The organism is Bradyrhizobium sp. UFLA05-109, from assembly GCF_054185165.1.
Genome location: NZ_JBBIAR010000030.1, coordinates 55,453 through 112,545, shown reverse-complemented (window position 1 = coordinate 112,545; position 57,093 = coordinate 55,453). Strand labels below are relative to the sequence as shown.

At 63.7% G+C, this 57,093-nt stretch carries 51 protein-coding genes (1 of these 51 only partly in view); 17 read left to right on the top strand and 34 right to left on the bottom strand.

Annotated elements, in window-relative coordinates; all coding sequences use genetic code 11:
- The 4 genes from Q3C01_RS22710 to Q3C01_RS22695 form a co-directional block, all read right to left on the bottom strand.
- Positions 1–731, bottom strand: a 731-nt coding sequence (locus tag Q3C01_RS22710) for an enoyl-CoA hydratase-related protein (RefSeq protein WP_458147521.1), incomplete at its 3' end; no start/stop codon positions are given.
- A gap of 58 nt (positions 732–789) precedes the next feature.
- Positions 790–2,010: an acyl-CoA dehydrogenase family protein gene (locus Q3C01_RS22705; protein ID WP_458147520.1), complete on the bottom strand. Its 1,221-nt coding sequence runs from the start codon at positions 2,008–2,010 to the stop codon at positions 790–792.
- Between the two features lie 564 nt (positions 2,011–2,574).
- Positions 2,575–2,919, bottom strand: a complete 345-nt coding sequence (locus Q3C01_RS22700; RefSeq protein WP_458147519.1) for a hypothetical protein — start codon at positions 2,917–2,919, stop codon at positions 2,575–2,577.
- Positions 2,920–3,050: 131 nt separating this feature from the next.
- Positions 3,051–4,097, bottom strand: coding sequence for an AraC family transcriptional regulator (locus Q3C01_RS22695; protein ID WP_458147518.1), 1,047 nt, complete (start codon positions 4,095–4,097; stop codon positions 3,051–3,053).
- On the opposite strand from Q3C01_RS22695, the gene Q3C01_RS22690 reads away from it, so the two are divergent.
- Entirely contained in the window at positions 4,087–5,289 is a 1,203-nt protein-coding gene (locus tag Q3C01_RS22690) for a helix-turn-helix domain-containing protein (RefSeq protein WP_458147517.1), read from the top strand. The genes Q3C01_RS22695 and Q3C01_RS22690 overlap by 11 nt on opposite strands.
- A gap of 211 nt (positions 5,290–5,500) precedes the next feature.
- Here Q3C01_RS22690 and Q3C01_RS22685 read toward each other — a convergent pair whose 3' ends face one another.
- Together Q3C01_RS22685 and Q3C01_RS22680 are read right to left on the bottom strand one after the other, a co-directional pair.
- Positions 5,501–6,298: an adenylate/guanylate cyclase domain-containing protein gene (locus Q3C01_RS22685; RefSeq protein WP_458147516.1), complete on the bottom strand. Its 798-nt coding sequence runs from the start codon at positions 6,296–6,298 to the stop codon at positions 5,501–5,503.
- Between the two features lie 165 nt (positions 6,299–6,463).
- Entirely contained in the window at positions 6,464–7,243 is a 780-nt protein-coding gene (locus tag Q3C01_RS22680) for a class I SAM-dependent methyltransferase (protein WP_458147515.1), read from the bottom strand.
- A gap of 524 nt (positions 7,244–7,767) precedes the next feature.
- Here Q3C01_RS22680 and Q3C01_RS22675 point away from each other — a divergent pair.
- The 4 genes from Q3C01_RS22675 to Q3C01_RS22660 all read left to right on the top strand — a co-directional run bounded on the left by Q3C01_RS22675 (position 7,768) and on the right by Q3C01_RS22660 (position 11,558).
- Positions 7,768–8,091, top strand: coding sequence for an adenylate cyclase (locus tag Q3C01_RS22675; RefSeq protein WP_458147514.1), 324 nt, complete (start codon positions 7,768–7,770; stop codon positions 8,089–8,091).
- Positions 8,092–8,255: 164 nt separating this feature from the next.
- Complete coding sequence (locus tag Q3C01_RS22670; protein WP_458147513.1) at positions 8,256–9,590, top strand: efflux RND transporter periplasmic adaptor subunit; 1,335 nt, start codon at positions 8,256–8,258, stop codon at positions 9,588–9,590.
- A 1-nt stretch (position 9,591) separates the two neighbouring features.
- On the top strand, positions 9,592–10,323 hold the full coding sequence (locus Q3C01_RS22665; protein ID WP_458147512.1) for an ABC transporter ATP-binding protein: 732 nt from the start codon (positions 9,592–9,594) through the stop codon (positions 10,321–10,323).
- Positions 10,320–11,558 (top strand): ABC transporter permease, encoded by a 1,239-nt coding sequence (locus tag Q3C01_RS22660; protein WP_458147511.1) that lies wholly within the window; start codon positions 10,320–10,322, stop codon positions 11,556–11,558. Before Q3C01_RS22665 ends, Q3C01_RS22660 begins: the two co-directional genes overlap by 4 nt.
- A gap of 41 nt (positions 11,559–11,599) precedes the next feature.
- Here the strand turns inward: Q3C01_RS22660 and Q3C01_RS22655 are convergent, their stop codons facing one another.
- On the bottom strand, positions 11,600–14,539 hold the full coding sequence (locus Q3C01_RS22655) for an AAA family ATPase (protein WP_458147510.1): 2,940 nt from the start codon (positions 14,537–14,539) through the stop codon (positions 11,600–11,602).
- Positions 14,536–16,143: a hypothetical protein gene (locus Q3C01_RS22650; protein ID WP_458147509.1), complete on the bottom strand. Its 1,608-nt coding sequence runs from the start codon at positions 16,141–16,143 to the stop codon at positions 14,536–14,538. Before Q3C01_RS22650 ends, Q3C01_RS22655 begins: the two co-directional genes overlap by 4 nt.
- Positions 16,144–16,477: 334 nt before the next feature.
- Between Q3C01_RS22650 and Q3C01_RS22645 the strand changes: the two genes are divergently transcribed.
- The 5 genes from Q3C01_RS22645 (at position 16,478) to Q3C01_RS22625 (ending at position 21,977) form a co-directional block, all read left to right on the top strand.
- Positions 16,478–16,699: a hypothetical protein gene (locus Q3C01_RS22645; protein WP_458147508.1), complete on the top strand. Its 222-nt coding sequence runs from the start codon at positions 16,478–16,480 to the stop codon at positions 16,697–16,699.
- Between the two features lie 174 nt (positions 16,700–16,873).
- Complete coding sequence (locus Q3C01_RS22640; RefSeq protein ID WP_458147507.1) at positions 16,874–17,596, top strand: winged helix-turn-helix domain-containing protein; 723 nt, start codon at positions 16,874–16,876, stop codon at positions 17,594–17,596.
- Positions 17,597–17,905: 309 nt separating this feature from the next.
- On the top strand, positions 17,906–19,252 hold the full coding sequence (locus tag Q3C01_RS22635; protein WP_458147506.1) for an NAD(P)/FAD-dependent oxidoreductase: 1,347 nt from the start codon (positions 17,906–17,908) through the stop codon (positions 19,250–19,252).
- A 37-nt stretch (positions 19,253–19,289) separates the two neighbouring features.
- The gene (locus Q3C01_RS22630) at positions 19,290–20,666 is read left to right on the top strand and encodes an FAD-binding oxidoreductase (protein WP_458147505.1); all 1,377 of its coding nucleotides are present in this window, start codon (positions 19,290–19,292) and stop codon (positions 20,664–20,666) included.
- Positions 20,667–20,744: 78 nt separating this feature from the next.
- Positions 20,745–21,977: an acyl-CoA dehydrogenase family protein gene (locus Q3C01_RS22625; protein ID WP_458147504.1), complete on the top strand. Its 1,233-nt coding sequence runs from the start codon at positions 20,745–20,747 to the stop codon at positions 21,975–21,977.
- Positions 21,978–22,024: 47 nt separating this feature from the next.
- Here Q3C01_RS22625 and Q3C01_RS22620 read toward each other — a convergent pair whose 3' ends face one another.
- From Q3C01_RS22620 to Q3C01_RS22595, 6 genes are all read right to left on the bottom strand, one after another.
- Positions 22,025–22,264, bottom strand: a complete 240-nt coding sequence (locus Q3C01_RS22620; protein WP_458147503.1) for a DUF3551 domain-containing protein — start codon at positions 22,262–22,264, stop codon at positions 22,025–22,027.
- A 282-nt stretch (positions 22,265–22,546) separates the two neighbouring features.
- Positions 22,547–23,254: a fumarylacetoacetate hydrolase family protein gene (locus Q3C01_RS22615; protein WP_458147502.1), complete on the bottom strand. Its 708-nt coding sequence runs from the start codon at positions 23,252–23,254 to the stop codon at positions 22,547–22,549.
- Entirely contained in the window at positions 23,247–24,305 is a 1,059-nt protein-coding gene (gtdA, locus tag Q3C01_RS22610) for a gentisate 1,2-dioxygenase (protein WP_458147531.1), read from the bottom strand. The genes Q3C01_RS22615 and gtdA overlap by 8 nt, the downstream gene beginning before the upstream one ends.
- Positions 24,306–24,355: 50 nt before the next feature.
- A complete protein-coding gene (locus Q3C01_RS22605; protein WP_458147501.1) occupies positions 24,356–25,711 on the bottom strand; it encodes an MFS transporter in 1,356 nt (451 codons plus the stop codon).
- A gap of 76 nt (positions 25,712–25,787) precedes the next feature.
- Positions 25,788–27,416 (bottom strand): benzoate-CoA ligase family protein, encoded by a 1,629-nt coding sequence (locus Q3C01_RS22600; protein ID WP_458147530.1) that lies wholly within the window; start codon positions 27,414–27,416, stop codon positions 25,788–25,790.
- A gap of 33 nt (positions 27,417–27,449) precedes the next feature.
- A complete protein-coding gene (locus Q3C01_RS22595; protein WP_458147500.1) occupies positions 27,450–28,598 on the bottom strand; it encodes an FAD-dependent monooxygenase in 1,149 nt (382 codons plus the stop codon).
- A gap of 170 nt (positions 28,599–28,768) precedes the next feature.
- Here Q3C01_RS22595 and Q3C01_RS22590 point away from each other — a divergent pair, with 170 nt between their 5' ends.
- From Q3C01_RS22590 to Q3C01_RS22580, 3 genes are all read left to right on the top strand, one after another.
- The gene (locus Q3C01_RS22590) at positions 28,769–29,167 is read left to right on the top strand and encodes an acyl-CoA thioesterase (RefSeq protein ID WP_458147499.1); all 399 of its coding nucleotides are present in this window, start codon (positions 28,769–28,771) and stop codon (positions 29,165–29,167) included.
- Positions 29,164–30,012 carry an IclR family transcriptional regulator gene (locus tag Q3C01_RS22585; RefSeq protein WP_458147498.1) on the top strand — a complete coding sequence of 283 codons (849 nt, stop codon included), beginning with the start codon at positions 29,164–29,166 and terminating at the stop codon, positions 30,010–30,012. The genes Q3C01_RS22590 and Q3C01_RS22585 overlap by 4 nt, the downstream gene beginning before the upstream one ends.
- Before the next feature lie 422 nt (positions 30,013–30,434).
- On the top strand, positions 30,435–31,022 hold the full coding sequence (locus Q3C01_RS22580) for a hypothetical protein (protein WP_458147497.1): 588 nt from the start codon (positions 30,435–30,437) through the stop codon (positions 31,020–31,022).
- A gap of 48 nt (positions 31,023–31,070) precedes the next feature.
- Here the strand turns inward: Q3C01_RS22580 and Q3C01_RS22575 are convergent, their stop codons facing one another.
- The 13 genes from Q3C01_RS22575 to Q3C01_RS22515 all read right to left on the bottom strand — a co-directional run bounded on the left by Q3C01_RS22575 (position 31,071) and on the right by Q3C01_RS22515 (position 42,560).
- Positions 31,071–31,973, bottom strand: a complete 903-nt coding sequence (locus Q3C01_RS22575; RefSeq protein WP_458147496.1) for an N-acetylmuramic acid 6-phosphate etherase — start codon at positions 31,971–31,973, stop codon at positions 31,071–31,073.
- 462 nt (positions 31,974–32,435) lie between these two features.
- Positions 32,436–33,419 (bottom strand): dihydroxyacetone kinase subunit DhaK, encoded by a 984-nt coding sequence (dhaK, locus tag Q3C01_RS22570; protein WP_458147495.1) that lies wholly within the window; start codon positions 33,417–33,419, stop codon positions 32,436–32,438.
- 37 nt (positions 33,420–33,456) lie between these two features.
- On the bottom strand, positions 33,457–33,882 hold the full coding sequence (locus Q3C01_RS22565; protein ID WP_027526250.1) for a hypothetical protein: 426 nt from the start codon (positions 33,880–33,882) through the stop codon (positions 33,457–33,459).
- Positions 33,875–35,494, bottom strand: coding sequence for a phosphoenolpyruvate--protein phosphotransferase (ptsP, locus tag Q3C01_RS22560; RefSeq protein ID WP_458147494.1), 1,620 nt, complete (start codon positions 35,492–35,494; stop codon positions 33,875–33,877). The genes Q3C01_RS22565 and ptsP overlap by 8 nt, the downstream gene beginning before the upstream one ends.
- A gap of 1 nt (position 35,495) precedes the next feature.
- Entirely contained in the window at positions 35,496–35,804 is a 309-nt protein-coding gene (locus Q3C01_RS22555) for an HPr family phosphocarrier protein (RefSeq protein ID WP_458147493.1), read from the bottom strand.
- 36 nt (positions 35,805–35,840) lie between these two features.
- The gene (gene dhaM, locus Q3C01_RS22550; protein ID WP_458147492.1) at positions 35,841–36,233 is read right to left on the bottom strand and encodes a dihydroxyacetone kinase phosphoryl donor subunit DhaM; all 393 of its coding nucleotides are present in this window, start codon (positions 36,231–36,233) and stop codon (positions 35,841–35,843) included.
- Positions 36,230–36,853, bottom strand: coding sequence for a dihydroxyacetone kinase subunit DhaL (gene dhaL / locus Q3C01_RS22545; protein WP_458147491.1), 624 nt, complete (start codon positions 36,851–36,853; stop codon positions 36,230–36,232). Before dhaL ends, dhaM begins: the two co-directional genes overlap by 4 nt.
- Positions 36,854–36,863: 10 nt before the next feature.
- Positions 36,864–37,889: an ABC transporter ATP-binding protein gene (locus Q3C01_RS22540; protein ID WP_458147490.1), complete on the bottom strand. Its 1,026-nt coding sequence runs from the start codon at positions 37,887–37,889 to the stop codon at positions 36,864–36,866.
- Positions 37,882–38,979 (bottom strand): ABC transporter ATP-binding protein, encoded by a 1,098-nt coding sequence (locus Q3C01_RS22535; protein ID WP_458147489.1) that lies wholly within the window; start codon positions 38,977–38,979, stop codon positions 37,882–37,884. The genes Q3C01_RS22540 and Q3C01_RS22535 overlap by 8 nt, the downstream gene beginning before the upstream one ends.
- 10 nt (positions 38,980–38,989) lie before the next feature.
- The gene (locus Q3C01_RS22530; RefSeq protein WP_458147488.1) at positions 38,990–39,190 is read right to left on the bottom strand and encodes a hypothetical protein; all 201 of its coding nucleotides are present in this window, start codon (positions 39,188–39,190) and stop codon (positions 38,990–38,992) included.
- Positions 39,187–40,149, bottom strand: coding sequence for a carbohydrate ABC transporter permease (locus Q3C01_RS22525; protein WP_458147487.1), 963 nt, complete (start codon positions 40,147–40,149; stop codon positions 39,187–39,189). Before Q3C01_RS22525 ends, Q3C01_RS22530 begins: the two co-directional genes overlap by 4 nt.
- Positions 40,146–41,120: a carbohydrate ABC transporter permease gene (locus Q3C01_RS22520; RefSeq protein WP_254108216.1), complete on the bottom strand. Its 975-nt coding sequence runs from the start codon at positions 41,118–41,120 to the stop codon at positions 40,146–40,148. Before Q3C01_RS22520 ends, Q3C01_RS22525 begins: the two co-directional genes overlap by 4 nt.
- An 81-nt stretch (positions 41,121–41,201) precedes the next feature.
- Entirely contained in the window at positions 41,202–42,560 is a 1,359-nt protein-coding gene (locus Q3C01_RS22515) for an ABC transporter substrate-binding protein (RefSeq protein ID WP_458147486.1), read from the bottom strand.
- A gap of 171 nt (positions 42,561–42,731) precedes the next feature.
- On the opposite strand from Q3C01_RS22515, the gene Q3C01_RS22510 reads away from it, so the two are divergent.
- Complete coding sequence (locus tag Q3C01_RS22510; protein WP_458147485.1) at positions 42,732–42,977, top strand: hypothetical protein; 246 nt, start codon at positions 42,732–42,734, stop codon at positions 42,975–42,977.
- Between the two features lie 113 nt (positions 42,978–43,090).
- The gene (locus Q3C01_RS22505) at positions 43,091–44,764 is read left to right on the top strand and encodes a Na/Pi cotransporter family protein (protein WP_458147484.1); all 1,674 of its coding nucleotides are present in this window, start codon (positions 43,091–43,093) and stop codon (positions 44,762–44,764) included.
- A gap of 9 nt (positions 44,765–44,773) precedes the next feature.
- Here Q3C01_RS22505 and Q3C01_RS22500 read toward each other — a convergent pair whose 3' ends face one another.
- Positions 44,774–46,210, bottom strand: coding sequence for a lipopolysaccharide biosynthesis protein (locus tag Q3C01_RS22500; RefSeq protein ID WP_458147483.1), 1,437 nt, complete (start codon positions 46,208–46,210; stop codon positions 44,774–44,776).
- A 394-nt stretch (positions 46,211–46,604) separates the two neighbouring features.
- Here Q3C01_RS22500 and Q3C01_RS22495 point away from each other — a divergent pair, with 394 nt between their 5' ends.
- Together Q3C01_RS22495 and Q3C01_RS22490 are read left to right on the top strand one after the other, a co-directional pair.
- Positions 46,605–47,591, top strand: coding sequence for a glycosyltransferase (locus Q3C01_RS22495; protein WP_458147529.1), 987 nt, complete (start codon positions 46,605–46,607; stop codon positions 47,589–47,591).
- A 12-nt stretch (positions 47,592–47,603) separates the two neighbouring features.
- Positions 47,604–48,668, top strand: coding sequence for an endo-1,4-beta-xylanase (locus tag Q3C01_RS22490; protein WP_458147482.1), 1,065 nt, complete (start codon positions 47,604–47,606; stop codon positions 48,666–48,668).
- Positions 48,669–48,716: 48 nt separating this feature from the next.
- On the opposite strand, the gene Q3C01_RS22485 is transcribed toward Q3C01_RS22490, so the two are convergent.
- From Q3C01_RS22485 to Q3C01_RS22460, 6 genes are all read right to left on the bottom strand, one after another.
- Positions 48,717–49,871: an ABC transporter substrate-binding protein gene (locus Q3C01_RS22485; protein WP_458147481.1), complete on the bottom strand. Its 1,155-nt coding sequence runs from the start codon at positions 49,869–49,871 to the stop codon at positions 48,717–48,719.
- A 22-nt stretch (positions 49,872–49,893) separates the two neighbouring features.
- Positions 49,894–50,736, bottom strand: a complete 843-nt coding sequence (locus Q3C01_RS22480) for an amidohydrolase family protein (RefSeq protein ID WP_458147480.1) — start codon at positions 50,734–50,736, stop codon at positions 49,894–49,896.
- Positions 50,737–50,748: 12 nt separating this feature from the next.
- Complete coding sequence (locus tag Q3C01_RS22475) at positions 50,749–51,588, bottom strand: shikimate dehydrogenase (RefSeq protein ID WP_458147479.1); 840 nt, start codon at positions 51,586–51,588, stop codon at positions 50,749–50,751.
- Between the two features lie 267 nt (positions 51,589–51,855).
- Positions 51,856–55,323, bottom strand: a complete 3,468-nt coding sequence (locus Q3C01_RS22470) for an ATP-binding protein (RefSeq protein WP_458147478.1) — start codon at positions 55,321–55,323, stop codon at positions 51,856–51,858.
- Positions 55,324–55,494: 171 nt separating this feature from the next.
- Positions 55,495–56,328, bottom strand: coding sequence for an ABC transporter ATP-binding protein (locus tag Q3C01_RS22465; RefSeq protein ID WP_458147477.1), 834 nt, complete (start codon positions 56,326–56,328; stop codon positions 55,495–55,497).
- On the bottom strand, positions 56,325–57,093 hold the 3' portion of the coding sequence (locus Q3C01_RS22460) for an ABC transporter permease (RefSeq protein WP_458147476.1). The gene runs 35 nt beyond the window's last position; the window shows 769 of its 804 coding nt (coding positions 36–804); its start codon lies beyond the right edge, outside the window; its stop codon occupies positions 56,325–56,327. Before Q3C01_RS22460 ends, Q3C01_RS22465 begins: the two co-directional genes overlap by 4 nt.

Below are 57,093 nucleotides of genomic sequence, written 5' to 3'. Positions count from 1 at the left end.
AACCCCTCGCCCTGGGACGTCTCCATTCCCTTGTTGACCGCATCGAGCGCATATCTGACGGCAAGGGGCGCGTTGGCTGCGATCTCTTTCAAGATCGCTTCCGCACGTGGAATGAGATCGGCGGCTTGGACGATCTCGTTGACCAGCCCGATGCGGTGCGCCTCCTGCGCGCTGATCATCCCACCGGACAAAATGAGCTGAAGGGCGCGGCCCTTGCCGACCAGCCGCGGCAGACGCTGTGTTCCGCCGCCGCCGGGGATCAATCCGAGTTTCACTTCCGGCTGGCCGAACTTCGCGCGTTCCACCGCGATGCGAATGGTGCAGGCCATAGCTGTTTCGCAGCCGCCGCCCAGTGCAAAGCCGTTGACAGCGGCAACAACGGGCTTGCCGAGATTCTCGATCAGATCGAGCACACCTTGGCCGTGGCGACTGGACCGTTCGGCGTCGATCGCCGTCGCCTGAGCAAGGTCGCCGATGTCAGCTCCTGCGATGAAGGCTTTGTCACCCGCTCCAGTCAGGATGACCCCGCGCACGTCCGGGTCGTTCTGCGCATTCTCGAAGACGGTGCGCAATTCTTGCCATGTCGCCCAGTTCAGGGCGTTCAGCGCCTTCGGCCGATTGATCGTCACATAGGCAAGGCCGTCTTTCTTTTCATAGAGGACGTTCGCGAGCGCCTGTGCCGGCGTTGACGAGACGGGTTGCTGGTGAACTGTTGCTACTGACGATGACATCGTCATTACTCCTGTTTGATGGGTGGGCCGGCAAAGTGATGCCGGCCCGTCAGTGGCGTTACACGAAGGCACTGAAGCCGGTGGCCGCCTTGGCGACGATCAGGTTCTGCATCTGGAACGTGCCTTCGTAGGAATACAAAGCCTCGGCGTCGGAGAAGAAGCGCCCGACATTGTTGTCGACGACGATGCCGTTGGCGCCGCACACCTCGCGTGCCCAGGCCACCGTCTCGCGCATCCTTGCGGTGGTGAACGCCTTCGCGAGCGAGGCATGCTGATCGAGCAGCTTGCCCGCTTCTTCGATCTCCGCGAGCCGCAACATCATGGACTGGCAGGCCGTGACGTTGGCGAGCATCCTGGCGATGAGGTCCTGAACCATCTGAAATGAAGCGATTGGCTTGCCGAACTGCAGGCGCTGCTGCGTGTATTTGAGTGCGGCTTCATAGGCGCCCATCTGCAATCCGGTCGCCATCCAGCCAACTCCGGATCGGGTCAGGCGCAGCACATGCGCGGTGTCGCGGAATGAATTGGCGTGCTGCAGACGGTTCGCTTCCGGAACGCGGCAGTCCGTCATGGTGATCAAGCCATTCTGGACCACCTTGAGAGCCATCTTGTTCTGGATCTTCTCGACGCTAAAGCCAGGCGTCGCCTTGTTCTCGACGATGAAGCCCTTGACCTGGTTGTCCTCGACGTCGCGTGCCCAGATGATGGACACATCGCACCAAGGCGCGTTACCGATCCACTTCTTCTGACCGTTGAGGATCCACGTGTCGCCTTCGCGCTTCGCGGTGGTGGTGAGACCGCCACCGGTTCCCGAGCCGACCAGAGGCTCGGTCAGGCCGAAGCAGCCGATCTTTTCCAGGCGCGCCATCGGCGGAAGCCACTTCGCCTTCTGCTCCTCGGAGCCCAACACGGCGATCGTGCCCATGGCCAGGCCGATATGGACGCCAAAGAAGGTCGAGAACGACGCGTCGACTTTGGTCATCTCCATGATCAGCATGCCGTGCAACTTGTCGCTGGCGCGCTTGTAGCCGTAGCCGTCGACGCCGAGGCCGCCGATATTGAGTTCCTTCAGCGCCGGCAGCACTTCGAACGGGAAGGCGTCTTCGACCCAGTATTTGTTGATGATGGGCGCGACCTTCGTCTCCATGAAACCACGCACCTTCTTGAGGATCGCCTGTTCATCCGGACTCAAAGTCTCGGTGATCTGATAGAAGTCGCTGTTCGGCGCCGGAAGCGGTTTCCGGGCAGCCGGCGGCTTGAGCGCTGTTACGGTCGTCATATGGATCTCCATTCCTTTTGCTTGCATCCTCTGCCGATCGATAAGACGGGTTCGGCTTCACGCGAGTTATGTGAGATTTGCTGCCCGCCGGCTTTGCTCTGGTTGCCGGGATTTTTTCATTAGTTGCTGTTGGCGGCGTTCAACCGGCTGGCGCCCTGTATGCGCGTTATTCGCCGCGCTCGTCGTTGCCATGAAACGACCTGGACTGAGCACGAGCGCCATCAATGCTCGTCCGAAATGCGCGAGCCGAAAGCCAAGACGGGATAGGATCAATCAGGAGAAAGGTTAGCCGTGCGGTTCGCGGGCCACAGCTCGGTGAGCCATCCCGGAATCATCCCGCGATCAAAATGGTGGCGTCGGAGGTAAGGCCGTCAGTTGAGCGAGTGAGATCTGCGGTCTACGTCACGGCAGGGGTGGCACGTGATCGAGCAGATAACCGAGTCCGTCATTCGTGCGGCGACGCGAACCCGAACACATTCTGGGCGAATGTGCCAGAGGGCGCTCGACAGACTTGTGCGATCGTTCTTGAGAACCGCGTCAGGTAGCCGCCCAATTGCAATCGAGTCACATTGAGGTGCTTATACTGGCACTCGGGGGCAGCGCATCGAAGCGCAACAGATCAAATGATGCGACGCGATTGATGTCGGCAAGGCGTCGATCCGAGTTCGCCGCGAGATCGAGACTTGCCAACAGGTCCAACAGACGACGATGGACCAAGTCGGCGAGCTCTACCGGCAATGGCTCCTCGTCGAACCACTCGATATAGCCGTCAACGAGATTGCTCAAAAGCCGATAGAGACCGCGCTGCTCGGGCTCATCCCTGCTCAAACGTTCGAGTTTCTGCTGGAAGGTTTTGAAGGTCCGCAAGCCGTGGTGCTGTTGCGAAACCCACCAATATAGGTCGTTCATTTCAGCTTCTCCAAATTAAAGAAGAAGCTGTGGGTGAATACACTGCACCGCATTGTCGGACAAATCACAATCTTGAGCGTGCGCCATTCGAGGCCTCCCGGCAAAAAGCGTCAATCGCAACTCGAGGTGCCTTATTTGCCGCGCGGCTCAGCAAGTTGCCGGCCCTGGCCCGCCGTCACGCGCGCGCGGTATTCGCCAGGGGATTCGCCAAACCAGCGATGGGTGGCTCGAAAGAAAGTGCTCTGATCGGCATAGCCCAGCAGGTAAGCGATCTCGGAAGAGCTCAGCCGCTGATCGGCGAGATGTTGCTGTACGAGCTCACGCCGCGTCTCGTCGACAAGCTTGGTGAACGAAGTGCCCTCGCTCATGAGGCGGCGCTGGAACGTGTGATCGCTCATGTTCAACTCTGCGGCAATGGTCGAGCGTAACGGCGCGCCATCCTGCAAACAGCGCGCGACCGCCTGGCGTGCTCGATGGCTCACGCCGGTGTTCTTCAGACAGCGCAGCGCCTGCTCGGCCATGCGATCGTGCAAGTCGGCCAGCTCGGGGGCTGCGGTCGGCAGTTTGCTCGCAAGATCTTCCGAAGAGATCAGCAAACCGTTGAAGGGCGCGTCGAACCGCAGGGGCGCGCCGAAGGCTTCGTCATAGGCAGCAAGTGAACTCGGCAGGTGGTGCCTGAAGGCAGCAGCCAAGGGCCGCAGGGGTCGACCAAGCGTCCAGCGGCAGAAAGTCAGCAGGGTCAGGATTAGATAATCGTAGCGCTGACGGGGAATCGGACAATCGCCGCCAAACAGCTCCACGCGCGTCCACTTACCGCCCTTTCCCGGGTCGAGCGTGATCGTCACGGCGTCGCTGACAAGACTGAGGTAGCGGATCTGCCGCGCAAGGCCGGTCTCGAGGTTGGGACTCGACATCATGGCGTAGCCGACGAGCCCGTAATGGTCGGGCCGCGGCGCGTGCGGGTTGAACAGGCCGATGTCCGGATTGCCCGAGCGTTCAGCGGCGATCGTCCAAAGCTTGCTGATCCCCTCGGTTGGCCAGCGAAAATCGCCATCCTGCAGCTTCTCGATGCGAAGTCCGGCTTGCGCGAACAACGCGGCCACGTCCAGCCCGTGCGCGGCGAGCGAACTGGCAACACCGCGCATCCAGGCGGACGAGGTCGTGCGCTTGTTCAACATTTTGTGTGGCGTTCCCAAGCCAGTCATTTGGCTTCCCGAAATCATTGTTCGGGGCGGCGCCGTTCATACCTGCAGAGGCTCAATCCATAGCGAACTAGATTCACCACCGAAAATCAAGGCGATACTGCCAATGTCCGAGCTTGAAACGTCCACCCCAGGGGCCAGCGCCATCGCCCTTGTTGACGGTCAGTCGGCGATGACCGAGCCGCAGCCGTACTGCGACGCTTGGCAGAGCCATGGTCCGACGAAGCTGCTGTCATCTTCGGTCGATCGAGGCTGGTCAGGCTTGTCGGCCGAGTTACGGGCTCATGGCAAAGGCGTAGTCCCTTGGCGGGGTGCGCCATCCGATACCGAAATTTGCGTGGGCATCCGCGGCGGGATGGGATCGCTCATCACGCGGCAGGCCGCCGGGATGTCAGAGCAGACTGTCGCCCGCCGCGATATGGTTTGGCTTACTCCCGCCGGTTGGCAGAAAGGCTCAGTCGAGTTCGCCGACGACGTGCCGGAGGTCGTGCATATCTATCTTCCCCCGAGCCAGTTCTCCCCGAGCAAGCTTGGCATCGAGAGCGATCACTTGGTGCTTGGCGCGCTGAGATATGAAAACGCATTCAGGGACCCGCTGCTGGGCGGGGTGGCACGAGCCATTGCCTCCGAACTGAAGTCTGAAACATCTGCCGGCAAGCTGTTGGTTGAATCCCTGGCCAACAGCATGGCGGTAAGACTGGTTCAAAACCACGTCAGCACGCCAGCCGCCGAAACCGGGGCGTCTCACGCAAGAGGAGGGCTTGATCGACACAGGCTTTTCCGTGTTCTGGATTACATAGAGGCAAACCTGGAAGGCGATCTCAGTCTTGATGGCATGGCCTCGATTGCTTGCCTGAGCCGATACCATTTTGCGCGCGCATTCAGGCAGTCGGTCGGGCAATCGCCGCATCGCTACCTTAGTGCCAGGCGGCTTGAGCGTGCGAAAGCACTGTTGAGACGCGGCGATCGTACGCTGGTCGACATTGCGCTCGCGCTGAGCTTTTCCAGTCAGGCCAATTTCACGCGCGCATTCAGGCAGGCGACAGGTCAGGCACCCGGCCGATATCGTCAAACGGCTGGAGGAAGCGGAACGCCCGCCTGGCGCCAACAGGGGCGGCTCGCAACCTTGAACGAGCATCGCACCAGTTTCGCACTGGAAACGATCTGAACGAAACCCTACAAACGCGATCGAAATCAAACAAAACCGCGGCAAAAACAACGAAGCTGATCGTTTCCCTCCGCGCATAGCGGCCTGGTTGCAGGTTCGAGTCCTGCCGGGCCGGCCAGCCCTTCGCTCGTTGCGAGAGCTTCGGCTTTCGCAAGTTCGAAGGCTCACGAATTGAGCGCTCCGCAATTCCAGCGCCCCTTCCGTAAACCTCTTAACCTTCGACCCGGTACAGCCGCCATCGCTCGGGCACGCCTTTGAGCTGGTGAACGCCGTGATCCCTGAAGCGGATTTGCGCGTGCGACACGAGCAGGTTCTTGACCGCGCTCGAGACCAGGACTTCGCCGGCGCGCGCTTTGGCGGCGATGCGCGTGCCGATGTGAAAGGCAAGACCGACCATTTCGCCCCCGCTCACCGTATACTCGCCCGCATGCAGCCCTACCCTGATCTCGAGCCCGAGCGTGCGCACGGCCTTTTGGATCGCGGTCGCGCAATTGACCCCGGCAGCCGGCGCCTTGAACGTCGCCAGGACTCCGTCCCCCGTCGTCACGACTTCCTTTCCGCGCGAGGTTTTCAGCTCCTTGCGCACGGCGGCGTAGTAGTGGCCCATCACCTTTGTCCAACGCGCATCGCCGAGCTTTGCAGCCTTTTCGGTGGAGCGGACGATATCGACGATCAGGATCGTGGCGAGCGCCTGTTTGAGCTCGGTGCCGCGCTCCACGGATCTGGGCCGTAGCGCAATCGGTCCGGCCAGCGATTCGTAGCGATGGCTGCGACGCCGCGCGATCGCGGCTTTTGCATAGTCCTGGGCACGCTGCGCCGTCCCACAACGAACTGTCTTCTCCCTCGGCGCAAGCGTCCAGTAAACCTTCCGCCCGTCTCCGGCGCCATGGACTTCCACGGCGCCCCACTTCAGGAAAACCGCCGAGCCAACGCGCCGAACACACCACGCCTTCGACGTGTATCCGGAAACGTTCGACTGATGGACGCCGATGCGCAGGAATTTTGGCATGAACGTGCGGCCAATCGCAGGACCATTTGGGCGTAGCTGAGGTAAAGCGTAGTTGGACATTCCCGCGTTGGCAACAGGACTTCCCGACCCAGGATTTGCCTATGCCTCTGCCGTCAAGTTCGCGATCAACCCGCAGGAGAGGGTAACGAGACAGGCATTGTTCGGTCATCGCGGCCAGCGGCGAGTGCCAAGAAGAATGCCGTGTTGCAGCCCCGGCACGTTGACGTCGTAGATCCGAAGATCTGACCAATCGAACGCGTCTTCAACAGCCTTGAGTGCCGTCGACTCGTTGATTTCGTGAACTTCGGTCGCGTAGAGAACAGGCTGCCCGCCGTAGACCTGCTCGAAATCATGAACGATCTCGAGAATGGGCGGCTTCGTACGGTCAAGATGCAGACCCGTATCGGGACGTAGCGCGTCACCCCACGGGGGAGCGAGGAATACTACAATCAGATGATCGGCGGGATGTCTGTGCGAGGCGACAAGATTTTTGTAGCTGCCACGGACGAGTTCAATAGGGGCGTTGAGGTGAGCAATATTCCGGATCGTCAAATCGAAGACTGCGGGTTCGACCTCAAAGCCGATCCCCTTCGCACCGGGTAGATGGCGCACAATCGCGTTAAGGCCATTGCAAGAGCCCGCGAACGGATCGACGACGCCGATCGGACGGCTACCGGCTATTGGCGCGACGACCTCGGCGATGTCGCTACCAATTTGATTGCCAAGGGGGTCTTTGACGGCCTCAAGGCATGTCCGCGCCAGGATGCGCACACCGCGCCCGTACCAGTCCTTTGGAGCCATCCCGTAGAGACGAACATGATTGGGATCGTTGAAGCAGTCCCTGCCATACTTTTCGACCTCCCACAGCTCAACGAGTTGATTTCGCTTTTCGGAACTGAGCAAGAAGTCTCGGTCGTACTTCCGATCCACATCATGTGCTGGCAAGACGCACCTCCACAGATCGTGCTCGGGTCGGAAAGCTATCATCCGGGCGCGCTGCCGACCAGAAGATGGCCGCAGCGGTAGACGTCCTTTTCATTGCCCCCTCATCAGGCTACCGCACCAGAAATATCTGTTTCGCACCTCTTTCCTTCACCTCAACCGCGGACAAACTATCGCTCCGCATTCGAAGTCACTCGGTCGTGCCGTCGCACGAAAAGGCTGGATTGGTTGTTTCCCTCAGCCGAATTTTCCCTCCTTCAATGGCCAGGCCGCCAGGCAAACTGACAAAGATATCATCGGTGTCAGAAACTGACTCATTTGTAATTGGACATTTTTGGAACCTTGCGTGTTTTCAATGTTTCAGTTTGCGCGCCTTGCCGTCCGCGCTGCATAGGGCCGGCTCAAGCGCGAAAGCATCTGGTGCCGACGCCGAGACTCGCACCCCCGAGTGACCGGTTGCTGGAGGGCTTTGGGCATCAGGGGCCGATATTTCAGTCTTCAGCATCGCCTTGAAACAGGAGTCAGAGATGAAATACCTCATGGCCTCCCTCGCTGTCAGTGCCTGCCTGCTGGTCCCGTCGGTCGTGCTTGCCGCGAATCCACATCTGGTGACGAACCAAAAGGGACAGCCGGGCTCGAACCACGGCATATCGTGCAATACTGGGAGTGTCGGCCCCGGGCCGGGCGGATCGGTCAACGCCAACGGCTCACCGTTCAATGTCGACGTCACCAAAACCTACGCCGGCAACGCAGGCAATCCGACCGGGCCCGGCGGCCATGCAAACGCGAACACCGATCACGCGGTTTCGCAGTACGACGTCGCCTGCTTCCAGCATTCCCAGATGCCGTAGCGGATCTGTTTCGACCGGGTTTCCATCACCCGGTGGAGGAAAGCATTCTCCGTGAGCTCCGGAGATGCCTCCGGCGCGAACAGGCTGATCTTTGCCTGCTCGCGGTTTGCCCGCTTCGGAGCGCCGGGCGGACTGCTCGGTTGTAGCGACAGGAAGAGAGCCACATGCGTCTCGGCGTTGCGGGTGCTCTCGTCTGCGTACTCATGGTCGGGCTTGGCTACGCCAATAGCCCGGGGGGCTCGACTTCGACTTACATCACCGCCGCCGTGGAGCGTGGCAACATTGCTACCCGGGTAAGGGCGAGCGGCACCGTCGAGGCAGTCGTTACCGTCGATGTCAGCTCCCAATTGTCCGGACGCATCGCCAAGGTGTTCGTTGGCTTCAATGATTCGGTCACGGCCGGCCAGCCCATCGCGCAACTCGATCAGGAGACTTTTGTCGCTCGCGTGAACGAGGCGAGAGCCGCACTGCGCGTGGCGAAGGCGGCGGCACAGCTTGAGACGGCTGCGTTCGAACGGGCGAAAATCGCAGTGGAGAACGCGCAGACGGCCGAAAAGCTGGCGGAGGCGCAATCCACCGCCGTCAAGGCCAAACAAGGCGAGCTGGAGAGAGAGCTCCAACGAAAGATTCAGTTGGTGCGCACCGGCAGCGGCACCGAGCAGGACTTGACCCGCACACAGGCGCAGCGCGATTCCGGAAACGCAGACCTGCGTGCTTCCATCGAACAGATCACGATGAAGACCGAAGCGATTGCAATCGCGGAGGCGGAACGGCAGATGGCGGAAGCCAACCTCGAGAACACGCAGGCCGTCATCGAGCAGAAGCAGGCTGCTCTCGAACAGGCGCAACTCGATCTCGACCGCACCCTGATCCGCGCCCCGATCGACGGCATCATCATCAAGCGAGACGTCAATCCTGGACAGACCGTCGCCGTCAGCCTGGAAGCGAAGACGTTGTTCCAGATAGCGGGGGATCTGCACGAGATGGAGGTGCATGGGAAGATCGACGAGGCCGATGTCGGACAGCTAAGGATTGGCCAGGCCGTGGAGTTCGCGGTCGACGCCTATCCGGATCGAACCTTCGGCGGACGCGTGCTGCAAATCCGGAAGGCTCCCGAAATTGTCCAAAACGTCGTGACTTACACGACGATCATTTCCGCGCCCAATCCCGATCTGCTGCTCTTGCCGGGGATGACCGCGCAGCTCGGCATCGTGATCAATGACAGCGGCGATGTTCTCAAGATCCCCGGCCAGGCGCTGCGATTCAGGCCGGTCGATCGTTCGGAGGATGAGAGCCGTGTCGCCGCGAAGGGATCGACCACCGTATGGGTGGTGAATGGCGAGGGTCGACCGGACCCAGTCGTCGTAAGGCTCGGCGCAAGCGACGACAGCGGTGCTGCCTTGCTGGAAGGTCCCCTGACAGAGGGCCAGCAGGTGATCACGGGTGTTGCCACCTCACAGAGCCGCCGAAACTATTTCGGAGTCCGGCTTGGATTCTAAGATGGCCTCGCTGGTCCAGACGATTGGGCTTTCCAAGGACTACCCGTCGGGAGGAGGCCTCATTCGCGCCGTGCACGACGTGTCGGTTTCGATCGCAGGCGGCGAGCTTGTCGCGATTCGCGGCCGCTCGGGCTCTGGAAAGTCGACCCTGCTGAATCTTCTGGGTCTCCTCGAGCGACCCGACCGCGGCCGGTACACGTTGAACGGACGGCCGGTGGCGAATCTGGACAACAGCGCCTGCGCAAGGATCCGGCGGCAGGACATCGGCTTCATATTCCAGATTCCGGCCCTTGTGCCGCGGACGAGCGCACTGGAGAATGTCGAACTGCCGCTGGTTTATGCGGGCGTTTGTAACCGTGAACGCCGCGCCAGGGCCGCGGAAGCGCTGGACCGCGTCGGACTGGCCCATCGTCGCCATCATTGGCCGAACCAGCTCTCCGGCGGAGAGCAGCAACGAGTCGTTGTTGCCCGCGCTATCGTCAATGACCCAACACTCATACTGGCCGACGAACCGACGGGTGCACTCGACAGCACGACAGGCGACCAGATTCTTTCGCTGTTCGAAGAACTGCACCGAGACGGTCGCACGATCATCATCGTTACCCATGCGGCGGAGGTCGCCGGGCGCGCGCGACGGCGGATCACCCTCCGGGACGGTGAGATCGTCGAGGATGATGGGGCATCGACTAGCAATTCTCCTCCATTGACCTTCTACCAAGGGCGCGTGCGATGAGCCCCCTGGAAGATCTCCGCATTGCCACGCGAGCACTTCGGGTGAACAAGCTGCGAAGTGCGCTGACAGCACTTGGACTCCTGGTCGGAGTTTCAGCAGTCGTCTGCATGGTGTCGCTCGGCGCCGGTGCCCGGGCGGAAGTGTCTGAGACAATCCGCACCCTCGGCGCCAACCTTCTCCTGGTATGGCCTGGCGCGAGAACCAATTCGAACGGAGCAAGGCTCGAAGCCGGAACACAGCCAACGCTGACGGAGGAGGATGCCGCGGCGATCCGGCGCGACCTCGCGAACGTACGGGTTGCGGCGCCATTGCTGTCGCGCACGATGCCGCTTGTCGCAGGAGACAGAAACTGGAAGACGTTGGTTGCCGGAATCACGCCCGACTACCTGGTCGCTCGTGAATGGACGATATTGGATGGCCGCTCGTTCAACAGTGCCGAGATCGATTCCGGCGCCAAAGTCGCCATCGTTGGGGCAGTCATTCCTGTAGAACTGTTCGACTCGCGTCCCGCGGTCGGAAGGACATTCCGGATTGGTGACGTGCCCTTTACGGTCGTTGGTGTGCTGGACAAGAAGGGAATCGGAGCCGCCGGCCGCAGTCAGGACGATGTCGTCTTCGTTCCAATCTCGACCGCGAAGAGTCGCGTGCTTGGCTCGGTACATGGTACAACCCGCCAGGCTCTGGATTTCATCGCCGTCAAGTTTTCGGACGTCGCCGCAAGACCGGCGATGGAAAGCGAAATCGAAGCACTGCTTCGGCAGCGACATCATATTCGCGCTGATGCGCGTAGCGATTTCAGTATCGACAACCCGGCGGACGTTCTCATTGCACGAGAGGCCGCGGTCCGGACCCTGGGAATTCTGCTGATTGCGGTCGCATCAGTCTCGCTCATTGTCGGCGGCATCAGCATCATGAACATCATGCTGGTTTCGGTCACGGAACGGACACGCGAAATCGGCTTGCGCATGGCGGTCGGAGCCACGCAGGGGGACATCCAGCGGCAGTTCCTGGTCGAGTCTGCCGTCTTGGCGACGCTGGGAGGCCTGATCGGCGCTGGCGTTGGGATTGCCGCGGCCATCGCGATCGCGTGGAGAGCCGGCTGGCCGGTCATGATCAGCCCTTGGCCGGTATTGGCCGCTTGCTGCTTTGCCGGTTTGATCGGAATTGCGTTTGGCATGTATCCGGCGCGACGAGCAGCCCGCCTCGATCCAATCGTCGCGCTGCGCTTCGAATGACCGAGAGAGAGAGAGTGTGTGTGGTAATGCGCCCCCACCGTTCACGGCGACGACGGCACGGCATCCGCCAAATACTGCGCGAACAGGCGCTCGCCGTTCTGCGCCGCCCGGCGCTCCTGTTCGGCGACTTCAGAACGGGCCTCGTCGTGGCGGCCGAGCTTGACCAGCGCCTGCGCGCGGAGCGCACCGAACCAGGTCTGCCAGGTCTCGAAGCCAGTCGCCTTCCAGGCGGCGATGCCCTCGTCGAGACGCGCAAGGCCACTCTCCACCGCGCCGTCCCGGATGTCGGCCCAGCCGAGCGCGACGTCGGCGAAGGCAACGAATTCCGGAAAGCCCATCTCGACGCAGAACGGGCGGCAGCGCGTCGCCCAGTCGCGCGCGGTCGCGACGTCGCCGCGCAGCATCGCGACGATGAAATTGGCGAGCATGGAAAAGCCGCGTGAATGCGGCTGGCCGAGCGCCTCCGCAAGCTGCACCGCATCCCGCGCATGGGCCGCGCCGGCATCGCCGGCGCCCGTCATCGCGCAGGCGATGCCGAGATAGAAGCGGCCGAACACGCCGAAATCCATCATGTAATGCGGATAGAGCGGCGCATGGCGCTCCGGCCGGTAAAGCCCGACCGTCTCGCTCAGGCGGCTCCGTGCCTCCATCGCATCGCCGAGATGCAGGCGGATCATGCCGTTCATGTTGCCGGCCGCGAGCGTGTGCTCTTCGCTGGGGTCGTCGGCCTTCATCGCATCGAGCGCTTCGGCGAGCGGCAGCGCGGTTGCGAATTCCGCCTTGCCCCAGTGATACAGCGCAAGGCCATAGGTGATGCGGAACAATGACGGCGTGTCGGGCAGTGCGCGGCAGGTGTCGTAGGCGCGCCGTTGCACGGCGCCGAAGTCGGGACTGCCGGGGCCCTTCATTACCATCTGGGCCGGGCCGAGCACGGCGAGCAGGCCGAGCTCCTCGCGCCGGCGCGCCTCGTCGTCGGGCTGATCGGCGAGCGCATCGAGCCCCGCCTGCAACAACGCCGCCGCTTCCTGCGCGCTGCCGCGCCCGATCGCCGCGCCGCCCGCGCGCAGCCACCATCCGGCAGCCGCATGCGGCTTGCCGCCGAGGGTGAAATGGCGGGCGACGATCTCCGGCTCGCGCTCGGCGATTTCGGGAAAGTCCGCGATCAGCCGCAGCGCGACGCGCTCGTGCAGCTCGCGCCGCGGCCGCGCCAGCAACGAGGCATAGGCGGCATCCTGGATCAGCGCGTGCTTGAAGCTGAGGTTCTCGCCCGGCCCTCGGCCAACCAGGCCGGAGGCGAGGATCGCCTGGAGGGGCTCGTCGAGCTCTTCGAGAGACTGTTCCGTCACTGCGGCGAGCAGCGCGGGCGCGAACTCGCGCCCGATCACGGCGCAAACCTGGATCACGCGCCGGGCCGGGCCGAGCCGATCGAGCCGCTCGGTCAACAGGTCGGAGAGGGTTTCGGGCAGATCGCCGCGGCGGATGCGATCCGGCGACTCCAGCATCATGCGCGTCATCTCTTCGACGAACAGCGGCACGCCGTCGGTCTTGGCGACGATGCGCGACACGTCGGTGGGCGACAGCCCGATGTCGCGCCCGATCGCTTCGGCAAAGCGGGAGGAATCGTCCGCCGTCAATCGGTCGACCGCGAGCGTGGTCACACTCTCGCGCGCGGCCCATTCGAGCCGCGATCCGGGCCGCGTCGTCGCGATCATCATCAAGGGCGCCGCGGGGCTTGCCTCGACGAAGCCGGAGAGGAAATCGAGCGAGGTGGGATCGGCCCAGTGCAGATCCTCATAGACGACGACCAGCGGCTTCTCCCGCGCCTGCGCAACCATGAGCTCCTGCAGGATCGCGAGCGTGCGCGCGCGCTGCTCGGGCGGGCTCATGCGGACCGGCGGCACGTCTTCGCCGGCGATGCCAAGCAGGCTCGCGAGCAGCGCGGGGGCTTCGGGATCAGTCGCTGGCCGGTCGTCGAGAAACACGCGCAGCTTCTGCAGCCGCACGCCGTCTTCGTCATGGGCCGCGATGCCGCATTGCCGCTGCAGCAGATCGATATGGGGATGCAGCACGGTGTTGGCGAGCGCGGCGTTGCATTGCAGGTTGACGGTCTGAAACGCCGCATCCGGTGCCGTCTCGTCCAGCACGTGCGCAAGGCGCGACTTGCCGATGCCGGCTTCGCCGACGAGATTGATGAACTGCGCCGATCCGGCGCACGCCACGTCGAACAGGCGCCTGAGCGCATCGCGCTCGACATGGCGATTGATGAGCGGCGCGCGGGCGATATCGAGCCGGCGCTCGAAGCGGCTGCGGCCGGCGCGAATACCGGTGGGCACGAACGCTGCGATCGGCTCGGCGAATCCCTTCAGCGTTTGCGGCCCGAGCGCGCGCGCCTCGAACACACCCTCGACCAGGCGCGCGGTCGACTGCGCCATGATGACCTCGCCCGGCGCAGCCAGCGACTGCAGCCGTGCGGCAATGTTGAGCGCCGCGCCGGTGAAATTGTCCTCGATGCGCGCGGTGGCCGCATTGCCCTGCCCGACGATCACGCCGGTGGCGATGCCGACACGGACCTGAAGCGGCGTGCCGGCGACCGCAGGGGCGAGCCGCGCGACTTTGTCGACGATGGCAAGACCGGCGCGGACCGCGCGCTCGGCTGCGTCCTCATTGGCGATCGGGTAGCCGAAGCAGACCACCACGCCGTCGCCGAGATGATGCAGGATGAAACCGCCGAAGCCGTCGACGGTCTCGCGGATGGCCATGCGATAGGCGGCGAGGCCGTCGAGCAGCTCTTCGGGGTCGCGCCCGTCGATCATCTGGGTCGAGCCGACGAGATCGGCGAACAGCACGGTCATGCTGCGGCGCTCGCCGAGCGCAAGCCGAACCGTCACCGGCTTCGCCTCGGCAATCCGCGCGCCGCAGGCGCCGCAGAACTTGACGCCCTCGCCGAGCGGCGTGCCGCACTGGGTGCAGAAGGCGGTCAATGGACCGGTGTCCGCTTGGGCAGCAGGGTGAAGCCCTGGGTGCTCTGCTGCGCGGTGCCGATGGCGAACATCAGGAGCAGGTCATAGTCGAGCCCCCGCGGCGCCTTCGTAAGGGCGCGGTGGACCGCCTGCGGATCGACCGGCGTCGCAGGATTGGGCGCGAAGCGTACGAACGGCAGCGCCGTCATGCTCGCGGTGGAGACGGCCGCGGGCAGCAGCAGCGCCGGCAACAGAAGCTGCGGCTGGTCGCCCGGGCGGTTCTGATACCACTGGGCCCATTGCGGGCCGCCCGGCGTGTAAAGGCAGAACGGCGCTCCGTCCGGCGGCAGCGACGCGATGATCGGCGAGGGATACATCCGCGCCGGGACCAGGCTTTGAGCAGTGCCATGGCAGCTCAGACAGGCGGACGCATGGAAGGCGCCGGAGACATTGGTATGCTTGACGTTCGGCGAGTCGCAATCGGCGTCGGTCTTGAGCTGGCCGCGCTGCACACCCTCCACCAGGATCACGCCGTGGCGCTGGGCGATGTCGATCGGTCCCGACATGCGCCCGCCCCATCCGAGGGTGGCCTCGGTGTAGTCGGGCGCCTTCGGATTGTGCCAGAACTGCGTGAGCGCCGTGCCGGGCGGATGACCTTCCGGATAGTGATCGAATTGCGGATCGTTGCCCCAGGCGGCACCGAGCGGCACCATCTGGTCCCAGGCACCTGTGCCCTTGGGCGCATCCTTGTCGTAGACGAAGGTCGCAAACACCCAGCCCGTCTCCGGCGCCGCGTCGGTGTCCTTGACGATGATGTCGAACTGCATCACGCGCAAATCCGTCACTTGCAGCGTGTAGGGCGCCTTCGAGCCGTGCAGGCGATGGTCGAGGATCTCCTTGAGCGGCGGCCGGTACACGCGCCAGATCGCGGCGCCATCGACCACCGGCCAGTCAGCCGGCGTCGCCGCCACGCCTCCGGCCTTCACAACGAGGGAGCCCTCGGGAAAGCTCGCGGCATCGACGTCGGGCTTGCCTATGTCCTTCCAGATCTTGTCCAGCATCGTCGCCGCCATGCGGTCGTAATAGACGATGGTGTGGTTTTCGGTGTCGCTCTTGAGCCCGCTGTTGGTCTCGCTCGCTCCAAGAATGATCTGTCCGGTAAATGCACCAAGGATCGGATCACGTCCGCTGTCATAGTCGCCGGGTGCGTCCGCCGGCCCCATCCAGGGCATGTCGTACCAGCCGCTCGAGGCCGGATCCCATTGCGCGGGCGCCTCGATCATCTTGCGCAGCGAGGGCGCGACATAGTCCTTCAGCCGTGCCATGTAGTCGCCGGCGTTGGCAACGGTGATGGGGCCCTTCGGCTTGACGTCGCGCCACGACCGCTCCGGTGGCTGCGCCGGATAGTCGTGGCTCAGCTTGCGGAACTTGTAGGGCCCCTCGAACGGCGGCGGGTTGGAGTCCGCCGGCGGGTAGACGCCGAAGTTGGAGGCGAACGGATCGGCCGCATCGGCCGCGACTGCGGCCGCGGGCATGAGTGCAGATATCAGTGCAAGCTTCAGCGTCAGCGTCGTCGCCGCTGTGGCGACGACCGCCCAGCTCGACCGGGATTGAGATCGCGGCATGTGCACCCCCTCGTGCCCATGGGACTGCTGCTCAAGCGCGCATGCCTGCAGGACACGGCTTCCGGCGTTCAATCTGAACCCGAGATGCCGTTTGCGCAAGCGCGCCGGCGGACGCCCCCATTAAATTTGCAGAACTTTGGAATTTGCAGAAATTTTGAAAGCTTGCCGAAACGACCCTGCCGGGACGATTGACACATTCAGAAACAAATACGGCGCCCACAGCGGACGAGGCGTAGCATGGGATCAACGGAAGACATGTGACATTCTTCACAATTCGGCGAGGGTTTGGCGGCTGACGTCGGAGACGCCCGGCATCGACCTCCGGCGCGGCGCCATGATCCTTGGCGACCGCGTGACCCCAAAGTTGATGGTCGGTGGGCTGCTCGCGATCTCCGGCGTCGCCATCAAGTCAGACCGAGCGCTCGACCAATTTGAACCCGGAAGTCGCGCCGTGCCCAGCGTCGGCGTGGTAACGCGAGAGAATGCCGACGCTGCGAAGCGTCCGGCCGAGCGCTTCAGCATCCGTATCAAGCCGGAACTTGAAGCCGGAACTTGAAGCCGGAGCTTGGCGCCAGCAGGAACCCACCATCGACAGCGATCAACGCTTTCGTGAAATATGAAGCAGGTCACAGTCGTAAATCGACGGCCGGGTTACTCGGGCGAAGAATTCCGGCCGTCGATTTGGGGGCGATGAGATCGGAAGTGCGTCTGATGACTGACGGGAAAAGACATGAACCAGGAGATCGGAGCGACAGGCTATGTCCTGATCGTCAACAATGATCCGTTGATGCGGCAGGCGGTGAGCAGCTACTTTTCCGACCACAATTTCCCCACTAGTTGTTCGTCCGACTGGAGCGAGTTGAACTGCACCCGAACGCTTCCCAGCTTGATCATCATGGACCAGCCACACGGCCTGCATGACGGGCTGGATCGACTGCGATCCATCCGGTCGAAATCAGACGTTCCAGTCATCGTCACCGGCAATCGCGCCGACGAGGTTGACTCTGTCGTCAGCCTCGAACTTGGCGCCGACGACTACATCGTAAGGCCCAGTCCCAGAGAATTGCTCGCACGTGCCCGCGCGATACTGCGACGCCGGGAAATGTCGCGTTCAGCGCAAACTCGTGTGCGGGAAGGCGGCGGCTACAGGTTCGATGGCTGGCGGCTCGAGCGTTATGGCCGACGTCTCGTCGACCCCAACGAAACACCAGTCTCGCTAACCAAAGGCGAGTATGCCTTGTTGCTGGCGTTCCTGGAAGCTCCTGAGCGCCCCCTTTCACGCGAGCATCTCCTGAATGCGACGCGGGTTCATGAAGATATTTTCGATCGGAGCGTCGATGTTCAGGTCCTGCGGCTGCGGCGCAAGTTGGAGATTGATTCGGATGCACCGCCCATGATCCGGACCGAGCGCGGCGTCGGCTATGTTTTTGCCGCGCCGGTCGAGCGCTTCTAACCAATTCTTCGAACCGGCCATGTAAGACCCGATCCTTGACGGACCCGGCCGCAAGAGACGTGTTCCATTGGGCAGGCGGACCCCGGATGTGATTTTGGCGGGCGCGCATTGTTGTGTGACCGAGCCTGCGCGTCATCTTGCAGATGTGCGCTCGTTTGCCGTGAGCCACCACGCTACGGCTGTAACGCAATGCGTAGTTCCTGAAATTCTTGCGTAGCGCGTCCCGCTCATCGTGCGGGAGGCTCGCTCAGCTTCGCCGCCGGCGGAAGATTGTGCCGGCCGACATCGCATCCATCGGGAACCCTACGCATGTCAAATCCGATACTCAAGCAAGCCGTCGTCATCGGTGCGGGGATGGGAGGTCTCGCCGCGGCAAAGGCCGTCGCGCCGTACTTCGAAAAGGTCATGGTGTTCGACCGTGACGCATTGCCGGACGTGCCTGTGCCTCGTTCCGGCACGCCGCAGGCTTGGCACACGCATGGGCTGCTCGCGGGCGGACACCGAGCACTCGAATTTCTGTTTCCAGGCATCGAGCATGATCTCGTCGAGGCTGGCGCCGTTCGGATACGCGTTCGGCGCGACATGCGCCTCGAGGCGCCGGGCTTCGATCCTTTCCCGCAGCGCGACCTCGGCTTCGATCAATTCGGCATGTCGCGCCCTGCGCTCGAGCACGTCTGCCGTCGCCGGGTCGAACGTATCAGGAATATCGAGTTCAGGCCGCGCATGCGCGTGACGGAACTCATCGCCTCGCACGACAATCGTGCGGTGGCCGGAGTGCGCTTTGACGACATGCGCGGAAGGGAGGGAAGTCTTGCTGCGGATCTGGTCGTCGACGCCTCGGGTCGGGCTTCGCCAGCGCTTCGCTTCCTCGAAGCGATCGGCTCGGCGAAACCGGCAGCGATCGAGATCGGCATCGATCAGGCCTATGCGACGGCCATCTTCGAAAAGCCTGACGACGCTCCGACGGATTGGCTCGGCATGGTGCACGTGCCGATGCCGCCGGCCAGCAGCCGCCTCGCAATCATCATGGCCATAGAGGGGCAACGATGGAGCGTTTCGCTTTGCGTAAATCACGGCGAGACGGCGCCGGGCGACATTGACGGGTTCATGGCCTTCGCCAAGTCGCTTCGCCGTCCCACCATCTACAATGCGATCCGCGGCGCGAAGCAGGTCGGCAACATCGAGCGGTTCGGAATGCCATGCAGCGTGCGGCGCGCTTTCGACAAGCTCGACCGTTTCCCTCGCGGGTTGATCCCGCTCGGGGACTCGATCTGCCGCTTCCCCCCGGTCCAGGGCCAGGGGATGTCGGTCGCCGCGCAGGAGGGCTGCGTTTTAGCGACCCTGCTCGAGTCGCGCTGCCGACTCATCGATCCGCTCGATGGCCTCGCGGAAGCCTTCTTCCGCGACATCCAGCCGCTTCTCGAAACGCCATGGACCGTCGCGATGGACGATCTCGTTTATCCGCAGACGCGCGGCGTGCGGCCGCCGGACCTCGAAGCGAGGACGCAATACACGCGCGCGCTCATGCGGCTCGCCGCCGAGGACTACGAGACGGACAGGATCGTCTGCGAAGTACGAGGGCTCCTCAGGCCGCAGAGCGCGCTGCACCAGCCCGAGCTGGCAAGCCACGTCAAGTCCATGATGGCGGCCGCGTAGGCCCTTCATGTCTTCGAAATCACAAGTGGAGGAATTGATGAACGTCATGAACAAATCGACGACCTCCGGCCCAGCCGCGGAACTGGGCGCAAAGATGCAGGGACGAATCGTGTCACGGGGCGACGATGACTATGCCCGCACGCGGCGGGTATGGAACGGCGCGGTCGAGAACCAGCCTGCTTTATTTGCAGTGTGTGAGACGACCGCGGACGTGCAGGCGGCGGTGCGCAGTGCGCGTCGGCACGGAATCCCTCTGTCGGTGCGCGGCGGAGGTCATGACTGGGCGGGCCGCGCCTTATGCCCGAACGGACTCGTCATCGACCTCGGCAGGATGAGGCAAGTCATCGTGGATCCGCACGCTCGAACAGCAACCGTCTCCGGCGGAGCAAGGATCAAGGACGTGGCTGCCGCCGCCGGCTTCTACGGTCTGGTCGCGGCACTGGGCAACTGCGGTGAGGTCGGCGTCACCGGCCTCACCCTGGGCGGCGGCTACGGCCCTCTGAACGGTCGGTACGGCCTGGCGGCGGATAATTTGCTGGGCGCCGAGGTGGTGCTCGCGGACGGGCGGCGCGTAACGACCGGACCGGATGCGGAGCCCGAGCTGTTCTGGGCGCTACGCGGCGGCGGCGGCAATTTCGGCGTTGTCACCTCCATGCGGATCCAGTTGCATGAAGCGCCCCGCATGCTCGCGGGATCGATCGTGTATCCCTGGACCGAAGCCGAGTCAGTGCTGCGCCGCTACGCGGCGTTCGCGGAAACCATGCCTGACGAACTCGGTGTGTCAGCGATCATGACATCCGGTCCGGATGGCCAGCCCGCGCTCATGCTGTCGCCACTGTGGAACGGCGACCAACATCGAGGGGAACGCATCATCGGTGACCTCCAGGCCCTTGGAACGCCGCAATTCGCACAGCTTGGGCCGATGACCTACACCGACATGCTCGCCCCGTTTGACGCCTGGGTGGCGGAAGCGGCTGGCTGCCACTGGGAGATCCGGACGCGCTCGCTGCCCACGCTCATGCCCGGCGCTATCGATACGATCATCGGCGCAGCCGCCCGCAAGACGTCGCCCCGCACTGCCATCGCTTTTCACCACTTTCACGGCGCGGCCACGCGCATTCCGGCGGATGCGATCGCCTTCGGCTTGCGCCAGGAACATTTCATGGTGGAGATCATCGCCGGTTGGGAGCCCGATGGGAGCAACGGCGCGGAGCACAGGCAATGGGCGCAGAACCTTTGCAGGAGCCTCGCCCCGTTCGCCCTGCCGGGTGGCTACGCCAACCTGTTGGCGCCGGATGACCGCGAACAGGCGGCGGCGGCTTATGGCGACAATGGCGCCCGGCTCTGCGCCCTCAAGCGTCGCTTCGATCCCGATCGGGTCTTCGCGTCTGCGATCCCGCTGCCGGAGAGATAGAGCCGTTCGATCGGGAAACCATGTTGCAGCCGTAACCATTCCGTCCGTCTCTGTCACACTAGCTCTGGAGATACACCGATGGTGACCACTCAAGTTCAATTTGTGCGCCAGGACACCAATCGCCCCACCAGGCAGCAGCCCGTTGCGCGTGAAGTCGCGCGACTGCTCGCGTCGATCAATGAACTGGCGCCGGAGATTGTCGCTCGCGCTGGCGAGATCGAGAGCGCCCGACGAATTCCTGCCGACATCACCGACAGGCTGCGACAGATGGGCTTCTTCCGGACCATGCTGCCGCGCAGCCATGGCGGGTTGGAGCTGAGCGTGGCTGAGGTTCTGCCGCTGATCGAAGCCTTGTCTGCGCTCGACGGTTCGCTCGGCTGGGTGGCCGGGATCGGAACGACGTCGCAGATGTTCTGCATGCGGGCGCCGCGGGAAATATTCGATCGTATGTACAGGAATGGAGCCGATGTGCTCGTGGTCGGGGTGGGCACGCCCGCCGGTCGGGGTGAAACGGTCAATGGCGGTTATCGAGTCTCAGGACGCTGGCCATTCGCCAGCGGCTGCCAGAACGCGCAATGGATCGCCGGTCATTTCGTCGTCCACAAGGACGGGGCGCCGGTGATGTCGGGCGCGCGGCCATTGACGCGCGCTGTCGTGCTTCCAGCGGAGCGCTGGCACATCGAGGACACATGGCAGGCCTTCGGACTGACAGGCAGCGGCAGCCATCATGTGACCCTCGATAATGTCACCGTCTCCGAGGCCGAGTGTTTCGATCTGCTTCATGGACCTTCATGCGTGCCGGGGCCGTTCGCGGGTGCCATCGCGCCGTTCATCGGAGACCTTCATGCGGCCGTCCCCATCGGTATTGCGACCGGCGCAATCGCCGATCTCGTCGCCATGACCGGCGGTGGCCGCCGCCAGCTCTTCGCGCCCGCCGATCTCAGGGATTCGCCTGTCTTCCAGCACGAATTCGGCCGGCTCGATGCCGGGCTGCGGGCGGCACGTGCGCTCCTGCAGGTTCAGGCGGAAAACCATTGGGATCGCGCAATCGCGGGCGTGCTCGATGACAAGACGGATTTTGCCGAGAGCCTGCAGGGTAACGCCTGGATCCACGCGACCTGCGCCGACGTCGTCAGCGGCTGCCATGGGCTCGGCGGATCCTCCGTCGTGCTCAACGCATCACCGCTGCAGCGGCGGTTGCGCGATGTTCACGCCGCGAGGCAACATGTCTTTGCCCAGGAGCGGTTTTATGCGCGCGCTGGTGCACACGCGCTCGGCTTCCCTCCGGTCGATCCGGTTTCGGGACAATAGTGCCGCGGTAAGATGGAAAGGAGTCCCATCTGCTTTGCACGCGGTCCTCAATACTGTTGGACTTTCCTGGGATGCGATGCGCGCTGCTTGAAGAGATGGCGCCTATTCATATCGCAGTACGTGTTCCATCGGCCGGATGCTGACGCCAGGCACTGCTCTCTTGTCTGGTAAGAACAGTCACCGGAGGCGCCAAGCCCTCCGCCAAAGACACACCAGGGATAATCGTGTGCAGCATGAGCCGTGGTAACGGCTGCCAATAGCGTCAGTGCGACCAGGATCGTGCGCATCGTTGCTCCAACGGAAAGCGGGGCGGATATGACGGTCGTGAGAGGGCACCGAAACGACAAGACGACCGTTGAGCTAGATCAAACGTTTCCGGGCTCGTAGCCGTTCCCGTGGTGCGTTATTCCGTCGCCAAATTTTTCCGTTGCCAAATTATTCCGTTGCGAAGACCCGAACACCGGCCATCCACGCAGCCCCATTTCGAAAGTTGAAGTGCAGCGCCGGCTGGCCAAGGAGGCCAGCGCGACGCGACAAATGAATACACGAGCGATGCGACTTCAACGAAGCTATTTGACAGGTATCCTGATTTCGCCCATCCCCTCGATTCCTCCCGTCATCACCTGGCCGCGCTGCACCGGACCGACGCCTTCCGGCGTGCCCGTCATGATGATGTCGCCGGGTTTGAGCACCATCGACTGCGAGCAGATCGAGATGATGTCCGGCACGGGCCAGATCAACTTTGAGATGTCGGAGTCCTGCTTGAGCACACCGTCGACGGCAAGCCAGATGCGCCCGGCGTTTGGATGGCCGACCTCCGAAACCGGTCGCAGCGGGGCGATCGGCGCCGACAGGTCAAAACCCTTGCCCCAGTCCCAGGGACGGCCCTGCTCACGGGCCTGAAGCTGCAGATCGCGGCGGGTCAGATCGATGCCGACGCCGTAGCCCCAGACATGATCGAGCGCGCGAGCGACGGGGATGTCGGTGCCGCCCTGGCCGATCGCGACGATCAGCTCGATCTCGTAGTGGAAGTTGCTGGTCTGCGGCGGATAGGGAACCGTCGTTCCGTCGTCCACGACCGTGTCCGCGGGCTTCATGAAGAAGAACGGTGGCTCGCGATCGGGATCGCGCCCCATCTCGCGCGCGTGCGCCGCATAGTTGCGTCCGACACAGATGATCCGGCGCAGCGGAAAGCGTGCCGACGAATTGTGGACCGCGACCGACGCATGCGGCGGCGGCGGCAGAACGAAATCAGAGTGAGTGTTGGCGTTAGGCATTGCCGCGGTCCTCCCGGAAAAGATGCAGGGCTTCCTGAATGGGTCGATCGGAATAGGAGAAGATCACGGCGTCGCCGTCGATCGCTTCGTGACGCACGCGATGCCAGGAGGGGACGACGAAGATGTCGCGCTTGCCCCACTCGACGACGATGTCCTCGCCGGATCGCGATGAGATGACACTGCGCCCCCTGCCCTCAATCGGCACGAACACGGTCGCGTCGGTCGAGCGGTAAGCCGTCGTTGCAAACCCCTTCGGCAGGAGCTGGATGAAGGTCGCCATGGTGGCCATGGCGTGATTGCCGGTGATCGGGTTGGTGTAACGCATCTTGAGTCCGTGGCATGCGTCCCAGGCCGCGCCACGTCGCAAGCGCTCGAGCGACTCGCGCGTTCGCGCATAGGGATAGTTGAACACCGGCGAGGTGCCGCCGCCTCCCCTGTGATCGACAGGAAGCAGGTTATGGCCGTAGCGGGCGTCGCTGTCCCCGACGGGACGGGTGATCGGCTGCTCGTCGACGTCGAGATGTTCGGCAAAGGATGCATCGAGCATCTGAATGACGGGAATATCGAGACCGTCGAGCCAGAACACCGGATTGGGGCTGGGGTTGCCGTGATCGTGCCAGGCCCAGGGCGGCGTGATGATGAAATCGCCCTCGTGCATGATGGTGCGTTCGCCGTTCACCGCCGTGTAGGCGCCCTCGCCTTCGAGGATGAATCGCAGCGCGGATTGGGTATGGCGGTGGGCCGGCGCAACCTCACCCGGCATCACCAGTTGCACGCCGGCATAGAGATCCGTGGTGATTTTCGACTGGCCGCGAAGACCGGGATTTTCGAGGACCAGAACCCTCCGCTCCGCCTCCTTGGCGGTGATGAGACTTCCGGCCTCGAGCATATACGCCCGGATCTCATCAAAGCGCCAGGATGCCGGGCGACACCCGCTTCTCGGTTCGGGCGTGACGAGATCGGCCAGCGACAGCCATAGGGCCGTCAGGTTCCTCTTGTCGATCTTGTCATAGAAGGCCCGGCGTTCCGGCGTATCGGCGGTTGGGGCCATGATCGTATCGTGGGACATCGTTTGTCTCGCTGTGATTGAGAACAAGATGGTTAGTGATGCAGTGTCGCGGCCGACGACACGAGTGCGAGCGCCGGCTCTCGTCTGCGAAGCGCGATCACCGCCAGTCCCGCCAGAATTGCCGGCACCGCCGCGGTCAAGACGACGGACTGCGCGGTCCATCCGAAGCCGAGCAGCACGCCACCTGCGACCGGGCCAATGATCGATCCGATGCGACCCACGCCCAGCGCCCAGCCGACCCCGGTGGAGCGGATCGCGGTCGGGTACAGGCTTGCCGCGAGCGCGTTCATGCTGATCTGCGCGCCGACCACGCCAAACCCGGCGAGGAAGGTCGAGATCATCAGCGTCCACACATTGGAAGAACCGAATGCGATACCCGCAATGAAGAGCGCGGAGGCCGAATAGGCGCCGCCGAGCACGAGATATGGATCGAGCCGATCGACGAAGCGGCCGAGAACGATCGCGCCGACGACGCCTCCGGCGTTCAACACCGCCGTCGAGAGGATCGCGATGTTGAGGGGCAGGCCGCTCGCCTTGAGCAGCGAGGGCATCCAGTTCACCAGGAAGTACATGACGAGCAGGTTCATGAAGAACGCGATCCACAGGAGCGCCGTCATGGATGCGCGGCCTTCCCCAAGGAGCTTCGTCACCGGAAATCCGGGCGCTTGCGAACCATGCATGACATAGCGGCTCGCCGCCGTCGCCGCGATGGTCGGGTCGAGCCTGACGAGCAACCTTGCGATCCGCTCGTCTGCGACGTCGCGTGTCATCAGATAGCGGATCGATTCGGGCAGCCAGATCAACAGCACGATCAGGGTGACGAGGGGAAGCACGCCGCCCACGACGAAGACCGCTTGCCAGCCGAGCGCACCGATCAGCGGCGCACTGATCACGCCGCCGATCGTCGAGCCCAGCGGAAAGCCGCAGAACATGATGGCGATGAGCAGCGCGCGCATCCGCTTGGGCGCGTATTCGCTGGTCAGCGCGATGATGTTGGGCATCGCGCCACCGAGTCCAAGGCCCGTCAGGAAGCGGTAGACCAGAAGCTCGTTCAGCGTGGTCGCGCGCGCCGTGACGAGCGCGAAGATGCCGAACAGCAGCACCGAGAGCAGGATCACGCTTTTCCGACCAAAACGATCGGCAGCCGGGCTCAGGACGAAAGCACCGACCGTGAGCCCAGCCAGGCCCGCACCGAAGATCGGACCGAAGCCGGCCATGGCGATCCCCCATTGCTCGGCAATCACGGGCGCGACATAGGCGATCGCCTGCGTGTCGAAACCGTCGAGCAAGGCGATCCATGCGCAAAGAACGAGGATCAGAAGCTGGAGGCGTCCGAACCGCGCCTCTTCGATGACCTCGGTAACGTCTACAATATTCGCAGCGGACATCACGAACTCCAGTGAGCCTGTGTTTCTAAGCCGGTGACAGTTCTGTAAGCTTGGGGAAGTGGAGCTGGCTGCCTGGTCAGGCCACCAACGGGGCGCTACGCAGCTTCTGCCGATCGATCTTGCCCGTTCCTGTCTTCGGCAGATCGGACCGGTATTCGATCAGGCGTGGATATTTGTAGGGAAGCAGCTTTGACTTGACGTGATCCTGCAGCTCCCGCGTCAACGACTCGCTCGCCACATGACCGTCCCGAAGGATCACGAACGCTTTCGTGGTCATGCGGCGATCGGGAAGCTCGAGGCCAAGCACCGCGCATTCCCGGACTGCGGGATGATCCGACAGGCAGAGCTCGATCTCGACCGGGTAGATCCACTGGCCGCTCACCTTGATGAGATCGTCGACGCGACCGACGAAAGTGAAGAAGCCGTCGGCGTCCTCGACGAGCCTGTCGCCGGTCCAGATCCACCCCTCCTCGCGCATGGTCTGCTCGGTCTTGTCGGGCCGGTTCCAGTAGCAAGGCGCGTTGGAGTGACCGCGGACCCACATCACACCTTCTTCGCCTTGCGCGACGGGCTCCCCCTCGGGCGTGGTCAGTCGGATCTCGTATCCCGGAACGCGCTTGCCGGCGGTCCCGGTCTTCTTCTGCTCGCGCGTATTCGAGAGATAGATGTGCAGCACCTCGGTTGATCCGAGTCCTTCGACGATCTCGAGCCCGAAGCGCCGCCGCCAGTCGTTGAAGATGTCCTGCGACAGCACTTCGGCGGCCGACAGGCAGAGGCGCACGCTCGACAGGTCGGCGGTTTCGATGCGGGGATGATGCAGCAACGCGTTGTAAAGCGTCGGCAGGCCAAAGAAGAGCGTGGGCCTGAATTTTTCGATCAAGTCCAGAACCGCATTCGGTTCTGGCCGCCCGGCGAGCAGGACCGTGCTGGCGCCGACCGAGAACGGGAACGTGATCGAATTGCCGAACCCGTAGGCGAAGAAGATCTTCGGCACGGAGAAACAGATATCGGTCTCTTCGATTCCCAGGATGTGACGGCCGAAACTATCCGCGGTATAGGCCATGTCGTGCTGGAGATGTACGATGCCCTTTGGCCGGCCGGTGCTGCCCGAGCTGTACATCCAGAACGCCATGTCGTCGCGGCTCGTGGGCGCGGCGTCCAGTTCCGCGGGAAACTGGGCGAACCATTGGTCGCCATTCAGCATCTTGATCGAGGACGGTTCGCACGCGGCATCGCCGTTGACGACGACCAGCGCGCGCAGCGACGTTCCCGCAATCGTCTCCTGGTCGAACAGGGCAGCATATTCGGCGTCGACGACCGCGACCGGTGCGGCCGAGTCCTGCAGATAGAAGCCGATGAGTTCCTTCGGCGAGAGCGTGTTGATCAGCATCGGCACGAAGCCGGCGCGGATCGCGCCGAAGAACGCGGCGGGATAGGCCGCCGTGTCGTTCAGCAAGAGGAGCACGCGGTCACCGGCGACAAGTCCGAGCGACGTGAGCGCGTTTCCGCATTTGGCGGCCTTGGCGCACAGTTCGCCATAGCGGGTGTTGCCGGTTGCGGCGTAGATCGCGACCTTGTCGGCACGACCCGCCCTGAGATTGTCGAAGAGGATCTCGCTGGCGTTGTAGCGCTCGGCGATTTCGAAGCCGATCTCCCGCGCGCCGGGTGCGTTGTCGGGCACATGATCCACGATCGCGTGGCTGATTCCGTCCGTCATGGAAACGCTCCTCGTCATCGCTTACGTGCTGGAGACCAATGAACTGGCGTCGTAACGCGCCATGAAGCCCGGCGACATCGCGCGGAGTTGATTGTCGTCGATCCGCCCCGAACGGGTGATGTAGCTGTAGCCGAAGTCCAGCGGATTTAGCTTCATGTGCTCGGCAAAGCGCTCGTACCAGGCCGCGCTCGTTTTTGCGGCCTTGACCAGCTTCTCCACCACCGGTCGGCGCGCGGCCTCGTAGTCTTCCAGTGCACGGCGGACGCTGTGCGGCTCGCCGTCCAGCGCATTGACGAGGGCGATGACGTCCTCGAGCGCGAGGCGCGTTCCAGATCCGATCGAGAAGTGCGCGGTGTGAAGCGCATCGCCGACGAGCACCATGTTGCGGTGCGACCAGCGATCATTCCACAGCCAGGGAAAATTCCGCCAGACCGATTTGTTATTGACGAGCGGATGTCCTTCCAGCGTGTCGGCGAACACTTTTTCGCAAATCGCCCTGCTCTCTTCCTCGGTCTTCTCCGCAAAGCCGGCGCGCAGCCATGTGGCGCGATCGCACTCGACGATGAACGTGCTCATCGTCGGCGAGTAGCGGTAGTGATGGGCGTTGAAGCAGCCGTACTCGGTTTCGACGAAGGTCTGGGTCAGCGTCTCGAAGCGCTTGGTGGTGCCGTACCAAGCGAACTTGTTGTCGTCGTAGGAAAGGGACGTCTTGAAGTCCCCTTCATAGGTCCTTCGGACCAGCGAGTTCACGCCGTCGGCAGCGACGATCAGGTCGTATCCCGCGAGTTCATCGACCGAACGCACGACCGTGCCGAAGTTCAGATTGGCACCGGCGGATCGTGCGCGCTCGGTCAGCTGCGTGATGAAATCGAGCCGTCCGACCGCGGAGAAGCCGACACCGTCGAGCGCGACGCGCTCGCCACGGTGAACGAGCGTGATGTCGCGCCATGTCTCCATGTGCGCCGAGACGGCTTCGGCCGTTTCCGGATCATCGGCGCGAAGGAAGTCGAGCGCCTTGTCGGAGAAGACGACGCCAAATCCCCAGGTGGCCCCTTCCGGATTCTGCTCGAAGACGTCGACGTGGTCGCCGGGATGCCGACGCTTCCACAAGTAAGCGAAATACAGTCCCGCAGGACCGCCCCCCAGCACAGCAATGCGACCGAGCCGCATGACTTTCCCCTTCCCTGTTGCTTTGCTAACCGTATTCTTATTGCGTATTATGCAATCGATTTCTCGATATGCAATATATTTTTGCATAGTGAGGAAATATTTTTCTTATAGGGAACGTGCCCGGCGAGGCTAAGCTTTGGCCCGGCGTCATGCGGCAGGAGAGTTTTCGGATGTTTGAGACAGCTTTCACGATCGAGTGGGGCGATTGCGACGAAGCCGGAATCGTCTTTTATCCCAACTACTTCTATTGGTTTGACTGCACCTATCAGCGCTGGCTGCGGAGCTGCGGATTGAGCCAGCGGGAGCTCAAGCGCCGCTTCAGGAGCGTCACGCCGCTGGTCAATGTCGGCGCCCAATTTGTGGGGCCCGCCCGTTACGACGATGAGCTGGTGGTCCGCGCAGAAGTCGCCGAGTGGCAAGAGCGGCGGTTTCGAATCGACTACAAGCTGTCGGTCGGAAACGTGCAGATTGCGAGCGGCTTCGAACAGCGCGCCTGGGCCTCTGTCACGGACACAGGCGAGCTCCGCGGCGCGAGCGTGCCGCAAGAGTTCAAGGACATGTTGGGATGAAACGGACGCGCCCGAAAGATACTGATGAAGAGAGCGGCGGGACGGCCCCTGGCGGCATCCAGGCTCTCGACGCCGCGCTTTCGGTCCTGCGAGTCCTGCGATCCTTTGACGGGCCGGCGACGCTGTCGGATATCGCGCGCGAAGCCGGCATGCCACCGAGCAAGGTGCATCGCTATCTGGCAAGCTTCATTCATGCGGGCCTTGCCGTGCAGAAGGAGCGCTCCGGCCGGTATGACCTCGGCCGCGAAGCAGCGGAGCTGGGTGTTGCGGCCATCAGCCGGAACAACTTCGTCGTCCGTGCGTCCGAAGAGCTCGAGGAACTGGCTGCCGTGACCGGACAAGCCGCGCTGCTTGCGGTCTGGAGTCACAATGGCCCTACCGTGGTCAGGATGGAGAGAGGTCCCCATCTGACGACCACGTCGATCGGTCTTGGCAGCACGTTCCCCCTGCTCGACTCCGCGACCGGGCGCATCTTCCTGTCCTACCTGCCGTCTCAGCAGCTGGCCGCGCGGTTGCAAAACGAACTCGCGCGCGCCGCTTCTGAGGGCGTAAGCTGGCCGGATCTCAATCCCGACCTGGAAAGCGTCGAGGCACTGACGACGAAAGTCCAGCGCGAGCGTATCGCCTATGTCGACGGACGTTACATTCCGGGCCTGAGTGCGATCTCGTCCGCGATCACGAACTGGCAAGGCGAGATCGAAGTCGCCGTGACCTTGTTCGGAACGCACAGGGATTTGCTGCAGCCGGATAGCCCAGCACGAGGCGCCTTGATCGATTTTGCCGCGCGTCATTCGATCGTCCCGCCGGCCCAACTCGGCAATTCGCGCGGCATGCCAGCGCGATAACAAGAGGGAAAGAGCAGGAGCTCGGCCCCACACTGCCACCGTCGTCTCCAATTGACACCGGTCTCGCTTGTCGGCACGGTTCATGTCCGCGAGCATGCGGGAACGACTTGCAGATTCGGCGGCGACGGCCTGCAAAACCGCAGCATCGCAAGACGACCCTCGGGGCACTCAAGCCGCATCGGCGCAGCTGCTGAAGTAGACAGATGGCTCCATCGAGAACGGATATTGGCCGGCTTGACCTGCAGATGGGGCGTGATCCGTCGCACATCGCTGCTCATCCGCCGGCGGAAGATCACGTTGCAGATGACCAGGATCTGGAATCAGGCGCCGGGCAAAGCAACGCACCAACTGTTCGTCCGGTCGACGAGGCTTTTGCCGTGTCATCCGCGCACTTCGGTTCGGGGGGAGATGAGTCGGGTGACGTGACCGCCTTTGCCAAATGGGTGGCGCGAGGACGCAGCATCTGGCGCAGGCATCTCCAGCGCGATGACGTCCCAGAGACGACCGGGCAGTCGAGAGGGAACCTCGAGCGCTGGTTGCTCGCATTGCTGAGCGTCGTCGTCATCGTGAGTTGCGTTTGCGTGACCATTGTGTTCACGCAGGTCAAGTCGCTCAAAGCGGAGATCGCAACGCTGCAACGCGAGATCATCGCGCTCAAGCTGCACATAGCCAGGCTCGATCAGATCGCAAGCGCCAACGAGGCACGTGACAAGCCAAGCAGCGAAACACCGAGACCGCCGGCGGAGACTCGTCCCGACCAGGGCTCGCTCATCCTGTCGCGCGAAGAGATTCAGCTGATCAGAGACTTTATCAAGCCTGCCCCAATTGCGGCGTCCGCGACTGAACCGATCAAGGTCGGCGATCCCGTCGCGGGAGAAACCATTCCCTTCCCTTCCCCAATCACGGACAAGGTGCGGAAACTGCTTGGCGCGAGATTTACCATTCGCAACGGCGTCATCGTCATCACCCGGAACGGCCGCCAGGTTGATGCCGTGATCGGGCCCAATTGACGAGAGGCGGACTTCGGGACTGCGGTGAGTAGCCGCCTGCTAAGGTCCTCACCCCAGATCGTCAAACACGCGACGAAGATTGCCCTTGTGGCTGGCGAGAAGATTCGCCGCTTCCGTCTTGTCGTATCCGAGCACGACGAGGGCGGCCAACTTGATGTCGCCGCCGGTCGATTCCAAGGCAGAGGCAGCTTGCTCTTCACTGCAACCGGTGATGCGGGCGACCATCGCGTCGGCCCGACGCTTCAGCTTTGCGTTCGTGGGCAGCATATTGACCATCATGCCGCGGTAGACGCGACCAAGACGCAGCATGATGCCGGTCGACATCAGGTTGAGGACGATCTTTTGGGCGGTGCCGGCCTTCATCCGCGTTGAACCAGCGATGAGCTCAGGCCCGGTCTCGACGAGCACCGGATATTTCGCTGCTGCAAGCAGCGGGGCCTGGCGGTTATTAGCAATGCCGACGGTCACGGCCTGATACCGGCCGGCCTGGCGCAATGCGGCCACGGTGAACGGGGTCGTGCCGCTCGCCGCAACCGCGATGACGACGTCGTGCGACGACAGCCTTGCGGCATCGATCTGGGCGATTGCGTCGTCGACATCGTCTTCCGCGCCTTCGACGCTGGTGACAAACGCGCTCTCGCCGCCGGCGATGATGAAGTGGACGCGCTGCTGAGGCCAGGCGAAGGTGGGCGTCAGTTCGGCGCCGTCCTGGATGGCCACCCTGCCCGACGTTCCTGCGCCGACATAGACCAGGCGCCCGTCATCTCCGAGGGCTTCCGCCGCGGCATCGGTCGCCGCCGCGAGCGCAGGAAGACATTGGCCGACGGCTGCGACTGCTGCGAGTTGACCTTCCCACATCGCTTCCAATGCGGCGGTCCCCGACCATGCGTCCAAATCCGTGAAGCGAGGATCGACGGCTTCAGTTGCATTGGCGCGATCCGTTCGTTTCATGGGTTCATTCCACCGTAGCGCGACGACTCTGAGGTGCCCGTGGCCGGCCTGGCGCGGGCCAAAGGCATGCGCCGTTCATCGTATCCTTGGGAATGCCAGCGCGACCGGAGAACTAACTTGGATCCCGGCACATCGGTTCCCGTCCGGTGGGAGCCACTGGCCACGCAGACGGTTGGTCCCGCTGCCAAAATAATCTCAAAAACGCGGAAAATTGAACCCGCGAACGGTTCTCAAAAAAATGCCGTGCCTGAAGGCACGGCCAGTTTCAGGGAGCAAACCGGCGCGCTGGCAGCCCGCTAGAGCATGATCCGGAAAAGTGCGGAGCGGTTTTCCGGAAAGATCATGCTCAAACAACAACCTAAAGCGCGATGACGATTCATCCTAACCTCATCGCGCTTTAGCGGGGCCGCATTCCATCGCGGCGGAGTTCGGGATCGCTCAGTGGTCCATATCAGGCCAGGCTCACCATTTGAGGGCTGCGGTGCGGACCGGGTGGTCCCACAGCGCCGTCGCCTCGGCATCGAGCAGGCTCAAACTGAGCGAGCAGCCGGCCATATCGAGCGAGGTGACGTAGCTGCCGACCAGTGAGCGGGTGATGCGCAGGCCGCGCTTCTCGAGCAGCTTTCGCGCGGCGTGATACATCAGATAGAGCTCGATCATGGGCGTGCCGCCGAAGCCGTTGACGAGCAGCAGCGCCTCGGCCCCCTCGCGCGCGCCGAGATCCTCCGCGATGGCCGTCGTCATCTCGAAGGCGATGGCGTCGGCCTGCTCCAGCTTGACGCGGCGGCGTCCGGGCTCGCCGTGAATACCGACGCCCATCTCCATCTCGTCCTCGGCGAGCGCGAAGGTCGGCCCACCGGCGGCCGGGACGGTGCAGCTCGTCAGCGCCACGCCCATCGAGCGCGTCCGCGCATTGACGCGCTCGCCGAGCGCAACGCAGCCGGCCAGATCAAGGCCCTTCTCGGCCGCCGCACCGACGATCTTCTCGACGATCAGCGTCCCCGCGACGCCTCGGCGACCGATGCTGTGGGTGGAGTTCTCGACCGCGACGTCATCATCCGTCACGATGGTCGCGATGCGGCCTTCGGCGATCTCCGCCGCCATCTCGAAGTTCATGCGGTCTCCCGCATAGTTCTTCACGATGAACAGCACACCGGCCTCGCTGGCGACGGCCTGGGCGGCCTCGACGATCTGGTCCGGCGTCGGTGACGTGAAGACCTGCCCCGGACAGGCGGCGTCGAGCATGCCGTAACCGACGAAACCGGCATGCAGCGGCTCGTGCCCGCTGCCGCCGCCGGAAACCAGCGAAACCTTCCTCCGGTTGAGCTCACGGCGATGCACGAATTTGCGCTCCGCGCCCAGCGTGACGAGATCGGCATGCGCGGCAGCAAACCCATCCAGGCTCTCCGCCAGGACGTCGTCGACGGAATTGATGAACTTCTTCATGCGACCCTCCCCATCACTTATGCCTCAGTTTCCTGCCTCATTCTTTTTCCTGCATGATGGCAATCAGCCGGCGCGCGAACTCCTGGAGCAGCGCGTCGAGCTGAGCATTCCGCTTGCCGCTGCCGAGATCGGGCAAATGCAGCGTCAAGGTCCGCTCGTGCGGTCCTTCGGTCAGACGGCTGATCCTGCGCGGATGCGCGCGCGCATAGGCGCGCAGAAAGGCCGCCTTTGCCTGCGGAGGAAAGTGGCAGACGTCGAAGATCGTGTTGAGATGCTGCACCGGGATCGGCACTGGATAGGCCGGATTGGAGATCTGGCTGACGAAGCTCCGGTTCTTTCCCATGGCATGGGCGAGCCGCAGCCGCATTCCCGAGGGGCGCTTGTCCAGGACCTCCTTGAAGATGCGCTTGTAGACGGCAACCGCGCCGGCCTCCGCCGGTTCATCGACAACGGCGTCAGTCAAGTTTTCCACCTCCGCTGCCCAGACGATCGATCGTTTGCTTGATTTGCGCAAGCGCCGATACATTCACGGACAGCTCCCGAAGCCCGCAATCGAGCAGCGCGGGAATGCAGCGCGGATCGCTCGCCATGTCGCCGCACAGGCTCACCGGGATTCCGGCGCGCCGGCCGTGCTCCGCGGTCCGCGTGATCAGTTCGAGAACCGCCGGGTGCAAGGGATCCAGCAGCGGCGCGAGAGCGCCATTCGAGCGGTCGCAGGCGAGGACATATTGCGCAAGGTCGTTCGAACCGATCGAGAAGAAGGCGCTCTTGAAGCTGGCGATCGAAAGCGCCGCCGCGGGCACCTCGACCATGATTCCGAGCTCGGGAAGCAGCGCCGCGGTGCCTTTCGCCTGCAAGTCCTGCACGATGTCGGCGAACAGCTTTCGTGCCGCCTCGACCTCGTGGGCTGAAGTGACCATCGGGAGCATGACCTTGAGATTCCCGCGCACTGCCGCACGCGCCAGCGCGCGGAGCTGAACCGCAAAGATCTCCGGCTGGGCGAGACAAAGGCGAAGGCCGCGAACGCCGAGGAAGGGGTTTGCCTCGCCGTCCGGCGTGAAGCCCGGCACCGGCTTGTCGCCACCTGCGTCAAAGGTACGGATCGTCACCGGACGCCGCTCGGCCCAGCGCAAGACCTGATCGTAGACCTGAAACTGCGTCTCCTCGTCAGGCAGGCCGCGCTCCGACAGCAGAAACTCGGTGCGCATCAGGCCGACGCCGTCGGCATATTGCGCGTCCGGATAGTCGAGGTCCTCGACGCGCTGGATGTTGATGAGGAGCTTGATCCGTTCGCCGCGCCAGGACGCCGCTGGCCGCCGGAGGATGGCTCGCGCGGAAGCCCTGCTCTTGCGGTGAAGCTCCCGCCGCTTCTCGAACAGGCCGACCTGCTCCGCGCTGGGATCGAGCTCGAGCGTTGCGCCCTCGCCATCGAGTAGCGCCGAGGTCCCCGCCGCCGGCACCGCGCCGAGCTGCACCACCATCGGGATGCCGCGGGCGCGCGCCAGCATCGCGACGTGGCTCGTCGGACTGCCGCGCAACAGCGCCAGGCCGCCGCCATCGGACCAGTCGATCTCGAGGAAGCGCGAAGGCGGCAGATCGTCGGCGCAGACGACCGCTCCGCTCGGAATCCTCAACGCATGGCCCTCGCCACCGCGCAAGATGTTCAACACGCGATCGCGAAGGTCGGCAAAATCGGAGCTGCGCGCCTTCAGATACTCGTCCGGCGCCGAATTATAGTCGGCGATCTGCTCGTCGAGCGCCGCGCACCAGGCGGCATCCGCGGGCTCGCCCTCGCCGATCGCTGCCAGGATCGCGCTGACCAAGTCCTCGTCCTCCAGCAGCGCGACCTGGAATTCCAGGATTTGCGCGGCTTCGCCCCCGGCGATTGCGGCAAGCTCGGCGATCTGCCGGCTCGCGGTATCGATCGCACTTCGCAACGCCAGCGCTTCATCGACCAGGGTGCCGGCGACCCGCTCGCCGTTCGCGCCCGCATCGACCCGGATGAACGGCCCCTGGGCAAAACCGATGGAGGCGGTTCTGCCACGGTAGGCCGGTCCTGAAGCGCTGTCTCGCATGTTACGCAATCCCGTCTGGGAAATCGGATGCAATCAGATCGATCAGCGCGGCGACGGCAGCTTCCGCATCGCTGCCCAACGCCTTGATCTCGATCATGCTGCCATGGGCGGCGCGCATGGCCATGATCTTGGCCACGCTCTTGGCATTGATCCACTCGGCCGCGCCGGCAACGCGGACGGAAATCTGCGCCTCGAACTTCTTGGCGAGCTTGGTCAGCTTGACCGCGGGTCGCGCATGCATGCCGACCGCGTGCACCAGTTGCACGTTGCCCGTGAAGATCTGTCCGTTCACGTTTGAAGTTTCCAGCATCGTCATATTTTCCATCTTCGCTTCGCCGAACTGTTGTCAGTCGGCAGAGAGTTCCTCGGCCACCGCCCGCACCTCTGCCAGCGAGCTGCCGCCAGCCGCCTCAGTCGCCGCCATCACGGCGCCTTCGACGATCGGCGCGTTGCAGACGACAACGAGATCCCGCCGCTCAGGGTCCAGCATTTCGACCGCCATCTCGCTGTTGGTCTCGGCGCCGCCAAGATCGACGAGGATTGCAACGCCCTTCGGTGACCAGGCGTCGTTGATGGCATCGACGATCAGGGCCACGCTGGTTCCCAACCCGCCGTCGGGATTGCCGCCGCAGAAGGCGACCCTGACCTCGCTGCCGACCATCTGCCGCACCATGTCGGCGGTGCCTTTGGCGATGTCCTTCGAATGCGAGACGATCACGATACCCACGGTGTCGTTCATGGCCGCCCCTCGAGGCTCGCGCACACCGCTTGCAGAAGGACGCAGCTCGACCGTGCACCGGGATCGACATGCCCGACACTTCGCGGTCCGAGGAACGAAGCCCGTCCCTTGGTCGCCTGCATCGGCGCAGTCCGCTCGGCGGCCTCGGCGGCCGTGGTGCGAATGCGCTCGACGATGTCGGGGCGCCCGGCATCCGTCTTCAACGCCTCCAGGACAGGAACGAGCACGTCGAGCATCGTCTTCTCGCCGGCGTGAGAGCGGCCGCGCTTGCTCACCGCGTCGACCCCGCTCGCAAAGACTTCGGCGAGATCGTCTGGCAAATGCTTGTCATGCGAGAGCGCTTCACCCGCTGCAAGAAAGAAGCTGCCGTAAAGGGGTCCCGACGCGCCGCCGACGGTCATCACCAGCGTCTTGCCGATCGTCTTCAGAGCCTCGTCGAACGGCTGCGCGGAGATCGCATCGAGCTTGCCGAGCACGGCCTCGAAGCCGCGCTTCATGTTCGTGCCGTGATCGCCGTCGCCGATCGCCTGATCCAGGCTCGTGAGCTCCGGCGCGCTGGCGATGACCTGCTCGGCGGCCACCTTGACCAGCGATTTGAATGTCTCGGGTTGCAGCGACATTGAATGATCCTCAGTGAACCATGGCGTTGATGCGTTGCCCAACGCCGTCGAAATAGAGCGGATGCTTCAGGTGCAATTCGACCTCCTGACCGACCTGGAGCGGCTGGCCCGGATCCGCGAGCGTCACCAGCGTCTGCCCCTTATAGTCCAGGTGAACGTGATTCTGCTCACCCAGATGCTCGACCCGATGCACGCGGCCGATCAACCGCCCGCCATTGCGCGCAGCGATCTGCAGATGCTCGGTGCGGATGCCAATGGTCTCGGTCCCGGGTGGAAGGACTATCTCCGAAACAAGGCGTGCCGGAAGAAGGTTGATCTGAGGCGTGCCAAGCCGTGATGCGACGTAAGTGCTGGACGGGCTCTCGTAGATTTCCCGCGGTGTGCCGAGCTGGAGAAGCTGGCCTTCCTTGATCACGCCGATGCGCGTGGCCATGGTCATGGCCTCCACCTGATCGTGCGTCACATAGAGTATGGTTGCACCGAGCTCGACCTGGATCCGCTTGAGCTCGAGGCGAAGCTCAGCCCGCAGCTTCGCATCCAGCGAGGATAGCGGTTCGTCCATCAGGTAGATCGACGGATCCCGCACCAGGGCGCGGCCGATGGCGACGCGCTGCATCTCACCGCCGGACAGGCGGGTGGCGCGGTTGTTCAGCTTGCTGGCGATGTGCAGAAGCTCGGCGGTCTGTTCGACGCGCTTGCGGATGACCGGCTCCGGAACGCGGCGCGCCGGCGAGCGCAGCGGAAACGCCAGATTGTCGTAAACCGACAGGTGCGGGTAGAGCGAGTATTGCTGGAAGACGAACGCGATGTCGCGCGATCCCGGAGGATCGAGCGTGACGTCGCGGCCATTGATCATGACCGAGCCCGAATCGGGTTGCTCGAGCCCGGTGATGAGCCGCAAGGTCGTGGTCTTGCCGGCGCCGCTCGGGCCGAGCAGGACGAGAAACTCGCCGTCGTTGACCGCAAGCGACAGCTCGCGCACCGCCTCGATCGCACCGAAACGTTTGTTGATGTTGCGCAGAATGACGTCAGCCATGGCGAGCGCCTCCTCCGTTCGCGGTGCGGATCGCAAGGCCGCTGCCGGCATCGAACAGCGCCAGCCGTTCGGAGTGAAATTCGAGACCGACCGTCTCGCCGATCTGGACCGGCGTGGCTGACGGCAGCCGGGCCGCGACGCGCCCATGCGCAGTGTCGACGGTGACGATCTGGTTGGTGCCGAGATACTCCGCGCCGAACACCTCGCCACGAACCGGCGCCGCATCGGTGAAGCGGATATGCTCCGGACGGACGCCGAGTACCAGCGGCGCGCTGGCACGGTCCTCGCGGATCTCTGGCACGGCGATGTCGGTGTCATGGAAGCTGACGGCGCGATCGCCACAATGCAGGCCGCCTTCAAAGCGCAGGAAGTTCATCGGCGGCGAGCCGATGAAGTCGGCGACGAACATGCTCGCGGGCCGGTCGTAGATCTCCTGCGGCGTGCTGATCTGCTCGACGCGTCCCTTGTTCATGACCGCGATCTGATCCGCCATCGACATCGCCTCGAGCTGGTCGTGCGTCACGTAGATCGTGGTCGCGCCGATGCGATCATGGAGATCGCGGAGCTCACCGCACATCAGATGGCGGAACTCGGCATCGAGGGCCCCGAGCGGCTCGTCCATCAGGAAGGCCTTCGGCCGCCGCACCATCGCCCGACCGAGCGCCACGCGCTGGCGGTCGCCGCCCGACAGCTTCGAGGTCTTGCTCGACAACAGGTGCTCGATCCGCAGCAGCCGCGCGGTCTCCTCGACCCGCTGGCGGATTTCGCGCCGGCCCATGCCCTGACACTTGAGGGGAAAGCCGATATTGCCCGCGACGTTCATGTGCGGATAGAGCGCGAAGAGCTGGAACACGAAGGCAATGTCGCGCGCGGATGCACGGTCGAAGGTCACGTCCTCGCCATCGAGCAGGATCTTGCCCTCGGTCGGCAGCTCGAGACCGGCGATCATGCGCAGCGTCGTGGTCTTGCCGCAGCCGGAGGGGCCGAGCATCGCAAAGAAGGTGCCGTCGTCGATCGTGAAATTCGAGCCTTCGACGGCCGTGAACTGATCGAACGATTTGCGCAGGTTTTCGACGCGGATCTGTGCCATCTCTGCCGCCCTATTCCGGAAAATGGCTCACGACGACGTAGCCGAGCGTGCCGGCCAGGATCGTCACGAACGAGTAGCTAAAGAGATCGAGCGAGAACGGCTGCACCAGCATCACGATGCCGACGCCGATCAGGATCGTGGCGCCCGTCTCCCAGGGCCCGCGCCGGAACCAGCGCATCAAGCCGCCATTGGCAATCGCAGAACCGCTCATTTGCGTACAGCTCCGAAGGTGATGCCGCGCAACAGATGCTTGCGCAACAGAACGGTGAACAGGACGATCGGGACGACGAACAGCGTGGTCGCGGCGGCAACGGCCGGCCAGTCCTGTCCGCCTTCGCCGATGATGAAGGGGATGAAGGGCGGCATGGTCTGGGCTTCGCCGCTGGTGAGCAGCACCGCGAAGGCATACTCGTTCCAGGAGAAGATCAGGCAGAAGATTGCGGTTGCCGCAATGCCCGTCACCGCCTGTGGCAGCACCACCTTGCGCAGCGCCTGTAGTCGCGTGTAGCCGTCAACGAGCGCCGCCTCCTCATATTCGCGCGGAATCTCGTCGATGAAGCCCTTCAGCAGCCATACCGCGAGCGAGACGTTGACCGCCGTGTAGAGCAGGATCATCCCGAGCCTGGTGTCGGTCAGATTGAGCTGGCGGTACATCAGATAGATCGGGATCGCGACCGCAACGGGCGGCATCATCCGCGTCGACAGGATGAAGAACAGGAGATCGTCGGCAAGCGGAATGCGAAATCGCGAGAACGCATAAGCTGCGAGCGTACCGAGGAAGACGGCGAGGAAGGTCGAGCCGAAGCCGATGATGAGCGAATTGACGAAGCGCGGCACGACCTTCGAGGGACCGGCGATCACCATGTCGTGCTGGCGCACGAGCTTGTCGTACCAGGTCTGCGGCGGCGGCAACTTTGCGATGAAGTCCGGCGTCTGCCGCGTGCGCACCGTAAACAGGTTCACATAGCCCTCCAGCGTCGGCTGGAACAGCACCTTGGGAGGATAGGCGATCGCATCGCTCTGCGACTTGAACGCCGTGGCGACGATCCAGACCAGCGGCAGGATCGTGATCACCGCATAGAGGATGACCAGGCTGCCGGCCACCGCCTTTGCGCGCGACGAGGATTCGACGATGGAATGAGCGGTGGATCTGGCGATAGCGGCGGTCATCGTTGCTTCACCTTGTTGAGCACCTTGACGTAGATGTTGGCTGCGCCGAACACGGTCACGAACAGGATGATGGCGAGCGCGGAGGAATAGCCGGTGCGCCATTTCTCGAATGCCGCGCGCTTCAGCGTGATCGAGACCAGCTCGGTGGTCGATCCCGGTCCGCCCGAGGTCAGGAGGTTGACCATGTCGAACATCTTGAAATTCTCGATTGCGCGGAACAGGACGGCGAGCATCAGGAAAGGCACCGTCATCGGCAGTGTGATCGACCAGAACTGACGCCATGCCGAGGCGCGGTCGACTTCAGCAGCTTCATAGATGTAGTCGGGAATGGAGCGCAGCCCGGCGAGGCAGATCAGCATGACGTAAGGCGCCCACATCCAGGTATCGACGAGGACGATCGTCCACGGCGCCAGCGCGACCTCGCCGGTCATGCTGAACGAGCTCGGCGGCACGCCGGTGAACAAGCTGATCAGGTAATTGAACGGTCCGATCTGCGGCTGGAACAGCAGGGTCCAGAAGTTGCCGACGACCGCAGGCGACAGCATCATCGGCAGCAGGATCATCGTGGTCCAGAAGCTGTGACCGCGAAACTGGCGGTTGATGAGCAGCGCGAGCCCAAATCCGATCACCACCTGTAGCGCCACCGACGAGATCACGAACTGCGCCGTGGTCTGTAGCCTGATCCAGACATCCTCGTCGGTGAGAATGTCGGTGAAATTGTCCAGCCCGACGAACCGCAGCGGCAGGTAGGACATGCTGAGGTTGAGGCTCGTGAAGGAGAGCCTGATCATCCAGACCAGGGGAAAGATGTTGATCGCGAGCAGGAGCGCAATCGTCGGCGCGACGAACAGCCAGGCGATGGCCCGGTCCGACAGGCCGCGGACTCGCCGCGTGGCACGAGATTTGGCGGGCTCGCTCACGCCGGGGATCGTAACATGATCGGGTTGCAGAATCGTCGTCATCTTGTCCATCGGCTGGCTGGTTCGGCTTCCCCGGGACACTTTCTCCCCGGGGAAACCAGTTAGGTCGATGCGGGATGCGTGTACCTGCGTTTATTGCGAGGCGACCTGCTTGCCCTGCTCCTTGAAGACCTTGGTCCAATCCTTGACGAGGAGATCGAGCGCCTGCTGCGCCGTCCCCTTGTCGGCAACGACGTAGTCATGCACGCGCTTCTGCATGTCGAGCAGGAGCTGGGCGTAGGACGGCTCGGCCCAGAAATCCTTCACGATCGCCATCGACTCCAGGAACTGCGGAGCGAACGGCGCGCTTGCGGGGAAGTCAGGCGCGTTGACGACGGCCTTCAGCGCCGAGTAGCCGCCGATCTGCCACCACTTCTGCTGCACGGTCGGCTGCGCGAACCACTTGATGTAAGCGAGCGCATCGTCCTTGTGGTCCGACGTCGCGACGACCGAGATACCCTGCCCGCCGAGCTGGGTGAAGTGTCCGTTCGGGCCGGCCGGATTGACGAAGAAGCCGATCTTGTCGCCGCCGACGTTCGGATCCTTGTAGAGCCCCGGGAAGAAGGCGAACCAGTTCATCTGCATCGCCACCTGGCCGGACTTGAAGGCGTCGAGACCTTCCTGCATGTAGGCGTTGGTCAGGCCCGGCGCCGTGCAGCACTTGTAGAGCTCCTTGTAGAACTCCAACCCCTTTGCGGCATCAGCCGAGTTGACGAAGCCCTGCATCTGATACGGCTTCTTCGGGTTCTCGTAGCTGAAGCCGTAATTGTAGAGCACATTGGTCACGCCCATCGTGATGCCTTCGGAGCCGCGCTCGGTGAAGATGTAGGCGCCATAGACCTTCTTGCCGTCGATCTCGCGGCCCTGGAAGAACGCGGCGATCTCCTTCAGCTCGTCAAAGGTCTTGGGCGGCGCGAGATCGCGGCCGTACTTGGCCTTGAACGCCGACTGAATGTCGGGCCGCGAGAACCAGTCCTTGCGATAGGTCCAGCCCACCGCATCGGCCATCGCCGGCAGCGCCCAGTAATTCGGCGAGTTCTTCGGCCACTGCGAATAGCCGACGACGGTCGCCTGGACGAAATCGTCCATCGAGATCTTCTCCTTGTCGAAGAAGTCGTTGAGCTTGACATACCACTTGTTCTCGGCGGCGCCGCCGATCCACTGGCTGTCGCCAATGATCAGGTCGCAGAGCTTGCCGTGCGAGTTGAGCTCGTTGAGGAAGCGATCGGCATAGCTCGTCCAGGGGACGAACTCGTATTTCATCTCGATGCCCGATTGCTTGGTGAAGTCCTTGCCGAGCTCGACCAGGGCATTGGCCGGATCCCAGGCTGCCCAACACAGGGTGAGCTGCTTTCCTTGCGCTGCGGCTTCACTGCCGCCCGCGACCACCAGCGCGGCCGCCCCGAGGACCGCAGACGTCACTGCACCACTAAGCCATTTGAGTCTTCGCATGTCCGTTTCCTCTCTATCGTTGAACCACCGAACCCGCCTGGCACTCGCCTTTTTCGGAGCGACGCCAAGACCCTGAAACCGAGTTGATGAGCGATGAGATGATGGAGAACGAGACGGACCGCGCCCGGAAACGGGTCCGGACGGGCTGGGCTCCTCCCACACATCAGCTCGATGCGCGATGTTTATTTTTTTGTATTACTAAACCTATTACTAAATTCTCGAGCCCGTCAAGCCGGTTTCGGCGCGCTCGACGAAAAGATCACCGCAACCGCATTCAGCCGCGAACTTGCTGCGATGCAGCGGAATGCTGCAGCTTATGGACATTCTCTTCGCGTCATTGAACGCAGGCCGCACCAACGCAGCCTCGCTCCGCGCGGTCGAAGCGCAGCGATTGTGTTTAGCAAACTGTTTTACTGAACGTTCAATACAACGCCAGTTCCGACGCTCTGTCGTCGTCTGCCGTCACTCCGGCAACTGCGCTACAGTCAAAAAGGGGGCTGGCCTGATCATCGTTCACTTCAGGAGCCTGCATGTCCACGGCAATCTCGGTACTCGGCGGCGTCGGTCTTTTCCTGCTTGGCATGACCGTGATGACGGAAGGCCTGAAGGCGCTGGCCGGCTCCGCCCTGCGCACCGTGCTCAGCAGGGCGGCCGCGACGCCGCTGCACGGCTCATTCTGGGGCGCCGTCGTCACGCTCCTGGTGCAGTCATCGAGTGCAACGACAATGACGACGATCGGTCTCGTCAGCGCTGGCCTGTTGACGTTCCAGCAAGGGTTGGGGCTTGTGTTCGGCGCCAATATCGGCACCACCGGAACCGGCTGGCTGGTCGCGCTCATCGGCGTCCGCGTCTCGCTCACCGCCGCGGCACTGCCGATGATTTTCGCCGGCGCGTTGACCAAGCTTCTCGCTCGTGGAAGAATATCCGGTGCCGGCGCCGCCCTCGCCGGATTTGGGCTCGTGCTTTTCGGGCTGACGACCTTGCAGCAGGGCATGGGCGGGCTCGCCGAACGATTGCACCCGGCAGACCTTCCTGCCGTTCTCGCCGGTCCCGACGGGCGGTGGTGGTCGGGCCTGCTCGGCGTGCTGGTGCTCGTCGTGATCGGCCTGGTGATGACTGCGCTGATGCAGTCGTCAACGGCCGCCGTCGCGGTGACCTTGTCAGGTCACTTCGCCGGTGCGATCGGGCTGGACCAGGCCTGCGCGCTGATCATCGGCCAGAATATCGGAACAGCAACGAGTTCCGCCCTCGCCGCAATCGGCGCGAGCACGACCGCGAAGCGGCTGGCCATTGCCTATGTTCTCTTCAAGCTCATCGCAGCCCTGATCGCGCTCGTGCTTTTTCCTGTCACCATCCCTCTGCTCGTGCGCGCCTCGGACAGCATCGACGGCGTCACGCTGCTGGCCGGATATCACACCGCGTACAACGTCGTCGGCGTTGTTGTCCTGCTGCCGCTGGTCAACCAGTTCACGCGCCTGGTCGAGCGCATTCTGCCCGAGCGCGGCTCGCCGCTCACGCGGTGCCTCGATCCCTCGGCACTCGTGACTCCAATCGTGGCCGTCGAAGCGGCGCGCCGCACGATCGCGCGCGTGCTCGTAACGGTGTGCGCGTGGGTGGAGGCGGCACTGGCTGGTCGCGCTGCACCGGTTCGCCTCGGGAGAGACGCCGTATCGCCGCAGGACGCCGCCGAGGCCCTGCGCCAGGCACAAATATTTTTGTCGGAAGTGACCGGACCGCCTGACACCGAGGACGAGCAACGGCGTCTGACCAGCACACTGCACGCACTCGACCACGCGTCTCGGCTGACCGATGTGGCGAATGGCGGAATCAATTTCGCTTCGGTGAAGGATGGACCGGAGGACATCCGCGCAGGAGAACTATGCGCCGAAGTGATGCGGAGCGCAGCCGCGATTGCACGCGGCGTGGCGGTGCCATCGCAGCCGGCCGCGCCGGTCCCGCATGGCACCGACGCCATGGCCGGTCCGCGCGCGATCCAGACGGACGAGGCCATCGCCGAGCTCGAGCGCTGCACGACAGAACTTGACGAAGTGCTGCGCCGCCACCGCAGCGCAACCCTCAGCGCGGTCGCCAATGGCGCCTTCACCACGGATACCGCACTCGTTCGCGTCGAAACCGTCCGCAGCCTCCGGGCGATTTCGCATCATGCCTGGCGTTCCGCGGCGCACCTTGTCGACCGCGGCTAGTCGTACCAGCTAGACGCCGAGGGCCTTGCGGTTGAAGTTTCGCAACAGGCGCAGGGTCAGCGTTCTGGCGTTGGCGACATTGAGCAGCCAGGCTGCGCCTGCATAGGCGATACCGCCGGCCAAGCTCACCGCAATCAGCGACAACAGGCCGGTGCCGTTGACCTCCGAGCGAACCACGAGGATCGCCGCAGCCATGATCGCCGAAGCGACGCCCACGCCCGCGAGCCGGCCCGGATCGAACGGCAGCATGTAGGCGCGGCGCATCAGGACGACCGCAGCCACGAAGCCGATGGCTTCGGTCGCGAACGTTGCAAGCGCTGCGCCATACAGGCCAAAGCCCGAAATCAGGGCGAACATCAGCGCGATACTCAGGACGAGCGTGAGGAATGACTGCGCGGCAAGGATGAAGGGCCGCTCGGCGAGCTGGAAGCTGATCTGGACGTAGAACTGATTGGCGATGCCGAGCATCCGCGCGACGACCAGCATCGGCAGCAAGGCCGAGACGCCGGCGCGGAAATCGACGCCGACGAGCGTTCCGGCGACCTGGTCCGCAGCGAGCGCGAGCCAGACTGCGACCGGCATGATGACGACGAGCAGGAGCTCGAGGCTTTCGTTGAGCCGTTCACGGGTCGCAGCATGGCCCTCCTGGCTGAACGTACGGAACACGATGGGCACGGTGGCCGCAGCGACGCTCGAGGCCAGCATGACGAGGAACTGCCGCGGCAGGTCGGCCGCGACGCCGAAAATGCCGGCGGCATCCTTGCCGAGAAGGTAGGCGACGATCAGCCGGTCGCTCATCGAGTAAACCGCGACCGACAGTCCACCGATCGCGAGCGGCAGCCCGTAGCGGGCGAGCTGCGCGAGCTGGTCGGGCTCCCAGCGCGCGATCCTGGTGCTGTCGCCCGCAAGATTAAGGATGATCCCGGCGAGTGAGGCGAGTCCGAAGGCTGCGAGCAGCCCCAGACCACCCCAGCCCAGACATATGGCGATCAGGCCGAATGCGACGCTCGCGAGGCTGCGCACGATCGCGATCGCTGCGAAGCGGTATGGCCGCAACTTGGCGCGCTCGAATTCCTGGCCGACATCGACCGCATTCATCATGATCGCGACGAATATGCTGGCGTGCAGAAGATTCAGATTCACGTCACGATGGAACAGGAACACCAGCGGCGCGGCAGCGCAGAGTGCGACGATGGTGAGCACGAAAGCGACCATCGCCGTGCCGCGAAAATCCACGTCAGGCGACATTGCCTGATAGCGGGAAACCGACAGCCTGATCCAGCCGAAGAAGGTCGCGCCCAGAATGCCGGCGATGCTGAGCCCCACGACATAGACGCCGTACTCCGCCGGGGTGAGCAGCCGCGTATACATCGTGATCGCGCAGAAGCCGACGGCTGCGGGAAAGACGTAGGCGGCAAGATAGATGGAGAAGTGGCGGTTCAGCATGCGAGCACGGGACCGTTTTCGGCCTGGCGATTTAACACTTCGTTAATCATCTGCCCTGGTTGCGCGGTCTGGCGGACGGCGCCGCAGCTATAGCGAAGATACCGCTTACAGAGTGGCAATCCGGGCCTGCGAAGCCGCCGTTCCGGTCTATTTCGCACGTTAGCGTTAAATTTGCGGTCGCCTTGAACTCCACGCTGCGATCATCCAAGTGAGATAATGGTTTAAAGCTTCGCCGGTAGAACCGTGCGTCGAATGTGTGGACTTGAGCCAAATGGAAGTCGCTGAACGTGCCCGGGCGGATTTGCGCATGGCCGATGGTCAGCGCGGCGAAGTGGACCGGTCCGTGAGCACAATCGTGCCTCCGATCCATCCCGACACCGCACGCGGCGAGCGCATGGTCCTCAATCTCTTCTTCGAGGAAAAGGACGACCGCTGGTTCAGAGGCGACCGGCATCTGCGGATGCTGTTGCGGCGCGTGCTCCTGGGAAAACCCTGGATCAACGGCCAGCAGCGCGTGTTCCTCAATCTCTGCGCTGGCCTCGACCGGCTGGGCATCCGCTACCGCGTCAACGACTACCGTCACGTCCGCAAGCATCCTGAGGAGCTCGCCTGCGTCATCGGGCGTCCCTTCGTGCTCGACCGGATCAAGTGGAAGAACCCGATCCTGCTCGGCGTTGCCTCCTATGATCACCCTATCGAAGCCCCCGATCTGCTGACGCGCTATCCGGTGAAGCACATCGTCGTCCCCTGCAAGTGGTACGCCGACATGTGCCGGCCCGGCTGGCCCGACATCGACGTGTGGCCGGTCGGCATCGACACCGATTCGTGGGCACCGTCGAACGCCGTTGAGAAGAGCGTCGATGTCCTGCTGTATGACAAGGTTCTCTGGGACCGCGATCGCTTTGCCCCGGACCTGCTCGAACCGATCCGCGCGCGGCTGCAGGCCAATGGCCTCACGTTTCAGGAGTTTCGCTACGGCAGCTACAAGGAGGAGGATTATCGGGCCGCGCTGGCACGCTGCCGCAGCATGATCTTCCTCAGCCAGAACGAGAGCCAGGGCATCGCCTGTCTCCAGGCGCTTTCGAGCGGCGTTCCCGTGTTTGCCTGGGATCGCGGCGGGCCATGGCGTGATCCCAAGTATTTTCCGCACCGGGTCAGGTTCGAGGGTGTATCCTCTGTGCCTTACTGGGACGACCGCTGCGGCATGAAGTTCGTCGACGCCGACGACTTCGCGTCACGCTGGAACGCGTTCTGGACGCACACCAAGGCGGGCGACTTCAGGCCGCGTCAATACGTGACCGACAATCTCACGCTCGAGAAGCAGGCGTTGCATTATTACCAGATCGCCGAAGCAGTGATGCAGCGCCAGCCGGCGCGTTGAGGACTCCCGGCCGTGACGACACTCGACAGACGCGAATTCCTGCTCGGCACGGCCGCAGCTTTCGCTGCGGGATCGACCAGTGCGGCGCAGACATCCGCCTCCGTCAACCGGCGCCCTGGCTATGGCGCCGCGCTCAATCTCTGGGATCTACAGGCCGATCCACGGCTCGGCGAGGCGATCAGCCAATATTGCACGCAGGTCGTTCCCGAATGCGAGCTGAAATGGCCCATGCTGCGGCCGGACGCGAACACCTTCAGGTTCGAGCGCGCCGATGCGATCTTCGATTTTGCGCGGCAGAACGGCCTGACCATGCGTGGCCACACGCTCGCCTGGTATCATGACATTCCGGACTGGACCAAGCAGATCAAGGACCCGAAGACGGCGGAGGAGACATTCGTCGATCACATCTCGACCGTGGTCTCCTACTACAGAGATAAGCTGACCTCGTGGGACGTGGTCAACGAGCCGATTCCGGATAATGCGCGCAAGCCGACCGACCGGCGCGACAGCTATTGGTCGCGCATGCTGGGCGAGCGCTGGATTTCGCTCGCTCTCCGCACCGCCGCCGCGGCCGATCCGCTCGTCAAGCTCGCCATCAACGAATACGACGTCGAGTCGGCCAAGGACAGCTTCATCGCCAAGCGTGCCGCCCTGCGCAATCTCATCCAGAGCCTGCTCGATCAGGGCGCGCCACTTCATGCCGTGGGCCTGCAATGCCATCTGCATGCCGAACTCGAGATCGACACCGAAGGTCTCGCCGCCTTCGTGAGCGAGCTGCGCTCGTGGGGTCTCGAGGTCCTCGTTACCGAGCTCGACGTCTTCGACCAACAGCTGCCGGGCGATGTCACCCAGCGAGACTCCATCGTCGCCAAGCGCGTGAACGACCTCCTGAGCGCGATTGCGGCGAGCGGCCCGCTCAACTCCATCCTTACCTGGGGCATCACGGACCGCCATAGCTGGATCAACCAGCAATTCACCCGGCGCGACAAGCTGCCGAACCGGCCCTTGCCGCTTGATGCGAGCTTTCAGTCAAAGCCCTTCATGGATGTCATCACGAAGTTCACGACGACAGCGTGAACGGCCGCGACATCGGGTCTCGCATCAACTGACGTCCGAAAGTGCGGTTCACTCTCCCTTCGAAACCTTCAGCTTCGGCAGCGTCTCAACGATCTTCTGCTTGCCGTCGACGATCTCCGCGAGGAAGCTCGCGCGGTCGATGTCGCCATTCTGGTCCCAGCTCGCTTCCATAAGCATGCCCGGCGCCTTGTCCGGCGTCAGCGTCAGGCCTTTCATGGCCGCACCGAAGGCCTTGCTGTCGAACTTGCCGATCCTCTCGGTGACGTATTTGACGAGATAGATGGCGGTGTAGCCCTTGATGCCGTTGTGGTCGGGCCAGTATTTGTAGCGCGCGCTGAATTTCTTGGCGAAGTCCTGGATCGCGGGCACCGGCGCATCGGCGCTGAGGCCGACATGGCCGCGCACGCCGTTGGCAGCGGGGCCGGCGAGCTCGACGACCTTCTGGCTGAGCAGCGTGGTTTCGCCGAACAGCGGCGTCGACAGGCCCTGCCGCCGCGCCTCGATCAGGAAGCGGGCGCTCTCCTCCTCGTTGGTGTAGACGAAGACGGCATCGGCTTTCGCGCTCTTCAACTTGATGACGTCAGAACCGAAATCGACCTGGCCCTGCTCGGTCGAGATGTCGGCCGCGATATCGATATTGCGCGCCTTCATCTCCTTTAGAAAATTGTCGTGGCCGCCCTTGCCGAAATCATTGTTGACCCAGACCAGCGCGACCGTCTTCACCTTCAGCTTGTCGTGCAGATAGTTGGCGATCTTCGGCATGGAGAACTGCTGGCCGAAGGCGGTGCGGAAAACGAACGGATTGCCCTGCGTGGTGATGTCGGCGGCCTCCGCGCCGACGATCTGCGGAATCTCGGCCGCTTGCGTCAGCGGCATGTTGACCTTGACCGAGCCGGAGTAGATCGGGCCGAGCACGACATACGGGTCCTTGTCCAGGACCTTCTGCACCTGGGCGCGCGAGACGCCGGGGTTGCTCTGGGTGTCGAGATGCTCGGTCTCGATTTTCCGGCCGAGAATGCCGCCGGAGGCGTTGACCTCGTCGATCGCGAGCGCGACGCCGTCGCGCCAGTTGGTGCCGGAGACCGCGCCGGGGCCTGATAACTCGACGACATCGGGGATGTAGACCGTCGTCTGCGCCTGCGCGAGGCCTGCCCACAGCGACGCGGCGGCGACGATGCCGCTCCATTTTCCCAAGGCCTTCATGACGTTCTCCCTCTATTGTTTGTTATGTTGATTGACCTGGATCGAAGCCGAGCAGCCTTGCCGGCGTTCGCCACAACAGACGGTGCTGATCGGCCGGATCGGGAAAGAGCCCGCTCAGCACCGCGAGCAGCGGCCCATAATCCAGCCGCTCCGGGGCACGCAGGAACGGATAGTCCGAGCCCCAGACGCAGCGATCGAGTGTGAAGGCGTCAACCAGCGCGGCAATGAACGGCCAGGCGTCTTCGTAAGGATGCGGCAGCTTCGAGAACTTGTAGTAGCCCGACAGCTTGATGTGTGCATCGCGTGCGCGGCCGATCGCCAGCAGCGCCTGGAAGGCTCTGCCGTTCAGGCCCTGCTCGACCGGCGGCCGCCCGCAATGATCGATCACCAGCTTGACGTTCGACTTCTCGATCAGCGGCAGCAACGCGAGCAATTGATCCTGCTCGACCTGGATCTGGAGGAACAGGCCAAGATCGGCCAGCTTCGCCAGCAGCGGCGCGGTGCTGCGATAATAATCGGTGCCGTGGAACGGGACGTTGAACGCGACGCCGATCACGCCCGCCGTTTTGAGCCGCTCCAGCTCCTTCATATCGACGTCGTTCTCGACGACCGCGACACCCCGGAAGCGGCCTTTCCCTTCCGCGAGCGTGTCGAGCAGGATGCGGCTGTCGCTGCCATAGCCGGTGTTGGTAGCGACGACGAGCGCGTGCCTGACGTCGAAGACGTCGAACACGCGGAGAAGCTGCGCAGCTGGCGCGATCTCCTGCCCGCTTGGCCGATAGGGCGTTGTGGGCGCGTACGGAAACCGCGCGGGATCGATGGCGTGGATGTGGCAATCGATCTTGGGACACGCCGGCAGGGTCATGGCGAGACGCCTCTAGAAGGTCGCTTCGATTGCCTTGATGAGCTCGGGTGTCACGTCGGGCATGACGCCGAACCAGGCCTTGAAGGCGAACCGCGCCTGATTGAGCAGCAGGCCGAGCCCGTTCACGGTCGAACAGCCGCGCGTGCGGGCCTCAGCCAGGAACGGCGTCTCGAGCGGCGTGTAGATGAGATCGGCGACCAGCGTTGACGGCTTCAGCCGCGAGAGGTCGATCTCGAGCGCATCCTTGCCGACCATGCCGCGATCGGTGCAGTTGACGACAAGCGCCTTGTCGGCGATCGCGGTGCTCCGATCTGCCCAGGCGACGCTGCGGACATTTTTGCCGAACTCTTCTGCCAAGGCCTCCGCCTTGTCCGCCGTGCGGTTGGCGATCAGGATCTCGCGCGCGCCGTTTTCGAGCAGCGCCACGACCACCGCGCGTGAGGCGCCGCCGGCGCCGAGCAGCAAAATCATTCCCTCGTCGGCACGCCAGTCGGTACGCGCATCGCGCAGGCTCTGCACAAAGCCGTTGCCGTCATTGTTGAAGCCGGACAACGTGCCGTCCTCTTCGACCACGATGGTGTTGACGGCACCGATGCGGCGCGCGGTGTCGTTGACGCGGGTGAGCAGCGCCATCGCCGTCTGCTTGTGCGGCATGGTGACGTTGCAGCCGCGGAAACCGAGCGCGACGAGGCCCGATAGCGCGTCCTTCAACCGCTCGGGCTGAACCGCAAGCGGCACATAGACGCCGCGGATGCCGTGGGCATTCAGCCAATAATTGTGAATCACCGGCGAGCGCGAATGCGCCACCGGCATTCCGATGACGCCGGCGAGTCCAAAGCCGCTTGCGGACATGCTTTCGATCCATCCTCCGTTGGCGCGACACGCGCTATGGCACGCATCGGCCGGCCCTTGCCGGAGCCAGCCGGCGGACTGCTTTTGGTCAATTGTACAAGATTATTAGGCGGAACGCCAATCGCAGGCAATCGGAATCTCGCGGCGAGAAATCCCGGCGGCAAATGTCGTGAAAAGGGAGGTGAGCGCTGGCCCGACCCGGTTCCTGCGCAATGCCAGTGAACCCGCAGCGGTGCGAGCGCGTAAGACGCGTTCAAGCCGTGACGCTTATCGCTCCACGTCGACCCGTTGACCGCCAGCAGCCTCGGAGCCGAGTTCCTTGAGCAGCTGCACCGCCTGCATCAGGTCCGGCGTCAGGAAACCCTCGCTGAACTTCCCGACGATGGGACCCAGCAGCCGCTCGGCCTGCCCGGCCTTGCCCGCGTCCTGCCAGAGCCGCGCCAGGCTGATTGCGGTCCTCAGCTCCCAGGACAGTGCGCCCTGCTTGCGGGCCACGTCGAGCGAGAGCTCATACAGATCTTCGGCGTCGCGGGCCGAGGTTGGCCCGCCCGCGGTGAGCGTGATCTCCCCCTGCAACCGATAGACTTCGGCGAGGTAGAAGTGATCACCAGTGCGCCGTGCGGTCGCCAGCGCACCGTCGAGCGCGCGCAAGGCCGCCTCGCGGAAGCCGGCCTTCGCATAGGCCTCGGCCAACAGGCATCTGAACCAGCAGCCGGCGAGCCAGGAATCCATCGCCTCGTACTCGTCGAGGCCGACGCGCATCTGGCTCAATCCATCGTCGACGTCACCAAGCTGCGTCAGCGCCCAGCCGCGCAGGATCGCGGCCTGCTGCTTCCAGTGCAGGAAATTGTGCTCGGTTGCGATGATCATGGCGCGGTTGGCGTGATCGCGGGTGCCTTCGACGTCGCGCAGGTGCTGGCAGAGATAGGCGCCGAATACGAGCGCGAAAGCGAGCGTGAAGGGATGGCGGATCTTCTCGGCGTTGGCGATCGCCTGCTCGCTGTGCTGGCGCGCCACGTCGGGCTGGCCGAGGAACCACAGGAGATAGCCGAGATAGGACAGCGACACGACGCCGGGGTTGGTGCCGTGCCGCTCCATCAGGTCGGCATGCAGATCCGCGCTATAGAGATTGATGCAGCGGCGAAGATGATGCTGGGACACCGCGAAGCGCCCGCGATACAGCATGGTCATCGCGATGGCACGATGGGCCTCCATGAAATAGCCGGTCTGCTGCGCGGGCCGCGCCCGCTCGTTCAGCCGCACGCGCTTGGCAAACTTCAACAGCTCGACGCTGAGATCGTGCGCGCGTGTCAAATCCGCGCGGATGAAATGGCAGACCCAGAGCCCGCGCATCGCTGCGAACGCCTTCTCCTCGTCGTCGAGCTGCCGGCCGAGCCCGAGCGCGCGGATGTAGTTTTCCTCGACCTCCTGCACCGCATAACCCTTGGCCGCGATCAGCGCATTGCCGAGCGCGATACGCAGCTGGAGTTCGATCTCGTCGGCGCCCTGCATGCGCGCGTTGGCCTGGACGACGCTCAAGCCGCGGCGCAAGTGCCCGATCGCCTCCAGGTTACCGCCCGTCTTCGCTGCCTGCTTGCCCGCCTTGAGCCAGAAGCTCGCGGCGCCCTCACTCTGGCCGGACTCGGTCAGATGGTGAGCGAGAAGCTCGGGCTCGCGCGCGGTCTTCTCCGGATACATCTCGGCGAGCACCTGGGCGATCCGCGAATGCAGCTTGCGCCGCTCACTGTGCAACAGGCTGGCATGCGCCGCGTTCTGGATCATGACGTGCCTGAACGCGTAGAGCGCATCCGGCGGGTGACCGCCGCGCACGATCAGGCCGGCCTCCTCCAGATGATCGAGCGCCGCCTCGATCTGGTCGGCGGGCGTGTTGGCGACGGCGTGAAGCGTCTCGTAGGAGAACTCACGGCCGATGGTGGCGCCGATCTGCGCGATCTTCTTGAACGGGCCCATGCGGTCGAGGCGCGCCATCAGCGAGTCCGTCAGCGTCGCCGGGATCGCGAGCTGCCGCCACTCGCCGGAGAGCACGTAGCGGCCGTGCCGTTCGGTCAGCAGGTTGGATTCGAGGACGGTCTTGGTCAATTCCTCCAGGAACAGCGGCACGCCGTCGGTCTTGACGATGATCTCCTCGACGACCTCCTTGGGCAGCTCCCGGCCCGCGACGCGCTCGACCAGCGTCGTGCGCAATTGCCGGCTCAACCGGTTCAAGACCAGCGTCGTGATGTGCGAATGCGCATTCCAGCTCGGCTGAAACTCCGACCGCGCGGTGATGACGACGAGGATCGGCTGGCCCTGCACCTTGTCGACCAGGAGATCGATGACCTCGCGCGAGGTCGGATCGATCCAGTGCAGGTCCTCGAATGCGATGACCAGCGGCTGCTCGCGCGCAAGCCCAAGCAGATGGTTGACGATGGCCGACACCGTAGCGTCCTTCTGCTGCTGCGGAGACAGGTCGAGCGGCAGATAGCGGTCGCCCGTCGGAATCGACAGCAGCGCGGCGAACAGCGGGGTCACCTGCGCGACCTCGCTTCCCGCGGCGGCTACGGCGGCCTCGAGATTGGGGAGCGACATCGCGGTCGCATCCTCGCGGTCCAGCCCGAGCGCGAATTTGAGCTGCGCGCTGAACGGATAAAACGCGGTCGAGGTATAATAGGGGGAGCACTGCAACGAGATCTGCCCGTGCCGCTCGCCCGCGATGGCTCCGAATATCTCCTGGACGATGCGGGACTTGCCGATCCCGGGCTCGCCGAACAGCACCACGACCTGTCCGTCGCCCTGCCTCGCCTGCTGCCAGCGCCCCGTCAGCAGCGAGACCTCCTCCTCGCGATTGACGCGCGGCGTCAGCCGCGTGCCCATGGCCGCAGCGAAGCGCGTCTCTACGCGCGAGGGCCGCATCACGTGCCAGGCCTGGACCTTCTCGGCGAGCCCCTTGAGCGCCTGGACGCCGAGATTGCGGTAGTCGAACTTGCCCTTCAGCAGCGACTGGGTGGAGGCGGAGATGACCACACCATTCGGCGGCGCCAATCCCTGGAGCCGCGCTGCGAGATTGACGGTTTCGCCGACTGCGGAATCGCGCTCCTCGGTGCCCTGGCCGACGAGATCGCCGACCACGACGAGACCGGTGGCGATGCCGATGCGCACCGCCGGCGCGTGGCCCAGCGCGCCGCGCGGCTCGATCGCGCGGGCTGTCGACAGCAGCCGCACGATCTCGAGCCCGGCACGCACCGCGCGCTCGGCGTCGTCCTCATGCGCGGTCGGATAGCCGAAATAGACCAGGATGCCGTCGCCGACGTAGCGGGCAGCAAAACCCTCATAATGCTTGACCACGCGGACGCAGGTCTCGCGGAAACTCGCGATCATGTCGCGCACGTCTTCGGGATCGAACTGGGCCGAGAGCGGGGTCGAATCCACCATGTCGCAGAACATGGTGGTGAGCTGCCGCCGCTCGGCGCCGACTTCGGCGCGCGCCATTGCCTGCGGGGCGGGCGGAGGCCCAGCCGGTTCGGGCGAAAGCAGCGCCACCATCGCCCGGCGTAACCGCTTGCGATCGCCGAGCGGCAGGCCGAGCTCGGCGAGATCGGCCTCCGTCAGGTCGGGCATGACGTCGAGGTCGAGGCGATGCTGCACGAAAAGTTCGGTGTATTGGCCGAGCCCCGCGCCCTCAAGCCAGCCTTTCAAATCCGTTTCCGTCGCCGCGCTCGGCTCCGTCTCCAGCATGCTGCTTCCGCTCGGCTGCACTCTCCGTCGAAGAGAATATGCCCTCAACCACAAACTTTGAGAGTCAAAACTCCGCCTCGGACTGGACGCGTTTCACAGTTTTTTGAAGAATAGCTCAACCGGAGCAAAAACGCACGACATCCCCGGCCGGCAAACGGGGTCTCTTGACAGCTATACGCCGAGCGGACTGAGGCGGGCCAACGGCTCGGTGCCATCGGGGCGCCGCAGAAGCTGCATGACGTGGCGTTTCAGGCGCACGAAATCGGGCTCGGTTACGAGGTCGTGGCTGCGCGGCCGCGCGAACGGCAGGACGAAATCCTCGATCACCCGCCCGGGCCTTGCGCTCATCACCACGATCCGGTCCGCCAGGAACAGCGCCTCGTCGATGTCATGGGTCACGAACACCGTCGTGGTCGGGATCTTGCTCCAGATGTCGAGCAGGACTTCCTGCATCAGGCTGCGCGTCTGCGCGTCGATTGCGCTGAAGGGCTCGTCCATCAGCAGCACGCGCGGCTGGTTGATCAGGACGCGTGCGATCTCGACCCGCTGCTGCATGCCGCCGGACAGTTGCGAGGGATAGAACCGCTCGAACCCCGACAGTCCGACCAGCTTGAGGATCTCGCCGGCGGCGCGCCGCCGCTCCATCCTGCCGACCCCGCGCATCTTCGGGCCGAAAGCAACATTGTCCTGCACTCGCTTCCACGGAAACAGGGTGTGCTGCTGAAACACCATGCCGCGATCCGGGCTCGGGCCGCGGATCGGCTGCCCGTCCAGCGCGAGCTCGCCCGCCGTGATCTTCAGGTGCCCGGCCAGCGCACCGAGCAGGGTCGACTTGCCGCAGCCGGAAGGACCGAGCACGCAGACCAATTCGCCCGGCGCGACGGTAAAGTTCAGCCGGTCCACCGCCTCGAAGGCGTCAGCGCCCTCGCCGAGCGAGATCGAGACATCCGCAATATCGATGCGGCCGACGCTGCGCACCGGAATATCGGAGACGCGGATGTTCATCGCACGACCGCCGGGTTACGCCAGGGCATCAGCAGCCGGCCCGCCGTCGTGAGCAGCCAGCTGCTGCCCATGCCGAGCAGGCCGATGATCAGCATGCCGACGATGATGTCGGCATAGTTTTGCAGCGTGTAGGCTTCCCAGGTGTAATAGCCGATGCCGAACTGGCCGGAGATCATCTCCGCCGTGACCAGACAGAACCATGAAGTTCCCATGCCGATGGCGAGCCCGGTCACGATGCTGGGCGCGGCGTCCGGCAGGACCACCTCGCTCAGGATGGAGACGCCTGTCGCGCCGAGGCTGCGTGCCGAGGCAACCAACCGGCGATCGACATTGGCGACACCGTGGATCGTATTGAGCACGACCGGAAACAAGGCGCCGATGAACGTGATGAAGATCATCGACAATTCCGAGGACGGGAAGATCAGGATCGAGAGCGGGATCCAGGCCACGGCTGGAATCGGCCGCAGCAATTCGAGCGGCGGCAGCAGCAAATCACTCGCAGCACGGGACCGGCCGATCGCCAAGCCGAAGGCCACGCCGACAACGGCCGCCGCGCCATATCCGGCGAGCACGCGCCAAAGGCTGCTCGAGATATGCGCGGCCAGCTTTGGCGACTTCAGGAGCACGACGGCCGACTGCACGACCTCGGTCGGCGGCGGCACGTTGCGGAACGTGACGACACCCAGATTGACATGCAGCGTCGAGGCGAGCTGCCACAGCGCGATGCAGGCAAGGATCGAGAAGCCGCGGGTCAACCATCGCGCG

What these genes read in the sequence shown, in the direction of transcription:
- Q3C01_RS22605 (WP_458147501.1), bottom strand. Translation starts at nt 25,711, where the DNA reads ATGTCCGCTGCGAATATTGTAGACGTTACCGAGGTCATCGAAGAGGCG.
- Q3C01_RS22540 (WP_458147490.1), bottom strand. Translation starts at nt 37,889, where the DNA reads ATGGCTGACGTCATTCTGCGCAACATCAACAAACGTTTCGGTGCGATC.
- Q3C01_RS22480 (WP_458147480.1), bottom strand. Translation starts at nt 50,736, where the DNA reads ATGACCCTGCCGGCGTGTCCCAAGATCGATTGCCACATCCACGCCATC.
- Q3C01_RS22525 (WP_458147487.1), bottom strand. Translation starts at nt 40,149, where the DNA reads ATGACCGCCGCTATCGCCAGATCCACCGCTCATTCCATCGTCGAATCC.
- Q3C01_RS22465 (WP_458147477.1), bottom strand. Translation starts at nt 56,328, where the DNA reads ATGAACATCCGCGTCTCCGATATTCCGGTGCGCAGCGTCGGCCGCATC.
- Q3C01_RS22505 (WP_458147484.1), top strand. Translation starts at nt 43,091, where the DNA reads ATGTCCACGGCAATCTCGGTACTCGGCGGCGTCGGTCTTTTCCTGCTT.
- Q3C01_RS22535 (WP_458147489.1), bottom strand. Translation starts at nt 38,979, where the DNA reads ATGGCACAGATCCGCGTCGAAAACCTGCGCAAATCGTTCGATCAGTTC.
- Q3C01_RS22670 (WP_458147513.1), top strand. Translation starts at nt 8,256, where the DNA reads ATGCGTCTCGGCGTTGCGGGTGCTCTCGTCTGCGTACTCATGGTCGGG.
- dhaL (WP_458147491.1), bottom strand. Translation starts at nt 36,853, where the DNA reads ATGTCGCTGCAACCCGAGACATTCAAATCGCTGGTCAAGGTGGCCGCC.
- Q3C01_RS22575 (WP_458147496.1), bottom strand. Translation starts at nt 31,973, where the DNA reads ATGAAACGAACGGATCGCGCCAATGCAACTGAAGCCGTCGATCCTCGC.
- Q3C01_RS22585 (WP_458147498.1), top strand. Translation starts at nt 29,164, where the DNA reads ATGAAACGGACGCGCCCGAAAGATACTGATGAAGAGAGCGGCGGGACG.
- Q3C01_RS22515 (WP_458147486.1), bottom strand. Translation starts at nt 42,560, where the DNA reads ATGCGAAGACTCAAATGGCTTAGTGGTGCAGTGACGTCTGCGGTCCTC.
- Q3C01_RS22530 (WP_458147488.1), bottom strand. Translation starts at nt 39,190, where the DNA reads ATGAGCGGTTCTGCGATTGCCAATGGCGGCTTGATGCGCTGGTTCCGG.
- Q3C01_RS22615 (WP_458147502.1), bottom strand. Translation starts at nt 23,254, where the DNA reads ATGCCTAACGCCAACACTCACTCTGATTTCGTTCTGCCGCCGCCGCCG.
- dhaK (WP_458147495.1), bottom strand. Translation starts at nt 33,419, where the DNA reads ATGAAGAAGTTCATCAATTCCGTCGACGACGTCCTGGCGGAGAGCCTG.
- Q3C01_RS22590 (WP_458147499.1), top strand. Translation starts at nt 28,769, where the DNA reads ATGTTTGAGACAGCTTTCACGATCGAGTGGGGCGATTGCGACGAAGCC.
- Q3C01_RS22700 (WP_458147519.1), bottom strand. Translation starts at nt 2,919, where the DNA reads ATGAACGACCTATATTGGTGGGTTTCGCAACAGCACCACGGCTTGCGG.
- Q3C01_RS22500 (WP_458147483.1), bottom strand. Translation starts at nt 46,210, where the DNA reads ATGCTGAACCGCCACTTCTCCATCTATCTTGCCGCCTACGTCTTTCCC.
- Q3C01_RS22675 (WP_458147514.1), top strand. Translation starts at nt 7,768, where the DNA reads ATGAAATACCTCATGGCCTCCCTCGCTGTCAGTGCCTGCCTGCTGGTC.
- Q3C01_RS22630 (WP_458147505.1), top strand. Translation starts at nt 19,290, where the DNA reads ATGAACGTCATGAACAAATCGACGACCTCCGGCCCAGCCGCGGAACTG.
- dhaM (WP_458147492.1), bottom strand. Translation starts at nt 36,233, where the DNA reads ATGAACGACACCGTGGGTATCGTGATCGTCTCGCATTCGAAGGACATC.
- Q3C01_RS22695 (WP_458147518.1), bottom strand. Translation starts at nt 4,097, where the DNA reads ATGTTGAACAAGCGCACGACCTCGTCCGCCTGGATGCGCGGTGTTGCC.
- gtdA (WP_458147531.1), bottom strand. Translation starts at nt 24,305, where the DNA reads ATGGCCCCAACCGCCGATACGCCGGAACGCCGGGCCTTCTATGACAAG.
- Q3C01_RS22510 (WP_458147485.1), top strand. Translation starts at nt 42,732, where the DNA reads ATGCGCGATGTTTATTTTTTTGTATTACTAAACCTATTACTAAATTCT.
- Q3C01_RS22555 (WP_458147493.1), bottom strand. Translation starts at nt 35,804, where the DNA reads ATGCTGGAAACTTCAAACGTGAACGGACAGATCTTCACGGGCAACGTG.
- Q3C01_RS22650 (WP_458147509.1), bottom strand. Translation starts at nt 16,143, where the DNA reads ATGCCGCGATCTCAATCCCGGTCGAGCTGGGCGGTCGTCGCCACAGCG.
- Q3C01_RS22665 (WP_458147512.1), top strand. Translation starts at nt 9,592, where the DNA reads ATGGCCTCGCTGGTCCAGACGATTGGGCTTTCCAAGGACTACCCGTCG.
- Q3C01_RS22475 (WP_458147479.1), bottom strand. Translation starts at nt 51,588, where the DNA reads ATGTCCGCAAGCGGCTTTGGACTCGCCGGCGTCATCGGAATGCCGGTG.
- Q3C01_RS22625 (WP_458147504.1), top strand. Translation starts at nt 20,745, where the DNA reads ATGGTGACCACTCAAGTTCAATTTGTGCGCCAGGACACCAATCGCCCC.
- Q3C01_RS22620 (WP_458147503.1), bottom strand. Translation starts at nt 22,264, where the DNA reads ATGCGCACGATCCTGGTCGCACTGACGCTATTGGCAGCCGTTACCACG.
- Q3C01_RS22705 (WP_458147520.1), bottom strand. Translation starts at nt 2,010, where the DNA reads ATGACGACCGTAACAGCGCTCAAGCCGCCGGCTGCCCGGAAACCGCTT.
- Q3C01_RS22470 (WP_458147478.1), bottom strand. Translation starts at nt 55,323, where the DNA reads ATGCTGGAGACGGAGCCGAGCGCGGCGACGGAAACGGATTTGAAAGGC.
- Q3C01_RS22640 (WP_458147507.1), top strand. Translation starts at nt 16,874, where the DNA reads ATGAACCAGGAGATCGGAGCGACAGGCTATGTCCTGATCGTCAACAAT.
- Q3C01_RS22520 (WP_254108216.1), bottom strand. Translation starts at nt 41,120, where the DNA reads ATGGACAAGATGACGACGATTCTGCAACCCGATCATGTTACGATCCCC.
- Q3C01_RS22495 (WP_458147529.1), top strand. Translation starts at nt 46,605, where the DNA reads ATGGTCCTCAATCTCTTCTTCGAGGAAAAGGACGACCGCTGGTTCAGA.
- Q3C01_RS22595 (WP_458147500.1), bottom strand. Translation starts at nt 28,598, where the DNA reads ATGCGGCTCGGTCGCATTGCTGTGCTGGGGGGCGGTCCTGCGGGACTG.
- Q3C01_RS22660 (WP_458147511.1), top strand. Translation starts at nt 10,320, where the DNA reads ATGAGCCCCCTGGAAGATCTCCGCATTGCCACGCGAGCACTTCGGGTG.
- Q3C01_RS22485 (WP_458147481.1), bottom strand. Translation starts at nt 49,871, where the DNA reads ATGAAGGCCTTGGGAAAATGGAGCGGCATCGTCGCCGCCGCGTCGCTG.
- Q3C01_RS22685 (WP_458147516.1), bottom strand. Translation starts at nt 6,298, where the DNA reads ATGCCAAAATTCCTGCGCATCGGCGTCCATCAGTCGAACGTTTCCGGA.
- Q3C01_RS22645 (WP_458147508.1), top strand. Translation starts at nt 16,478, where the DNA reads ATGATCCTTGGCGACCGCGTGACCCCAAAGTTGATGGTCGGTGGGCTG.
- Q3C01_RS22635 (WP_458147506.1), top strand. Translation starts at nt 17,906, where the DNA reads ATGTCAAATCCGATACTCAAGCAAGCCGTCGTCATCGGTGCGGGGATG.
- ptsP (WP_458147494.1), bottom strand. Translation starts at nt 35,494, where the DNA reads ATGCGAGACAGCGCTTCAGGACCGGCCTACCGTGGCAGAACCGCCTCC.